Annotated in this window: 55 protein-coding genes and 1 tRNA gene (2 of these 56 cut by a window edge); 20 read left to right on the plus strand and 36 right to left on the minus strand. The window is 68.2% G+C overall.

The window, feature by feature from the left end; translation table 11 throughout:
* The 22 genes from BMZ45_RS13355 to BMZ45_RS13460 all read right to left on the minus strand — a co-directional run.
* Positions 1-922, minus strand: partial view of a type IV secretory system conjugative DNA transfer family protein gene (locus tag BMZ45_RS13355; RefSeq protein ID WP_091637259.1) — the 5' portion only. Its footprint begins 743 nt before the window's first position; 922 of the gene's 1,665 nt are visible here — the first part of the coding sequence; the start codon lies at positions 920-922; its stop codon lies off the left edge, out of view.
* Positions 923-975: 53 nt separating this feature from the next.
* A complete protein-coding gene (locus BMZ45_RS13360; RefSeq protein ID WP_091637029.1) occupies positions 976-1,266 on the minus strand; it encodes a hypothetical protein in 291 nt (96 codons plus the stop codon).
* Between the two features lie 55 nt (positions 1,267-1,321).
* Positions 1,322-1,819: an XVIPCD domain-containing protein gene (locus tag BMZ45_RS13365; RefSeq protein WP_091637030.1), complete on the minus strand. Its 498-nt coding sequence runs from the start codon at positions 1,817-1,819 to the stop codon at positions 1,322-1,324.
* Positions 1,820-2,042: 223 nt separating this feature from the next.
* Positions 2,043-3,371, minus strand: a complete 1,329-nt coding sequence (locus tag BMZ45_RS13370; protein ID WP_091637031.1) for an XVIPCD domain-containing protein — start codon at positions 3,369-3,371, stop codon at positions 2,043-2,045.
* Positions 3,372-3,426: 55 nt separating this feature from the next.
* Positions 3,427-4,086, minus strand: coding sequence for a hypothetical protein (locus BMZ45_RS13375; protein ID WP_139215509.1), 660 nt, complete (start codon positions 4,084-4,086; stop codon positions 3,427-3,429).
* 148 nt (positions 4,087-4,234) lie between these two features.
* Positions 4,235-5,521: an XVIPCD domain-containing protein gene (locus tag BMZ45_RS13380; RefSeq protein ID WP_091637033.1), complete on the minus strand. Its 1,287-nt coding sequence runs from the start codon at positions 5,519-5,521 to the stop codon at positions 4,235-4,237.
* Positions 5,522-5,609: 88 nt separating this feature from the next.
* Positions 5,610-6,389: a hypothetical protein gene (locus tag BMZ45_RS22020; RefSeq protein ID WP_254776639.1), complete on the minus strand. Its 780-nt coding sequence runs from the start codon at positions 6,387-6,389 to the stop codon at positions 5,610-5,612.
* Between the two features lie 2 nt (positions 6,390-6,391).
* Positions 6,392-7,618 carry a peptidoglycan-binding domain-containing protein gene (locus BMZ45_RS13390; protein WP_091637034.1) on the minus strand — a complete coding sequence of 409 codons (1,227 nt, stop codon included), beginning with the start codon at positions 7,616-7,618 and terminating at the stop codon, positions 6,392-6,394.
* Positions 7,619-7,717: 99 nt separating this feature from the next.
* Entirely contained in the window at positions 7,718-8,332 is a 615-nt protein-coding gene (locus tag BMZ45_RS13395) for a hypothetical protein (RefSeq protein WP_139215510.1), read from the minus strand.
* A 310-nt stretch (positions 8,333-8,642) separates the two neighbouring features.
* A complete protein-coding gene (locus BMZ45_RS13400) occupies positions 8,643-9,158 on the minus strand; it encodes a DUF4189 domain-containing protein (RefSeq protein WP_091637036.1) in 516 nt (171 codons plus the stop codon).
* Positions 9,159-9,179: 21 nt separating this feature from the next.
* Positions 9,180-10,403 carry a type IV secretion system protein gene (locus BMZ45_RS13405; protein WP_091637037.1) on the minus strand — a complete coding sequence of 408 codons (1,224 nt, stop codon included), beginning with the start codon at positions 10,401-10,403 and terminating at the stop codon, positions 9,180-9,182.
* A 143-nt stretch (positions 10,404-10,546) separates the two neighbouring features.
* Positions 10,547-11,344 carry a hypothetical protein gene (locus BMZ45_RS13410; RefSeq protein WP_091637038.1) on the minus strand — a complete coding sequence of 266 codons (798 nt, stop codon included), beginning with the start codon at positions 11,342-11,344 and terminating at the stop codon, positions 10,547-10,549.
* Positions 11,345-11,417: 73 nt separating this feature from the next.
* The gene (locus tag BMZ45_RS13415; protein ID WP_091637039.1) at positions 11,418-13,877 is read right to left on the minus strand and encodes a VirB4 family type IV secretion/conjugal transfer ATPase; all 2,460 of its coding nucleotides are present in this window, start codon (positions 13,875-13,877) and stop codon (positions 11,418-11,420) included.
* A 141-nt stretch (positions 13,878-14,018) separates the two neighbouring features.
* Complete coding sequence (locus BMZ45_RS13420) at positions 14,019-14,327, minus strand: type IV secretion system protein VirB3 (RefSeq protein ID WP_091637040.1); 309 nt, start codon at positions 14,325-14,327, stop codon at positions 14,019-14,021.
* Entirely contained in the window at positions 14,320-14,691 is a 372-nt protein-coding gene (locus BMZ45_RS13425) for a TrbC/VirB2 family protein (RefSeq protein ID WP_091637041.1), read from the minus strand. The genes BMZ45_RS13420 and BMZ45_RS13425 overlap by 8 nt, the downstream gene beginning before the upstream one ends.
* A 73-nt stretch (positions 14,692-14,764) precedes the next feature.
* On the minus strand, positions 14,765-15,604 hold the full coding sequence (locus BMZ45_RS13430) for a lytic transglycosylase domain-containing protein (protein WP_091637042.1): 840 nt from the start codon (positions 15,602-15,604) through the stop codon (positions 14,765-14,767).
* Between the two features lie 176 nt (positions 15,605-15,780).
* A complete protein-coding gene (gene virB11 / locus BMZ45_RS13435) occupies positions 15,781-16,818 on the minus strand; it encodes a P-type DNA transfer ATPase VirB11 (RefSeq protein WP_091637043.1) in 1,038 nt (345 codons plus the stop codon).
* Between the two features lie 23 nt (positions 16,819-16,841).
* A complete protein-coding gene (locus BMZ45_RS13440; protein WP_091637044.1) occupies positions 16,842-18,116 on the minus strand; it encodes a TrbI/VirB10 family protein in 1,275 nt (424 codons plus the stop codon).
* Positions 18,113-18,892, minus strand: a complete 780-nt coding sequence (locus tag BMZ45_RS13445; RefSeq protein WP_091637045.1) for a TrbG/VirB9 family P-type conjugative transfer protein — start codon at positions 18,890-18,892, stop codon at positions 18,113-18,115. Before BMZ45_RS13445 ends, BMZ45_RS13440 begins: the two co-directional genes overlap by 4 nt.
* Positions 18,889-19,857: a virB8 family protein gene (locus tag BMZ45_RS13450; protein ID WP_091637046.1), complete on the minus strand. Its 969-nt coding sequence runs from the start codon at positions 19,855-19,857 to the stop codon at positions 18,889-18,891. The genes BMZ45_RS13445 and BMZ45_RS13450 overlap by 4 nt, the downstream gene beginning before the upstream one ends.
* A gap of 95 nt (positions 19,858-19,952) precedes the next feature.
* A complete protein-coding gene (locus tag BMZ45_RS13455) occupies positions 19,953-20,444 on the minus strand; it encodes a hypothetical protein (protein ID WP_254776655.1) in 492 nt (163 codons plus the stop codon).
* Between the two features lie 390 nt (positions 20,445-20,834).
* The gene (locus BMZ45_RS13460) at positions 20,835-21,983 is read right to left on the minus strand and encodes a pyridoxal phosphate-dependent aminotransferase (RefSeq protein ID WP_091637047.1); all 1,149 of its coding nucleotides are present in this window, start codon (positions 21,981-21,983) and stop codon (positions 20,835-20,837) included.
* A 205-nt stretch (positions 21,984-22,188) separates the two neighbouring features.
* Here BMZ45_RS13460 and BMZ45_RS13465 point away from each other — a divergent pair, with 205 nt between their 5' ends.
* From BMZ45_RS13465 to BMZ45_RS13530, 14 genes are all read left to right on the plus strand, one after another.
* Positions 22,189-22,662: a DUF3293 domain-containing protein gene (locus BMZ45_RS13465; RefSeq protein WP_091637048.1), complete on the plus strand. Its 474-nt coding sequence runs from the start codon at positions 22,189-22,191 to the stop codon at positions 22,660-22,662.
* Between the two features lie 82 nt (positions 22,663-22,744).
* On the plus strand, positions 22,745-23,476 hold the full coding sequence (ccmA, locus tag BMZ45_RS13470; protein ID WP_091637049.1) for a heme ABC exporter ATP-binding protein CcmA: 732 nt from the start codon (positions 22,745-22,747) through the stop codon (positions 23,474-23,476).
* A 46-nt stretch (positions 23,477-23,522) separates the two neighbouring features.
* Positions 23,523-24,248: a heme exporter protein CcmB gene (gene ccmB / locus BMZ45_RS13475; protein ID WP_091637050.1), complete on the plus strand. Its 726-nt coding sequence runs from the start codon at positions 23,523-23,525 to the stop codon at positions 24,246-24,248.
* Positions 24,249-24,366: 118 nt separating this feature from the next.
* Positions 24,367-25,134: a heme ABC transporter permease CcmC gene (ccmC, locus tag BMZ45_RS13480; protein ID WP_091637051.1), complete on the plus strand. Its 768-nt coding sequence runs from the start codon at positions 24,367-24,369 to the stop codon at positions 25,132-25,134.
* Positions 25,131-25,304 (plus strand): heme exporter protein CcmD, encoded by a 174-nt coding sequence (gene ccmD / locus BMZ45_RS13485; protein ID WP_091637052.1) that lies wholly within the window; start codon positions 25,131-25,133, stop codon positions 25,302-25,304. Before ccmC ends, ccmD begins: the two co-directional genes overlap by 4 nt.
* Positions 25,301-25,768 (plus strand): cytochrome c maturation protein CcmE, encoded by a 468-nt coding sequence (gene ccmE, locus BMZ45_RS13490; protein ID WP_091637053.1) that lies wholly within the window; start codon positions 25,301-25,303, stop codon positions 25,766-25,768. Before ccmD ends, ccmE begins: the two co-directional genes overlap by 4 nt.
* 99 nt (positions 25,769-25,867) lie before the next feature.
* Complete coding sequence (locus BMZ45_RS13495) at positions 25,868-27,898, plus strand: heme lyase CcmF/NrfE family subunit (RefSeq protein ID WP_091637054.1); 2,031 nt, start codon at positions 25,868-25,870, stop codon at positions 27,896-27,898.
* Positions 27,895-28,440 (plus strand): DsbE family thiol:disulfide interchange protein, encoded by a 546-nt coding sequence (locus BMZ45_RS13500; protein WP_091637055.1) that lies wholly within the window; start codon positions 27,895-27,897, stop codon positions 28,438-28,440. Before BMZ45_RS13495 ends, BMZ45_RS13500 begins: the two co-directional genes overlap by 4 nt.
* A gap of 134 nt (positions 28,441-28,574) precedes the next feature.
* Positions 28,575-29,024: a cytochrome c-type biogenesis protein gene (locus BMZ45_RS13505; protein ID WP_254776656.1), complete on the plus strand. Its 450-nt coding sequence runs from the start codon at positions 28,575-28,577 to the stop codon at positions 29,022-29,024.
* On the plus strand, positions 29,024-30,025 hold the full coding sequence (locus tag BMZ45_RS13510; protein WP_254776640.1) for a tetratricopeptide repeat protein: 1,002 nt from the start codon (positions 29,024-29,026) through the stop codon (positions 30,023-30,025). The genes BMZ45_RS13505 and BMZ45_RS13510 overlap by 1 nt, the downstream gene beginning before the upstream one ends.
* Positions 30,026-30,338: 313 nt before the next feature.
* Complete coding sequence (locus BMZ45_RS13515) at positions 30,339-31,472, plus strand: homoserine O-acetyltransferase MetX (protein WP_091637058.1); 1,134 nt, start codon at positions 30,339-30,341, stop codon at positions 31,470-31,472.
* A 73-nt stretch (positions 31,473-31,545) separates the two neighbouring features.
* Positions 31,546-32,157: a cysteine dioxygenase family protein gene (locus tag BMZ45_RS13520; protein ID WP_091637059.1), complete on the plus strand. Its 612-nt coding sequence runs from the start codon at positions 31,546-31,548 to the stop codon at positions 32,155-32,157.
* A 227-nt stretch (positions 32,158-32,384) separates the two neighbouring features.
* Complete coding sequence (locus BMZ45_RS13525) at positions 32,385-32,837, plus strand: DUF2214 family protein (protein ID WP_091637060.1); 453 nt, start codon at positions 32,385-32,387, stop codon at positions 32,835-32,837.
* Between the two features lie 62 nt (positions 32,838-32,899).
* Positions 32,900-32,986: transfer RNA gene (locus tag BMZ45_RS13530), tRNA-Leu, on the plus strand.
* A gap of 68 nt (positions 32,987-33,054) precedes the next feature.
* Here the strand turns inward: BMZ45_RS13530 and BMZ45_RS13535 are convergent.
* From BMZ45_RS13535 to BMZ45_RS13545, 3 genes are all read right to left on the minus strand, one after another.
* Entirely contained in the window at positions 33,055-34,872 is a 1,818-nt protein-coding gene (locus tag BMZ45_RS13535; RefSeq protein WP_091637061.1) for a serine hydrolase, read from the minus strand.
* Positions 34,873-35,219: 347 nt separating this feature from the next.
* Positions 35,220-35,564, minus strand: coding sequence for a 5-carboxymethyl-2-hydroxymuconate Delta-isomerase (locus BMZ45_RS13540; RefSeq protein ID WP_091637062.1), 345 nt, complete (start codon positions 35,562-35,564; stop codon positions 35,220-35,222).
* A gap of 65 nt (positions 35,565-35,629) precedes the next feature.
* Complete coding sequence (locus tag BMZ45_RS13545; RefSeq protein ID WP_091637063.1) at positions 35,630-36,124, minus strand: lipocalin-like domain-containing protein; 495 nt, start codon at positions 36,122-36,124, stop codon at positions 35,630-35,632.
* A gap of 4 nt (positions 36,125-36,128) precedes the next feature.
* On the opposite strand from BMZ45_RS13545, the gene BMZ45_RS13550 reads away from it, so the two are divergent.
* From BMZ45_RS13550 to BMZ45_RS13570, 5 genes are all read left to right on the plus strand, one after another.
* Complete coding sequence (locus BMZ45_RS13550) at positions 36,129-37,070, plus strand: LysR family transcriptional regulator (RefSeq protein WP_254776641.1); 942 nt, start codon at positions 36,129-36,131, stop codon at positions 37,068-37,070.
* Positions 37,071-37,410: 340 nt separating this feature from the next.
* Positions 37,411-38,175 carry a class I SAM-dependent methyltransferase gene (locus tag BMZ45_RS13555; protein ID WP_091637065.1) on the plus strand — a complete coding sequence of 255 codons (765 nt, stop codon included), beginning with the start codon at positions 37,411-37,413 and terminating at the stop codon, positions 38,173-38,175.
* A 105-nt stretch (positions 38,176-38,280) separates the two neighbouring features.
* Positions 38,281-40,098, plus strand: coding sequence for a DUF1800 domain-containing protein (locus BMZ45_RS13560; protein ID WP_091637066.1), 1,818 nt, complete (start codon positions 38,281-38,283; stop codon positions 40,096-40,098).
* A 10-nt stretch (positions 40,099-40,108) separates the two neighbouring features.
* Positions 40,109-41,572, plus strand: a complete 1,464-nt coding sequence (locus BMZ45_RS13565; protein ID WP_091637261.1) for a DUF1501 domain-containing protein — start codon at positions 40,109-40,111, stop codon at positions 41,570-41,572.
* 45 nt (positions 41,573-41,617) lie between these two features.
* The gene (locus tag BMZ45_RS13570; RefSeq protein WP_091637067.1) at positions 41,618-42,409 is read left to right on the plus strand and encodes an NRDE family protein; all 792 of its coding nucleotides are present in this window, start codon (positions 41,618-41,620) and stop codon (positions 42,407-42,409) included.
* Positions 42,410-42,628: 219 nt separating this feature from the next.
* Here BMZ45_RS13570 and BMZ45_RS13575 read toward each other — a convergent pair whose 3' ends face one another.
* From BMZ45_RS13575 to BMZ45_RS13610, 8 genes are all read right to left on the minus strand, one after another.
* On the minus strand, positions 42,629-43,102 hold the full coding sequence (locus BMZ45_RS13575; protein ID WP_091637068.1) for a hypothetical protein: 474 nt from the start codon (positions 43,100-43,102) through the stop codon (positions 42,629-42,631).
* A complete protein-coding gene (locus tag BMZ45_RS13580; protein ID WP_091637069.1) occupies positions 43,069-43,275 on the minus strand; it encodes a PspC domain-containing protein in 207 nt (68 codons plus the stop codon). Before BMZ45_RS13580 ends, BMZ45_RS13575 begins: the two co-directional genes overlap by 34 nt.
* A gap of 38 nt (positions 43,276-43,313) precedes the next feature.
* On the minus strand, positions 43,314-43,706 hold the full coding sequence (locus BMZ45_RS13585) for a DUF5329 domain-containing protein (protein ID WP_091637070.1): 393 nt from the start codon (positions 43,704-43,706) through the stop codon (positions 43,314-43,316).
* A 7-nt stretch (positions 43,707-43,713) separates the two neighbouring features.
* The gene (locus BMZ45_RS13590) at positions 43,714-44,433 is read right to left on the minus strand and encodes an SGNH/GDSL hydrolase family protein (protein ID WP_091637071.1); all 720 of its coding nucleotides are present in this window, start codon (positions 44,431-44,433) and stop codon (positions 43,714-43,716) included.
* 435 nt (positions 44,434-44,868) lie between these two features.
* Positions 44,869-45,939 carry a class III poly(R)-hydroxyalkanoic acid synthase subunit PhaC gene (locus BMZ45_RS13595; RefSeq protein WP_091637072.1) on the minus strand — a complete coding sequence of 357 codons (1,071 nt, stop codon included), beginning with the start codon at positions 45,937-45,939 and terminating at the stop codon, positions 44,869-44,871.
* A 1-nt stretch (position 45,940) separates the two neighbouring features.
* Entirely contained in the window at positions 45,941-47,113 is a 1,173-nt protein-coding gene (gene phaE / locus BMZ45_RS13600; RefSeq protein ID WP_091637073.1) for a class III poly(R)-hydroxyalkanoic acid synthase subunit PhaE, read from the minus strand.
* Between the two features lie 127 nt (positions 47,114-47,240).
* On the minus strand, positions 47,241-47,855 hold the full coding sequence (locus tag BMZ45_RS13605; RefSeq protein ID WP_091637074.1) for a CDP-alcohol phosphatidyltransferase family protein: 615 nt from the start codon (positions 47,853-47,855) through the stop codon (positions 47,241-47,243).
* Positions 47,856-48,101: 246 nt separating this feature from the next.
* Complete coding sequence (locus tag BMZ45_RS13610; RefSeq protein ID WP_091637075.1) at positions 48,102-49,943, minus strand: 3-hydroxybutyrate oligomer hydrolase family protein; 1,842 nt, start codon at positions 49,941-49,943, stop codon at positions 48,102-48,104.
* 91 nt (positions 49,944-50,034) lie between these two features.
* On the opposite strand from BMZ45_RS13610, the gene BMZ45_RS13615 reads away from it, so the two are divergent.
* A complete protein-coding gene (locus BMZ45_RS13615; protein WP_056175361.1) occupies positions 50,035-50,700 on the plus strand; it encodes a response regulator transcription factor in 666 nt (221 codons plus the stop codon).
* Between the two features lie 242 nt (positions 50,701-50,942).
* Here the strand turns inward: BMZ45_RS13615 and BMZ45_RS13620 are convergent, their stop codons facing one another.
* The 3 genes from BMZ45_RS13620 to BMZ45_RS13630 form a co-directional block, all read right to left on the minus strand.
* Positions 50,943-51,242, minus strand: coding sequence for a hypothetical protein (locus tag BMZ45_RS13620; RefSeq protein WP_139215511.1), 300 nt, complete (start codon positions 51,240-51,242; stop codon positions 50,943-50,945).
* A gap of 160 nt (positions 51,243-51,402) precedes the next feature.
* Positions 51,403-54,762, minus strand: coding sequence for a hybrid sensor histidine kinase/response regulator (locus tag BMZ45_RS13625; RefSeq protein WP_091637077.1), 3,360 nt, complete (start codon positions 54,760-54,762; stop codon positions 51,403-51,405).
* A gap of 366 nt (positions 54,763-55,128) precedes the next feature.
* Positions 55,129-56,146 carry the 3' end of a TonB-dependent receptor gene (locus BMZ45_RS13630; RefSeq protein WP_091637078.1) on the minus strand. Its footprint extends 1,184 nt past the window's final position, so only the last 1,018 of its 2,202 coding nucleotides appear in the window; its start codon lies beyond the right edge, outside the window; its stop codon occupies positions 55,129-55,131.

Raw genomic sequence — 56,146 nt, forward strand, 5'->3', positions numbered from 1 at the left:
GCGACAACATGTTGGCGAACGCCGAGCGCGCGTTGTCGCTCAGGAACGGGCGCTGCGACAGGCCCTGCAGATAGGGCTTGAGCTCGCTCTTGCCGTCACCCGAGGACAGCCGGTAGATCGCGCCGATGGTGGGCGGGCTGGCGAACGGGAAGCCGATCTTGTTCTCTTCCTCGAAGGCCTCGAACAGATACAGCGAAAACGCCATGAAGGCGTTGCGGGCCTGGCTGACCCAGAACTTCTGGTCGTCGGAGCCGTCCGGGTACAGCATCGCCGCGATGCTCATCAGGTCCGAGACCCGGAACGCCGGGTCGTTGGAGACATAGGTGAGCGGGTTCCAGCGGTGGGTGCGACGGTCTTCGGCGAAGGGATTGAACAGGAAGATCTCCTGGCCCTGCTGGGCGCGCCAGCCGCTGGTCAGGTCGAAGTTCTCCTGCTTGATGTCCAGCACCACCATCGATTCCTGGTACTCGAGCAGGTTCGGGATGACGATGCCCACGCCCTTGCCCGAGCGCGTCGGCGCGGCCAGGATCACGAACTGCTGACCGCCCAGGCGCACCAGCTTGCCGTTGTACTTGCCGACCACGATGCCGTTGGGCGAGGCCTTGAACATGCCCTTGGCCTGCAGGTCCATGCCGTTGGCGAAGCGCGCGTCGCCGTGCATGGAGCGCGCCTTGGGCTTGAGGATCAGCACCGTCATGGCCAGGTAAGCCAGCCCCGGCAGGCCGAAACCGATGTAGCCCGAGGCCTTGATCTTGCCCCCGTAGCGCGCGTACTGCGGCAGATCGAGCACCCGCACGTAATCGATGTAGGTGTTCCACTTGAGCAGGCCGGTGTCCAGTTTCAGCCACAGCAGCGTCAAATAGCCCGACAGGTACAGGCCGGCGGCCAAGGCGACGAGGCCCAGGCCGAGGGCGAAGATCAGCTTCCCTTTCACGTGTTATTCCCTAATGAAGTTCCCCAAGACCCGCCCTGCCATCATCGCCGCTTCCGGCCGGGCCGGGTCAACGTGGATCGCGTGCGGGTCGCTTCTACCGGATCGCGTTCGCGCCTGGGCTCGGGGCTGCTGGGGCTGCCCCGGTCCTGCTCGATCCTATCGTCTATCCAGTTCCTGGCGTCGCTGAGCGTGAGCTCCTGGCGCAGTTTGACCCCGGAAGACGACATCACCGCGTAAGCATAGATCTCGTCGTTCTCGAATTCCTCGTCGCGGGTCAGCGCGACGATGTGATAGTGGCCGCGCGTCAGTACGTGATGTTGGTATTCGCTCACAATCTGGCCTCCAATGCCTGTGCAACCTCGCGGACCGGCCGCGTCTGCGCCGCCCTCACAGGGAACGCGGGCCCAGCCCCAGCAGCGGTGCTTCGCGCTGCGGCTCGGCCTGTTTCTCCTGCTGCTGACGGCGGTCGCGCTGTTCCTGCTCGCGCGACAGCTGCGCCAACTGCTCGCCGCTGCGCTCGATCGGTTGCGCGGCGGCCTGGGCGGTTTCGACGTAGGTGACCCGGCGCCCCGGCGAGTTGAGGTCGCCCTCGACCGCGAATGCGCGCTCGCCGTCCTTGCTCAGGACGACGTGGTTGACGCGCATTTCGTTGCGCCGGGCCTCGACCGCGAGTGCGGCCGCGAGGTTGTCGTTCTGTTCGGGGGAACGCGAGGTCAAGGTGTCCTGGCGATCCAGGCACACCCGCACCTGCTTGAACAGGTCGTGGTTGGGATGGCTGGGACTGCTCAGCAGCGCGCGTTGTTCGGCCTGTCGCAGGTCGTCCAAGGTCTTCACCGACGCGTCGCTGTCGACCTTGCGTTCCTGTCCCTGGGGGAGTCCGTTCATGGCGCCTCCGCTGCTGCAGCCTGGCCCGTATGCTCGCGCAATCGCGAGGGTGCTTCAAGGCTAGGCGGATGCGGAACCGCAGAACGGTCCCGCATCCGACTCGCCGCCACAACCGTGTCCCGGGGGGGCTGCACGGCTGAGGTCCGGTCGCGGACGCGCCACACGCGCGCCCGCAGGTAGGTGCAGGGCCGCGCGCCGCCGAGACGGTGCGCGCCCGCTGCGATCACATGCGCGCCTGCTGGCGCTCCTGCTGGGGCTGCGGCAGTGCCTGCACCGGCGTCTGCGGCACGTCCTGCTGCAGGCGCTGGCTGGTCTGCTCCACGCTCTGCCCCACCGCCTGGCCGCGATCGGCGAAGGCGCGGTGGTGGGCGGGGTCGTTGAGGCCGCCCTGGACCGCGAACAGGCCGGTGCCGGTGGTATTGGGCACGACGTGGTCGATGCGGTTCAGTCCGCTGACCCGCGCTTCGTAGGTCAGGGTGGCGGCGGCGCGCTCCATGTCCTCGCGGCTGCGGAAGCCGCCGTTCGGGCCCAGGCGCTCCAGCCCGGCGACGGCCTGGCGATAGACCGCGTTGTCGCGATTGGCCGGATCCAGCAGCGAGCCGGTACGCGCCGGGTCGGCGCTGATCGGCGGGGCCGGCTGATCGCGGCCGCGCTCGTTCGCCGGCAGTTGGGTCTGCGCATTGCGCAGCGCGTTCAAGGTATCGCGGCCGGCGATGCCGTCGTCGGTCAGGCCCTGATCGCGCTGGAACGCTTTCAGCGCTTCCTGGCTGCGGCGGCCGAAATGGCCGTCGGGGTTGAGTTCGTTGCCCTGGGCGTCGCGATAGCCCAGGCGCTTGAGCGCTTCCTGCATGTCCTCGACCGCCTGGCCGCGCTCGTTGAGCTTGAGCACGCCATCGGCCATCGGATCGCGGCCGCCGCGACCCTGCGCGGGCAGCAGCACTTCGCCGCGCGCCAGGCCCTGCATCACTTCCGGGGTCAGCATGCGCTCCCACTCGGCCACCGCCGCGCGGCGCTCCGGCAGGTGGTTGGAGCCGCCGTTGATGTCGCGGGTGGCGGCGCGCACGTCGAACTGATGGCCGTGCGGCACGACGCGGCTCTGCCAGTAGTGCACGGCGATGCTGGCGGCGTTGCCGCGGTCGGCGGCCAGGTCCGGATGATTGGCCAGATCCAGGCCGATCTCGCGGCCGGCGCGTTCGTAGTTGTCGCGGCCGGTCAGCTGCACGTAGCCGCGGCCGTGGAAACGCCAGCCGTCGCCCGGCTCGGTGTTGCCCAGGTTGTCGCGGCCCCAGCGGCCGCCGTAGATGGTCTCGGCGATCTGCTCGCGCCCGCCGCGCACGACATCGCGCGCCTCGGCCAGGGTGTTCATGCCGTTGCGGTCGGGGAACACCTCGTGCAGGCGCTCGGCGCTGTAGCCCAGGTTCTCGTGCATGCTGGCGAAGGACCGGGATTCGACCTGCATCTGGCCCATGAAGGCGGCCAGTTCGCGCGGGTTGTGGATGCCGGCCTCGTAGGCGCGCTGCAGCAGGTAGTCGCGGTTGCTCGGTGTAGACATGAAAGTGGCTCCTTGTTGCGATCGCTATTCGTGGTGGTGGCTACGGCCGTGCGGGTCAGGGCTTGGCCGGAAGTCCGCCGCGATCGATCGCAGCGTCGCGGTCCCAACCGCGGGTGAACTTGAACAAGCGGTCGTCGATGTCGTCGACGACGCTGCCGGGCTCGCAGGCGGCCAGGCTCTCGGCCTTGGCGGCGTCGCCGTTGGCGATCAACAGGCCGCGTTCCTCCAGGCCGCTCTCGCCGGAGATCGCGTAGAAGATGCGCTTGCGGCCGCCGTCCTCGAACGAGTAGGCGTAACCGCCGGTGTTGCCGGCGTATCCGAGCTGGGTGCGCTTGAAGCGCTTGCCGTGCACGCCCTTGTCGGCCGGGAACACGTAGTCGGGATGGCCCGCCGCGCCCTGGGCGAAGTAGACGTAGCCGGCCTGATCGCTCACGCCCTTGGACGCGCACAGCGAGGCCAACTGGCCGCCGGCCAGCTTGCACGACAGCACGATGTCCTCGTCGGCCGCGCACAGCGCGCGTGCGTCGCCGTTGGCGGCCGCGCCGGGCACGGCGGCGGGCGCGACTTCGGCGGGCACCGCGGGCTCAGCCGCGGCCATCGGCGCCGGCGGTGCCGCTTCGGTGGCGACCGCGCCGGCATCGGCCGGCGCGGTCGCCGCGTTGCAGCCCGCCAAGGCGGTCAGCAACGCGACGCACAACAGATTTGCAGATTTCATGAGAGGTCCTGATTCGAAAGTGTCCGATTCGACCGACTCGATCCGGTGCGCCCTGCTACGGGACGCACCGGATCGGGCCGACGGCCGCGTCGCCCCCTAGCGGACGCAGCCGTACCTGCGCCGCGCCGTAGCGCGGCGGCGGGGTCGCTCACCCCATCGCGCGCGTCGGCGGCGGCTGGGTCTGGTTCGGATTGGCCTGGGCTTCGAGCTTCTGGCGCTGCTGGGTGTCCTGCTGCAGTTGGAACGTGGACTGTTCCAGCGGCTGCTCGCCGGCCTGCTGCTTGTTGACGTGCGCGCGGTGGTGGCCGGGGTCGTTGAGGTTGCCCTGCACCGCGAACAGACCGGTGCCGTTGGTGCTCAGCGCGACGTGGTCGATGCGCTCCAGGCCGCCGACCTTGGCTTCGAAGGTCAGCGTGGCCGCGGCGCGTTCGAGTTCGGCGTGGTTCTTGAAGCCGGCCTGCGGGCCCAGCTTCTCCAGCCCGCCCACGGCCTGCTTGAACATGGCGTGGTCCGGGTGCGCCGGGTTGGACAGCAGCGGGGTCTGCTCGGCCTTCTTCAGCGCGTCCAGGGTCTTGGGACCGGCGACACCGTCGTCCTTGAGACCGTGCGCGCGCTGGAACGCCTGCAGGGCTTCCTTGGTGCTGGCGCCGAAATGGCCGTCGGGATTGAGCGCGCGGTCCTTGCCGTCGGTGTAGCCCAGCGCATGCAGGGATTTTTGCAGGGTCTCGATCGCGGGACCCTTTTCGCCCGACTTCAGCACGCCGTCGGCGGCCGCATTCGGTGCGGGGCGCGCGGGCGCGGTGGCCGGCGCGTTGGGTTCGACCACGCGGCCGATGCGGCCGGCGGCGAGCTGTTCCATCAGCTCCGGGGTCAGGGTCTGCAGCCAGCGCTCGTTGCGCGCTTCGCGATCGGCCAGGCCGTTGGTGCCGCCGTTGACCGCGCGGGTCGCCTTGGTCACGTCCTCGCGCGCGTTCTGCGGCACGTTGTGCTGCCAGTACCAGGTCGCGATGCGCGCCGCGTTCTCGGGCTTGGCCGCCAGGTCCGGATGGTGGACCAGGTCCAGGCCCAGCGCGTCGCCGGCGGAGCGGTAGTTGTCCTTGCCGGTCAGCTGCATGTAGCCGCGACCGCGGTATTTGTAGCCGTCGCCGGGCTCGTCGTTGCCCATGCGGCCGCCGTACATCAGTTCGGCCAGCGCTTCCGGACGGCCGCGCAGGGCCTCCAGGCGCGCCGATTCCAGCGCCTGCGCGCCTTCGCGCATCGCCGATTTCACCGGGATCTGAGAGATGCCCTTGGTGTAGCGGAAGCCCTCTTCGAGCTTGGTCAGGCCGTGCGATTCGTGGCCGACCTGGGCCATGAAATTCGCCAGTTCGCGACGCGAGGAAATCCCCGATGCCGTCGCGGCCTGCAGCAGTTGCGTTTCCCTATCCGTCGTCATGTGTAGCTCCTGGTTGACTTAGCCATATCGCTCAAACCCAAGCCCTGCGCGAACCGTCCTGGTCCGTGCCGGCGCCGATGCTGCGTACTCAGGTCCCTTCCACGGACGGCAGCTTGTCCCGGTCGAATTCCTCGAGCCGGATCGCGCCGAAATCCTTGCGCTGCAGATCCAAACGCTTGTCCTCGCCGGTGTCGGTGTCGACCACGCTGCGCACCGCTTTCTCCAACAGCCAATCCTGCTGCTCGGCCGAATAGGCGAAGCCGAACTCGTCCGACCAGCGTTCGCGCGAACCGCCCTCGATCAGCACCGTGAATCCGCCCGCATAGGCGCGCACGTAGCCGAACGGATCGCCGGCGATACCGCCGCACTTGGCGCACGGCACCAGCCGCTCGCTGCGCTTGACCGCCTGCAGCTTGCCGGCGGCGTCGCGGATCAGCACCACCACGGTGCGCGGCGCGCCCTCGCCCAACTTGGCGTCGGGCTGGGCCGGCGGATCGATCACCAGCACCGCGTCCTCGCGGCCGTCGCCGTCGAGGTCGGCGCGTTGCACCGCCAGTTGCTTGCTGCCGGCGGGGATGAATCGGCTCAGGTCGTCTTGCTGCGGCGTCACGGACAGATTGTTCACGGGCACTTCCTGTTGCGGGTTTGGCTGCGTCTGCGCGGCCGGCGCGGACGCAGTCGCCTGCGGTTCCGCGTCGCCGGGCGACGCCGCCCGGCATGCCGCCAGCGACGTCATCAGCACTAACAAGGTCAACGACTTGCGCATGTTCTCGCTTGACACTCCATTCGGCTTTGCCGGCTGCGGCGATAACCCGATCCGCGACCGGCCGAGCGCCGACCGACGCTCCGCGTCGATCGGCGTTTGCATCCTCAGGCCATGACCCGCGCTTCGCGCTGCTGCTGCGCGACCGCGGGCGCCTGCTCCAGCTTCTGGCGCTGTTGCGCGTCCTGCTGCATCTGGAACGTCGACTGCTCCAGCGGCTGCGCGCCGGCCTGCGCCTTGTCCACGTGCGCGCGATGGTGACCCGGATCGGTCAGCCCGCCCTGCACCGCGAACAAGCCGGTGCCGTTGGTGCTCAGCGCGACGTGGTCGATGCGGTTGAGGCCGCCGACCTTGGCTTCGAAGGTCAGCGTGGCCGCGGCGCGTTCGAGTTCGGCGTGGCTCTTGAAGCCGGCCTGCGGGCCCAGCTTCTCCAGGCCGCCCACCGCCTGCTTGAACATCGCGTGGTCGGGATGCGCGGGATTGGACAGCAGCGGGGTCTGCTCGGCCTTCTTCAGGGCGCCCAGGGTCTTGGGACCGGCGATGCCGTCGTCGGTCAGGCCGTGCGCGCGCTGGAACGCCTGCAGCGCCTGCTTGGTGCTGGCGCCGAAGTCGGCGTCGGGCTTCAAGGCGTGGCCCTTGCCGTCGTGGTAGCCCAGCTTGTTCAAGGATTCCTGCAGCGCGCGGATCTCGGCGCCCTGCTCGCCCGAACGCAGCACGCCGTCGGCCGACGCGCGCGGCGGCGCATGCTTGACCGGCTCGGCGGCGGGACGTTCGTGCGAGGTCACCGGCGCGGTAACCGGCGCCGGCGTGACCTGGCCCTTGGCCGGATAGCGATCGGCGGTGATGACGCCGCTGTCGATATCGCGGATGTACTGCTTGAGCTTGTCGAGATGATTGGCGTTGAAGTCGATATGGGTGTGGGTCGGATAGGCGTCGAGCTTGCCGCCGCCCATGCCCGACTGGATGCCCATCGGCTGACCGTACTTGATGTGGTCGCCGTCCTTCAGGCCGGAGCCGCGCAGGTCCATGTGGCGGACCTGGGCGATCATCTCGCCGTCGGGCAGCTTGTCGTAGATCTTCACCAGACCGCTGTTCTTCTCGATCTTGATGTAGCCCTCGGCCGGAGCCGGCGTGCGCAGGCCTTCCTTGCTGCCCTTGTCGTTGAGCAGGATGAAGTCCTTGGACACGAACACGTGCCCTTCCTTGGAATGGGTGACCTTGCCGCCCGAGGACAGCACTTCCTGATTGTGGCCGTCCACCACCTGATAGTGACGCCCCGGCTCCTTGCCCTTCTTGCTGGGGTGATGGATTTCCAGGTCTTCGTACGAATGCACAGCTTCACGGCCCTTCGGGCCGCTCTCAACGATCGTGTACTTACCGCCCACGAGACACCTCCGTATTTTCTCGGAACAAAGAAGAAAACCCGCGCTGGATCAGCGCAGGTCCTGCGTCAGGTACCAGCACTTGTCGCGCAACTCGAAGACATAGGCGCCACGGTCGCCGACCGTTCGCACCAGGTTGTCGTCGGCATCGAATTCGGCCTTCACGTACTCGACCTGCGCGGTCTTGTCCTTGGGCTTGATGTCGATATCGAGTCGCGGATAGTCGCCCGGCTCCTTGATGGCCGGGTCCAGGTACACCCACTGGTAATCGACGGCGCCGATCCTGAAGTCGCGGTAGCCGGCCTTGGCGACGCTGCGGGCGTCTTGCTGGGGCGCGGCATACCGTCCGATCCGCACGTCGGCCCAGGTATAGGCGTTGCGCACGGAAGCGGAGTCGACGTAAGCCTCGAAGAACTCGCGGAAGCCTTCGGGCTTGCAGGCCGATTCGGGCAGCGAGGGATCGGGCAGGACCGTAGCGGCCGGTGCGGCGCTGTCGGTAACGGGCGGGGTTGGGGCAGGCGGAGCGACCGTGTCGGAGGCGCCAGGCGCAGCGGCGGTGGCTGCGCTAACGGGGTCGCCCTTGGGTGCGGCCGGCGCGTGTGACGCCGAATCGCAGGCGCTGAGCATGCATAGCAGCAGCGCATAGGGAACGAGTTGTAGCTTCATGCAAACCTCTACGCCACGTCGAAAATTCCGACGCAGCGTCTCCTGGTGCCCTGAGCCGCGCGAGGCCTGGGGGCACGTTGTCCGTCGGCGGATGCCGACGGTGTAACTCCTCGGAGCATCGATTGCAGGATCGCTGCGACATCCTAGTCACAGCTGTGCGATCGCGCCCCTTGATCTAGCGCTGCGGGCGATGGGGACCGAGGTCCGCCAAGGCGCCGCCTACGACTACTTTACCGCATCCGGCCGCGAATCCGTCGCCGCCGGGGTTGACGCTATGCTTGCTTCAATACCGCAAAACCGCAAGAGCCGCTCAGTACTGCACCGGGTAGCTGCAACCCGAGTAGTAGATCTGGCAGTCGCCGGTGTTCTGGCCGCAGACCTGCAGCGCCTCGCTGGCCGCCGCGTCCACCGAAGCGCCGCTGCGCATGGCCGCGAAGCTGGCGCCCCAGGCGACCACGCCGCAACCGTTGCCCCAGGAGAGCAGATTCTTCTTACAACTGCTGTCGTCGCCGCCGTTGGCGCGGCACTGCGCGATCGCGGCCTTCTCCGCCTTGCGGGTGTTGGCCATGTTCGCGGCGGTGCCGAGCTTGCCGCGGGTGTAATCGATCGACATCGCGCCGAAGCGCGACTGCCATTGCGGACCGCGCGGCTGCGGTTGCGACGGCTGGCTCGAGCTAGGAGCGCCCAGGCCGTAACCCGGCTGCGGCACGCAGATGGGTCCCGGCGCCTGGCCGATGGGGGCCAGACCGGCGGGACAACCCTGTTCCGCGCGCACCGCTCCGGAACTCGCGAGCCCGATCAGCAGCACATAACACCAAGCTTTCATCCTTAACCACCTCCCTATGAATTAGCGCGTGCCTGGGGTGACGTTCGGAGTAGGTTTAATGGTGTCGGTATGAGTAGGAGATGAACCCGGTCGCCCGGTCGCCGCGCCCTGTTGCAGCGACGGGTTCGGCGCGCTGCCGCTCTGCCCGCCTTGCGCGCCGGGCGGCACGTAGCCCGGCTGACCGCCGCCACCGCCGCCGTAGGTCGGCGTGGTCGGACGGTAGCCCGAGCTGCCGGCGTAGCCCGGCGGCATGCCGGCGCCCGGTGCGGCCGAACCGGCGCCGCCCATGCTGTTGTAGGCGCTGGGCGTGCCGAGCAGACCCTGGAAGAACATCGCGGCCATCGGCGGCGCGCTGACGATCAGGATGGTGAGGATCAGGCCCATGCCGCCCTGCTGCATGGCCTGGCTGGTCATACCGTCGCTGAAGTCGGTGCCCATCAACTTGCCCGCCAAGGCGGTTGTCCAGAACGCCGCCGAGACACGTGTAACCATTTCCAAGGCGATCGACACCATCGCGCTTAAGACCGCCATCGAGAATAGCGTTCCTATGCCGTAGTAAAGCCATTTGGTGAATAGCTGTTTGGTCTGATCGAATAGCAAACACAATATGAATATCGGCCCGAAGCCTACGAACATCGCCATCGCGATCTCGTACAACAGCAACATGGTGCCGCTGACGATCGCGGGCCCGCCCGTGCCCATGCCGACGAACCACATGGCGCGGTTCTTGTCGTCGTCCAGGGTCGGATCCCGGACCACGTCGATCATGTCGATACTCGTCAAGGCCACCTGCATCCAGGCCAGGCTCTTGTCGATCTGGTCCTCGATCTTGGTGTCCTTGCCGGTGACGATCCAGTGGATTTCCTTGTTCAGGTCCTCCGTGAAGAACGTATGCATGTTGGTGCCGAACGCGGCCATCGACGTCGCCACGCCGATGATGAAGGCGGCGCGCAACGAGTTGCTCACCAAGGCCATCATCGGTTCGCGCGAGATGCCGGTGACGATGCGGTAGCCCTGCACCAGGATCCACAACGTCATCGCGGTGAGGGCGATGGCGCCCACCCACGTCATGGCGTTGGTCATCATGCCCACGCCGAACTTCTGGATCTCCTCGCGCAGATAGGCAAGGATCAGGCGGAAGAACACGAAATCCCCCACCGACTGTACCTGCGGATTGAGCCAATCCAGCCAGTTGCCGATGCTGCCCTTCAGCCAATCACCCACGATTTCGATTCCCCTGCTCATCTGCGCGCCTATCTGCCTGTCGGGTCATTGCAGCCGCCCTGCCCCTGTTCACCCACCGCACCGAACCCATCGGCGCAGACTCAGTACCGACTGACGAAGCAGCGGGCCGCCAGGGGCCCGGCCGCTCCAGCCGTTCCCCTAACTCAGTTGCCGACCTTCAGCGCCGTCGCCAGCGCGCCGGTCTTGACCAGCGAGCCCAGGATGGTCTGCTGACCCTTCATCGCCTTGTAGGCCAGCGTGCGCTGGTTCTCTTCCATGGTCGCGATGTAGACGTCGTAGGTCTGCATCTGGCCCTGCCAGATCTGGAACTTCAGCGCCAGGTCGTTCGAGATTTCGTTGGACGAGCTGTCCACCGCGGCCACGTTGCCCTGGGTGTTGCTGGAGTTGCGCCGGCTGTTGACCGACTTGAGCATGTTCTGCATCTGCGGCGCCACGGTCTGCACGAAGTCGACCGTGTAGTTGTACTTCTCGTTGCGCGCGCGACGGATGTTGACGCAGATTTCCTTCTGCTTGGCCACCCAGTCGCCGGCCGGATCCAGGCCGATCATGCTCAGCAGGCCGCTGACGCTGAAGCCGCCGCCGCCGCGGTCGCAGGACTCCTGGACCAGGTAGGTATTGGCGTTGACCTTGGTCCAGGTCGTGCCGTTGGGCATCGCGACGGTGCTCAGCATGCTCTGGATGTTGATGAGCTGCTGCTTCATGTGGTTGAGCTGATCGAGCCAGCTCTTGGCGTCGTTCGCGTAGGCCGCGGTGTCGGCGAAGCGCTGCGAGTAGGTGTTGATCTGATTCAGGATGCTCTGGATCAGGTTGGGACCGACCTCGACCACCGGCCCCATGGCGCTGCCGTTGCCGGCGGCCAGCGAGCAGGCAAGGAGGACGCTGGCGAGCGCCAGCTTCTTGGACTTGCGGCCGTTGGCCTGGTTGTTGCGCTTGATGATCATGGTGAAGTTCCTCTTCGATGGCAGGTAGCGGTACGTCGTCGTTCGCGTGCTGCGTGAATCCGTGTGGGGGATGTCAGGCCGTGGCCTGTTGCGGTCGGTCGGTGCTGGTCGCCTTGCCTTTGCCCGAGCCCTTGCGATTGGCGTAGAACGAGGCGAGCCATTGCTCCGGACGCAGTTCGTCGACCGTGATTCCGGCGCGACCAGCTTCGGTCTGAAGCACGTTGTGCATGATTTCGATGTTGTCGGTGGAGGCCGAGATCACCGCCAGCGAGTCGTCCAGGCCGCGCAGGTTGAGCTGGCAGACCGTGGCCGCATGGCCCTGCTTGACCAGGAAGCAGCGCGAACGCTCGTCCAGGCTCTTGACCACCTGGTATTCCGAGTCGGTCAGCTTGAGGCCTTCCATGTAGTCCTCGCGGCTGGCGTTCGGGTTCGGCAGCAGGATCAGGGTGGCGGTCTGCTCGATCAGCGAGGCCGAGATGTCGCTGGCCAGCGCGTCTTCCGGGCTCTGGGTGGCGAAGATGCCCAGGCCGTTCTGCTTACGGATGGTCTTCTGCTTGTTCTTGGCGAATTCCTTGAGGCCGCCGGAGCCGTCCAGGATCTTCCAGAACTCGTCCATCACGTAGATCAGCGGACGGCCGTCGATCAGCTCCTCCAGGCGGTGCAGCAGGTAATTGATCACCGGCACGCGCACTTCGGGGTTGTCGATCACATCGGTGTAGTCGAAACCGATGATGTTGGCCTTCTCGAGGTTGATCGTATCGACCGGGTTGTCGAACACCCAGCCCAGCGAGTTGCCCGCGGTCCACTTGCGCATGCGCGCGAACAGGCCGTCGTCGCCCATGTTGGGCAGGCTCTTCTGCAGGTTGGTCATGCTGCGCAGGTGCTTGGGCGTGTCGAGCATGTTCTCGACCGCGCGGAAGATGTCCTCGTCCTCGCGCGCCGAGTACTGGCTCTTGCCGCACAGCACCTTGATCAGATCGGCCAGGAACTGGGTATTGGCCTCGTTACGCTCGCACTGCAGCGGGTTGAAGCCGGTCGGCTGACCGTTCTCCAACGCCAGATAGTTGCCGCCGCAGGCGCGCACGAAGATCTCGGCGCCGCGGTCCTTGTCGAAGAAGAAGATCGTCGGCGTCGGTTTGAGCTTCTGCACCTGACTCAACAGGAAGTTGATCAGCGCGGTCTTACCGGTACCGGACTTGCCGATCACCATGGTGTTGGCGATCGCCTTCTCGCCCAGCGAATTCTCGGCCGGGTGAGTGGCGTGGAAATTGAAGTAGTACGGCTGGCCGTTGGTGGTCTGCAGCGTGGTGACGCACTCGCCCCAGGGGTTGTTCTCCTTCTTGCCGGTCGCGAAGTTGTGCAGCGGCGACAGGCCGAGGAAGTTCAGCGAGCTGACGTTGGCCAGACGCGTGCGGTACTGCCAGTTGCCCGGGAACTGGGCGTAGAACGACGCGGTCACGGCCAGGTCTTCCTTGGCCGACACGAAGCCGGCGTTGGACAGCTCGGCGCGCGCCATCGCGATGTTGTTGGCCAGCTTTTCCTGGCTTTCGGCGTACAGGCAGATGGTGAAGTGGTACTCGCCGAGCACGAAGTTGCCCGACGCCAGCTGGTCCATCGCCATGTCGAGCTCGACGATCTGGCTGACCGCCTTGTCGCCCGACGAGATCATCATGCCCTTGGTGCGGTCGAGCACCTTGAGCGCGTCCTGGCGGCCCATTGGACTGAACGAGTGCGTGATCACGTACTCGAAGTCCAGGTACTTCATGCCGTTGAGGATGCCGGGATAGGTACCGTCGGTGTACTCCTTGACGTTGAGCATCGCACCGAAGTGGTTGATGCCGGTCGGAGTATTGACGACGAAATCGCCGGTCTTGGCCGAGAACATCAGCCGGCTGACCGGCAGATAGCTCGGGATCGGCGCCGGCAGCACCGGCACCGGTTCGTCGATGCGGTTGAGCAGGTAACCGAAGAATTCCAGCGCCTCGGAGAACACGATGCCGTTCTTGGCCTCGTACATGCCCAGGCGGTAAGGGGCGTAGTCCTTGAGCACGGCCTCGACGTTGCTGGCCAGCTCGAGGATCTTGGCCACGGCCTGATCCTGCTGTTCCTGCAACTGGGCGGCGCTGGTGGACTTCTCGACGAAGCGCTTACCCGACACGATCGGCCGGTACATCATCGTCATGTACAGCTCGTTCTGCATCAGCTTGGCGCCCGACAGCGTGGTGAAGTACGCGTCGGACATGTCCTGATTGAACTGCTGGTCGAACTTGGCGCCGCCCTGGACGCGGCGCTTGCGGCGCACGTCGTGGACCCAGAACGCGACGTTGGTGAAGTCCGGCGCGCGCAGGGTCTGCAGCATGCGGTTGAAGGTGTTGTGGCGGTGCTCGATCTCCCATTCCTCGCGACCGACGAAGGGCAGTCCGCCCAGGCTCCACACGAGCATGTAATCGCCGCCCGTGGTCTTGATGACGGTCGGGGAAACATGCGTGGACAGCGGGATGAAATCGCTGATGGGCGTATCGGGAGTCAGCATGGCGTACTGGGTCTGCTCTGTAGTCGGACGGGCTGTGGATCGATCACCTGCCGCCGGCGTGACGCCTTGCGGCTACGCGACCGTCGGGACCTGCAAACCCGTGCGCCATCGCGGTCGGACCGCGATGGCGCCGGGGGAGTTTCACTTCCGCTTGTCGCCCGGGCCGCGGTAGGTGTTCTGGGTGAACACCCACATGCCCGAGTGGTGCTGCAGATTGCGCATGCGGAAGCGGAACTTCCAACGCAGGCTGAGCAAGCGGAAGATCATTTCGTCGCGTCGTGTCATTTGCCGCATCACGAAGATGACGAACGGCAACAACGCGATGCAGAACATGTTGACGTACATCGTCAACACGATGACCGCGCCCGCACCGATGGCGAAGGGGATGTAGGGCACCCCCAGAAACATCGCCGGCCGCGTGCAGCCGCGGAATAACACGTTCTTATGCATAGGACGCGCTGAGGATGGTCAGCATCACGCCCGAACCGACGTCTTCCGGGATGATCATCTTGGCGATCTGAGCGGCCGCACCGATCACGAACGCGCCGACCAGGATCGGCAGCATGTCCATGATGCGCTTGTTGGCGAACGCGATCTGATAGCCGCAATAGATCAGGGCCATGGTGACGACGGCGACGGAGGCGATGTTCAGGAGGCCGTTGATGTTGTTGATGAAGCCCTTCACGCGGCCCGTAGCGTCGGCGCCGCCGCCGCTCTGAGCGAACGCGATGTCCGGCACGAGCAGCATGCCGACGAACAGGGCCGCCATGACGAAGGACGTGAAGATGGTCTTGAGGTGCGCGTTGGAGTTCATGGATAGATCCCTCTTTCGATTGACAACGATTTGAATGGTGAAACTAGCTTCGGTTCAAACTACAAGCGGCACGCTAAAAAACGAATGCCTGATCCCCCTGGGATTGCTCCGTGGCGGGCGCGGGGGCACTCGCCATGGGTTGCACTTTCACCGGCTGCGGCGCCTGCGCGGCGACCACCGCGCCCATCGCCGCGACCGGCGTAGGGGCGGCGGCCTGCGGGGCGAACGCGGCCGGGGCCGGATTCGCGGACGCGACCGGGATCTGAACGGGATTGGGCGCCATCGACATGGCCGGCGGGGCGGCCACGGCCATGGTCACGCGGCTGGTGACCTGGGCCGGCGCCGCGCCGGCCGCCGGCAGGCGCGTGGCGCCGCTCTGGCGGGTGTTGGCGAACAGCGGCATGCGGCTGACAGGCACCGAGCGGCGCGAGGGCTTGCTGATCACGGCGATGGCCTGGCCGTCGGACGCGGACGCGGGCTTGGCGCCCATCGAGGCGTAGACCTTCTGCACGTAGCCGTGGCGGTAGCCGGTGACGAAGTTGCCGGAGTAGTAGCAGCTGAAGGACTTGCCCCAGTCGCCGCTGGAACGGCCGTAGCACTCGGCCAGGATCTTCGAGCCGGCCTGCAGGTTCGGGCAGGCCTCGAAGGCCTTTTCGTAGGAATCCAGGCCGTATTTCGCCAGGTTGTAGCGATTGACCTGGGCCAGGCCCAAGGAGAAGTTATAGCCCTTGCCTTCCAGCATGCGCACGGTGGCCAGCGCTTCGGGCAGGCTGCGCGGCTGGCGCACGAGGCGGCCGCCGACGACGCCGATGGCGTACGGATTGTAGGACGACTCAACGCGCACGACGTGGTGCATCACTTCGTGCGGAACCGCCAAACTGGGGCAGCTCATCAATTCGATACCGGGCAACATCCGTATTTCCCCCTGTGCCGACCTTGGCGTCGACCTAACAAAACCGTCCTATAAACAGCCTGTTATGCGCCTGATCGACACACTTATCATTCATCTACAGACGAATGATGTCAATAAGCGCTCCCCTACCCTGCCCCGGCAAGGTCGCGCCCCCAATAATGAGACAGACCTCGCGTTTACTCGCTGTGCGCACGTTCCGGGTTGAAATCGATACCCGTAATGTGGCGCTGCCCGGCGTGGGCCTTGATGTGGACCACGATATCGATGGTCATCATCAATAGCCGCTTGATGACCGCGAACTCGAGGCCCGAACCCTCCGCCGAAGCCTTCACCATCAGCGCCAGCTGGTCCCAGGTCTGGGTCGTGCTGCCGGCGTGGCAGCTGGTGATCGACCCGGGGTGGCCGGAGGCGCAATTTCGGATGAAGTAAAACGATTCGTCGCCGCGCAACTCCGCCAGGATGATCCGGTCCGGCTTCATGCGCAGACAAGCTTCCATGCAACTCTTTGCAGTGACGTTGCTGGTGCTTTGTCCACCTTTCGAATAGAGCAAGTGCACTACGTTCGGCTGCTGGATGAAAAGCTCGCGGGCGTCCTCGATGGTGACCAGGCGCTCGACGTCGGGGATATGCCCCACCAGCGACTTCATGAAGGTGGTCTTGCCGCTGCCGGTGGCGCCAGCGACGACGATGTTCTTCTTGTACTGGACGGCCTTCTTGAAGAACTCGGAGTAGTTGCGCGAGGCGCGCAACTCCAGCAGTTCGCGGTCGTGGTCGCTCAGCACGTGCGTGCTTTCCAGGATCTGGGCGAAGAAGCCGTCGTCCTGGTACTGCTGCAGGGTCTTGTTGTGCTTGGACGGCAGGCGGATGGTGATCGAGACCTTGCCGGCGTCGCAGGCCGGCGGGATCACGAACTGCGCGCGCTGCCCGGTCGGGAAGGTCAACGAGACCACCGGGTCAGCATCGGTGATGCGCTGACCCGTGTTGCTCTCGTTGACCACCGCGGTGCAGAACTGACGCGCCCGATCGAAGGTCAGCGTCGGCACCTCGATCTTCTTCCAGCCCTCACGGGTTTCCAGGTACAGCTCGCCCGGCTTGTTGATGCAGATTTCGGTGACGTCGGGCGAGCTCATGAATTCGTGGATGCCCAGTACTTGGTACTGGTAATCCAGGAACCCGCTCGACACCGCTGCGATCGGCGAATCGTCCATACCCATTCAGACCGTCTCCCCGTCCATCATCAGCGGATGATGGACGAGAAGTCGACGTCCTTGGCCACGTAGACGTTGACCACGGTGCCCTGGTTGATCGTCACCGTCGGCGGACGGTTCACGCTCTTGTCCAGGGCCTGGTTGGCCAGACGCTCGACCGAACGCGCGGTCACACTCTCGTAGGGGCTCTGCACCACCACGCCGCCGCCGCCGATACCGCCGGTCACCGTATTGGTGGGCGGACCGTTCTCGGCCGCAGCGTACTTAAACGCGTCCGCGATCAAGCTGATCATCAGCGCCGAGGCGATGCGGCTGCCCCAATGCGCGTTGTAATCGCCCGGATGGCCGGCGCCGCCGAGGTTGTCCACGCCCGGGCTGGCCATGTTCACGTCGATGCCGGTCGGGGTGGTGATGCGGTCCCAGATCACCGACACGCGCGGGCCGTTGATGTTGTCGTTCTGGTAGCGGCCGGAGATCTTGGAACCCTTGGGCAGCAGCAGGCGACGGCCGTTGATCGAGTAGGTCGGCTCGGTGACGATGCAGGAGGTGAAGCCCGGCACGTCGGTGATGATGCGGGTCTCCATCACGCAGCGGATGTAGGTACCGCGCACCAGCAGGGTGTCGGGGTTGTAGATCGGCTTGGCGCTGGCCACGGCCGCCGCCTCGCGCTGCCCGCCCGGCTGCGGCATCTGGCCGTTCGCGTTGGGCACCATCGCCATCATCTGCTTGGCGTACTCGTCCGGCGGCGTCATGCCGGCGGTCGCGGCCTGGCCGGGGGTCATGCCGCCCGCGCCGGCGCCGTCGGCGCTGTTCATCATCCGGCGCTCCATCAGCGTCGGACCGCGCGGACCGGTGTCCTCGACCACCATCTGCGGCGCATCGTTCTGCTGCGGCGGCGGCATTTCCGGCGCCAGCGGCACCGGCGGCAGATCCGAGACCTGCTCCGGCGGCAGCGGCGGCGCCACATCCGAAGCGGCCTTGGGCAGCTCGGGAATGTTGACGACCTCTTCCTCGACCTTGGGCTTGTCGTCTTCGCTGGAGGTCGCGCGGGTGAACATCCATACCGCGGCGAACACCAGCAGCACCACGATGCCGGCCAGGAACAGCAGGGCCTTGCGGTTCAGCTTCTGGACGTCGCTGGATTTGAGCAGCGGCGCGCCCGCGTCCAGGTCGGGCGCCTGCTGGGCGTTCGACTGCTGGCCGTAGTACGGATTGGCGCCGGTGTAGCCGTAGCTCTGCTGATCCTGCGGAGCGCCGGTGTTTTCGTCGGGCTGGCCCTGGTTGGGCGGCATGTGTTGGCTCATTTCTGCTTGTTCCTGCGCAGACCGACGACGTTCTTGCCGTGGCGGATGATCAAGTAGGGATAGGTGCCGTGGATGACGATGGTGTTGTCCTCGACCGTGGTGTTGACCACGAAGTCCTCGCCGCTCTCACGTTCGCGCGCGAACACCGCCGGGAAGTTGCCGGTCGGCAGATCCTTCAGGCCACTCATCTTGACGTAGGTGAACTGGCCGTCGTCGTAGACGTTGACCGGGATCAGCCAGGCCTTCTTCTTGGCGCTGCGCGTCGAATACTGGTAATCGAAGTGATACAGCCGGTTCTTGTCGAGCGCGGTGCTGATCTCCGGCACCGGGGCCTCGGCCTCCTTGGCCTTGGCGGCGGCGAACTCGGTGTCCTTCGGATACACGAACTTGATCTTGTACTGCACGCCGGCCTGCTTGGCCTGCTCCAGCACGCGCCAGTCGGTAGCCACGACCTTGAGCTCCAGGATGTAGGAGTGGGTCGCGGTGCGGATCATCATGTTGGTGTCGACGTCGACGTTCTTCGGCTTCAGGTAGAAGACGTTGTCGCGACGGCTCAGGTCCCAACCCGCGCTGAAGCCGGTGCTGTAATCGAGGATGACCTCGTTCGGGTCCAGCTCGACCTGCGTGGTGATGCCCAGACCGGTGCGCACCTGGTAGATGCGGGTGGGTTCGTATTCGTATTCCTGGACCACTTGGGCCGCAGCGGGTAGCGCCGAGCCGGCGAGCGCCAGGAGCAACAGGGCGGCGGCGAGGCGATGTTTACGCAGGCAATTCATCGGGTGCTGACTCCATTCGCATTACCGGTCGGTGCGGGTGCGGCCGGCGGCGTCGCCGGGTTGACGGTGTTGGGGGCGGGCGCGCCGGGTTGCGGCACGGTACCGGCGGGTGCCGGCATGCCAGGCTGCGGCGCGGCCGGAACCAGGTTGGGATCGACCGGCTGGCCGGGCACTGCGCCAGGCGCCGGAGCGGCCTGGGTCGGCACCGGGAATTCGCTGCCGGTGTTGACCGGCGGCGACGCGGCGTAGTCGTTGTCGACGCGATAGCCGGTGACCTGGAAGCCGAGCGGATTCAGGACGCGGTTGTTCTCGTCCATCTTCAGGTTCGACTTGTACAGGAACTCGATCGTCGCGATCTTGCTGTCCAGCGGTTCCGAGGAGCCGCTTTCCTTGTTGTACAGCGTGCGCTGGAAGCGCGCGGTCGCCGTCTTGGTCTTGTCGTCGATGTTCGACGCGCCGTGCAGCTGCATGCTGAGGATCTTCACGCGCACGGTCTTGGTCTTGCCGAACAGCGTGATCGGGTTGTTGCGATTGGTGCTGTCGTACAGCTGCTTGTAGCCGCTGGTGACCTGCGGGGTGCCCATCGCGAACACCGTGGACCAGTCGCGCTCGCCGATCTGCGAGAAGTCGTAGGACTCGCGCGCCATGATGAAGTGCGAGATGTTGCTCTTGTTGAGCGCCTCGCTGGCGGCGATGGTCGGGTTGGCGAAGTCCTCGCGCAGACGCGCGATGGTGACCGTGCCGGTGTAGGCGTCGGCCATCACCAGGTAAGGCACCTTTTCCTTGAGCGGCAGGAAGTAGAAATAGCCGCCGGCCAGGATCAGGGCCATCAGGATCGACGCCCACGCCACGATCCACGCGCGCTTTTCGCTGCGGCGCGCGATGTCGGCGACGGTGACTTCGTAGTTCACGGCCTTGGCGACCGCGTTCTCCACTTGGGGAGTGACTGTTTTCTTTCCGAACATCTAGGCTGCATCCAGTACGAGCATGGAAAGTGCGTCGCCTGCCGCGCGCGCGGGCCGACAGGCCACGACCGCGCGCGACGACGACGTGCGCGCGTTTACGGCGCGACCCCGGCCACGTGCGTCGCCTCGGCCTGGGCGGCCTCGGACGACGGTGCGGTTTCGCCCGACGTCGACGCCGAGCTGGCAGCGGGCGTCGCCGCGCGAACCACGATCTGGCCGTTCTCCACCGTCACCGACACGCCCTGAGCGGCGTAGGCCGAGCTCAGCTGGGCGACCGCGTCCTGGACGCTGGTGGTGTGGATCTGGGCCACGGCCTGATGCAGGGTGAAATCGGACGGATGCAGGTACGACAGCGGCATCTGCGAATCCTGCGACCAGCGCTCCAGCATCGTCTTCAACGTCCCGTCCATCGGCGACGGGTAGTAGACGTAGGTCTTTTGCAGCGGGATTTCGTCGGGAACCGCGGCGAAATGGTTGACCGGCTTCCAGCGACCGCCGAAATCCGGAGCCGGGCGCGACGCGCAGCCGACCAAAGCGACGGCCAACAGCGCCGCGACCCAAACACGATGACTGGTTGCAGTAGAGATACTCACGCTTTCCCCAATAGTCTTGAATTGACGCGCGCACCGATCGTTGACGGTGGCGGACGCGGCCGGCCTCGCCGGTGCGCTCGCGCCACCTTGGTCTAGATCAGTGAAATTGAGATGACCGGACGCAGCTCGGTCGGTATGCGGTTCCGGGCGCCGTCTCCCCGACGGCGCGGGCCGCGCGTGCTCTCGTCGCACCGGGCGACGACGATGTCGCATCCGATGAACGACAAGAGAAAATCGTTCTATCCATGAACTCCCCCCTTACAGCACGGCCACATTGTTAACGAGCTCTATGCGACGCTCGTCACTGAAGGTTAGCCCGAACTTAAACCGATGAGCAATAGGCTCACGCAACTTAAGTGTGCATTTGTGTCGCGACAGGGGCCGTTACAGGCCTCTTAGACGCTCGATCGCCGCATCCAAGGTCGTTTCGTTCTTGGCGAAACAGAGCCGGGCCAGGCGCTGATTGGCCGGCGCGGACTCGTAAAACGGCGACAATGGGATCGCGGTCACACCTTTTTCCATCGTCAGCCAGCGGCAGAACGCGACGTCGTCGAGATCGCTGATCGCCGAATAATCGACCAGTTGGAAGTAGCCGCCGGCCACCGGCAGCGCCTGCAGACGCGTCTCGGATAGTTGCGCGCGAAACCGATCGCGCTTGGCCTCGTAGAAGGCGCCGAGCTGTTCGTAGTGCTCCGGCTCGGCCTCGATCATCTCGGCGAACGCCCACTGGGCCGGGGCGAAACTGCAGAAGCTGTTGTACTGGTGGACCTTGCGGAACTCGGCCGACAGCGCCGGCGGCGCGATGCAGTAGCCGATCTTCCAGCCGGTGCAGTGATAGGTCTTGCCGAAGCTGGAGACCACGAACGCGCGCTCGCGCAGTTCCGGATAGCGCAGCACCGACTCGTGGCGCACGCCGTCGAAGACGATGTGTTCGTAGACTTCGTCCGACAGCAGATAGATACCGGTCTGGCGCAGCAGCGCGCTCAAGTGGGCAATGTCGTCGGGCGTGAACATGGCGCCGGACGGATTGTGCGGCGAATTGATCATCAGCATGCGCGTCTTGGGCGTCACCGCCGCGCGCACCAGATCCCAGTCGACGGCGAAGCTGCGCGGGTCCAGCGGCACGTGCACCGCGCGGCCGCCGGCCAGATCGATCGAGGGTTCGTAGCTGTCGTAGCAGGGGTCGAGCACGATCACTTCCTCGCCCGGCCGGACCACGGCGTGGATGGCGTCGAAGATCGCCTCGCTGGCGCCGGAGACCACGGTGATCTCGCTGTCGGCGTCGGGGCGGTGGCCGTAGCAACGCTCGGTCTTGGCCGCGATCGCCTGGCGCAGGGCCGGGATGCCGGTCATCGGCGCGTACTGGTTCTTGCCCTCGCGCATCGCGCGCGTGAGCGCATCGACCAGACGCGCGGGCACCTCGAAGTCGGGGAAACCCTGCCCCAGGTTGACCGCGCCGTGCTCGGCGGCGAGCTGCGACATCACGGTGAAGATGGTCGTGCCGACCTTCGGCAGCTTGGTCTCGGGGCTCATGGATCCGGAACGCGACTAGGGGGACGCAGAGTGTACGGAATCGTCGCGGCAACACATAAACGAGGCGGCATGACGATGCGGAACCGGCTCATGCGGCCCCGTCATGCCGAAGTCCGTAGGGGTTTTCTCTCAGCGCCCGCCCCGCCGCGCCACCGTCCGTCGGCCTGCGTTTGCGCACCGCTGCCGAGCGCACCAGACTGGCCGCATGCGCGAAATCCAGATCGTCGACGCCGCCGAGCTGGCCGCCTTGTACGCCGCGGCCGGCTATGCCGTGGTCGTCGACGGCGACGCGATCGCGCTGCGGGTCGGCGAGCCCGCGCCGGATCTGGAGGCCTACCTGCCGGCCGACGCCTATGTCCTGGTCAGCGCCTGGAACCCGGCCTCGGAGCCGCGTTCGGACGCGGCCAACGAGGCCGCCGACGCGGCCCTGGTCGCGCGCCTGGACGCGGCCGGCATCGCCCGCCAGGCGGCCTGGGCCAGCGCGCCCGACGGCCAATGGCGCGAACCGGGCTGGCTGCTGACCGGAATCGAACAGCCCGTCGCCGACCGCCTGGCCGCCGACTTCGGCCAGGCCGCGGTGCTGGCCTGGCGACGCGGCCAGCCGGTGCGCCTGCGCATGCTGCTGGCGCCGCCCGGCGCGGCCGCGGCGCAGGCCCATACCGATTGGGTCCTGCCCTAAGCGCTCGTTCGGGTAGGAGTGCGGCGCGCGACTGGCGGTAAACTAGCCGGCTACGCGGCCCACCGCCGCCCGCGCCCGACCGATGACCCCACTCGACCGCCCCGCCCCTGCGTTGCTGGAAGCCCGCGGCCTGCGTTTCGCGCGCAACGACGAACCCGTGTTCGGGCCGCTGGATTTCTCGGTCGACGCCGGCGAAGCCCTGCTGGTTCAGGGCGGCAACGGCGCCGGCAAGACCACCCTGCTGCGGGTGCTGGCCGGCCTGCTGCGCGCCGACGGCGGCGAGATCGACATCGACGGCGAACGCGCGCGCGCCGCACGCCGGGCGCGCGCGATCGCCTACCTGGGCCACCTGCCCGGGCTCAAGGCTGACCTCAGCGCGCTGGAGAACCTCAACTTCCTGTGCGGCCTGCAGGGCCGCCGCCGCGCGCAGCTGCCGGAGAACGCGTTGGCGATCGTCGGCCTGGCCGGCTACGAGGACGCGCTGGCGCGGCAGCTGTCGGCCGGACAGAAGAAGCGCCTGTCGCTGGCGCGGCTGTGGATGTCGCCGGCGCCGCTGTGGCTACTGGACGAGCCCTACGCCAACCTCGACCTGGACGGCATCGAACTGGTCAACCGCATGGTTCAGGCACACCTGCGCGACGGCGGCGCGGCCCTGGTCACCACCCACGGCGCCTACGCCGCGCCACCGGTGCGCACGCGCATGCTGGTACTGGGCGAGGCGTCGCGCTCGGCCGATGCCTTATCGGTATCGGTTGCGACGCCGAACGCCGGGCCAGGGACGGTCGGGCCGGGCCAGCCGGAGCCGACGCCATGAGCGGCAAGGACGGCATGCCGATGCGAGCCACAACGCGAGCAGTTCCATGACGCCGAACCCGACCATTCGCGCGCAGCGCCCCGGCACGGCCGCCCTGCCCGGCCTGATCGGCGCCGCGCGCGCCCTGCTCGCGCGCGATCTGCGCCTGCTCTGGCGGCGCCGCGGCGACGCCCTGCAGCCGGCCCTGTTCGCCCTGCTGGTGGTGGTGCTGTTCGCGCTCGCCCTGGGCGGCGAGGCCCAGTCCTTATCTAAGGTCGCCGGCGCGGTGCTGTGGCTGTCGGTGCTGCTGGCCGGCCTGCTCGCCCTGGACACCCTGTTCCGTGGCGACGCCGAGGACGGCTCGCTGGAGCAGTGGATGCTGGCGCCGGTGCCGCTGGGCTGGCTGGTCGCGGTGCGCACCTTCATGCACTGGGCCACCACCGCCCTGCCGCTGCTGATCGCCACGCCGTTCCTGGCCGAGCTGCTGCACCTGCCGCGCGCGCAGTTGCCGGTGCTGCTGGCCTCGCTGGCGCTGGGCACGCCTTTGCTGAGTCTGCTCGGTGCGGTGGTCGCCGCGCTGACGGTCGGGATGCGGCGCTCTGGTATCCTGGTGGCCTTGTTGGCGCTGCCGCTGTACGTGCCCGTGCTGGTGTTCGGAGCGGGCAGCGTGGCCGCCTCGGCCCAGGGGCTGGACGCCACCGGCGGGCTGCTGATGCTCGGCGCCGGCCTGGTGGTGGCGCTGGTGCTGGCACCGCTGGCCGCCGCCGCCGCGATCCGGATCGCCCTGAACTGACCGCTCGCCCGCGGCCGGTCCGGGCCCCGAGCCCGGTCGCGACGAACCGATCACCGCCCGCGCGGTCCTACCACCGCGCTCCCAACACGCCCGTCGCCGGGACGGACCGAAACGCTGCATGAATCCACTCGTCCGCTGGTTCCACCAACTCGGTTCGCCGCCCACCTTCGACCGCTTCGCCGCGCGTTGGGCGCCGTGGGCCTACCTGTCCGGCCTGCTGGTCATGGCCTGGGGCCTGTACGGCGCCTTGTTCGTGGTACCCGCCGATTACCAGCAGGGCGACAGCTTCCGCATCCTCTATATCCACGTGCCCAGCGCCTGGATGAGCATGGCGGTGTTCGCGCTGATGGCCGTCTACGCCGCGATCGCGCTGATCTGGCGGATCAAGCTGTGCGAGATCCTGGCCATGGCCTGCGCGCCGATCGGCGCCGCCTTCACCGTGATCACCCTGGCCACCGGTTCGATCTGGGGCAAGCCGATGTGGGGCACCTGGTGGGACTGGGACCCGCGCCTGACCAGCGAGCTGATCCTGCTGTTCCTCTACCTGGGCGTGATCGGCCTGTACAACGCCATCGACGATCGCCGCGCCGCCGCGCGCGCGGCCGGCCTGCTGGCGATCGTGGGCGTGGTCCTGCTGCCGGTGATCCGCTACTCGGTGGAGTGGTGGAACTCGCTGCACCAGGGCCAGACCATCCGCCTGCTGGGCGAATCGAGCATGGACGCGAGCATGATCGCGCCGCTGATCTGGATGATCGTGGGCACCAAGCTGTGGTTCGTCGGCGCCCTGCTCGCGCGTGCGCGCGCCGACAACCTGCGCCGCGAATCGGGCAAGGCCTGGGTCGCGCAACTGGCCGGCGCGGCGCGCCGCGAGGGCCCGCAGGCATGAACTACCTCCACTACGTCATCGCCGCCTACGCGGTGTTCGCCATCGTGCTGATCTGGGACTTCGTCGCCACCCGCCTGCAGATCCGCCGCGAGTTGCGCAATGCGCGCGCGCGCGCGGCGCGCCAGGCCAGCCAGACCGCACGCAGCCAAACGAGTGAATTGAGCCGATGAATCCGACCCGTCGCCGTCGTCTGTTGTGGGTGCTGGCGCTGGTCGCCGCTTCCGGCATCGCCGTGACCCTGGTGGCGATGGCGCTGCAGCGCAACGTCGCCTATCTGTACACGCCCAGCGAAGTGCTGCGCGGCGAGGCCGGCGATCATGCCCGCTTCCGCCTCGGCGGCATGGTCGCGGCCAATTCCTTCCAGCGCGCGTCCGGTTCGCTGGAGGCGCACTTCCGCGTCACCGACGGCGACGCCGAAATGCCGGTGGTCTACACCGGCATCCTGCCCGACCTGTTCCGCGAGAAGCAGGCCGTGGTCGCGACCGGACGCATGCAGGGCGGCCGCTTCGTGGCCGAGGAGATCCTGGCCAAGCACGACGAGACCTACATGCCCAAGGAAGTCGCCGACAAGATGGGCATGGCGCACAAGAAGCACGATGTCGCCGCGCCGGGCGGCACGGAGCAGAAGCGTTGATGCCGACCGGCATCGGTGCGCGCCGCGCCGCCGCTGCGTCGCTCGCGCGCTATCGCCCCGCTCGCATGAACCCCCGCCCGCACCCTCCGGAACCCCGTCATGCTGCCTGAACTCGGCCAGATCGCTCTGATCCTGGCGTTGCTGATCGCCACCCTGCAGGCCCTGCTGCCGCTGCTGGGCGCGCACCGCGGCATCGGCCCCTGGATGGCGCTCGCGCGTCCGGCCGCGTACGCGCAGCTGGCCCTGGTCGCCGGCGCGTTCGCGATCCTCACCCATGCCTTCGTGGTCCAGGATTTCTCGCTGCGCTACGTCGCCGAGAACAGCAATTCGCTGCTGCCGATGGCTTATCGCTACTCGGCGGTGTGGGGCGCGCACGAAGGCTCGCTGCTGCTGTGGGCGCTGGTGCTGGCGCTGTGGACCGGCGCGGTCGCGCGCTATTCGCGCGCGCTGCCGCAGCCGGTGATCGCGCGCGTGCTCGGCGTGATGGGCATCGTCAGCGTCGGCTTCCTGTCGTTCCTGATCTTCACCAGCAATCCGTTCGCGCGTCTGCTGCCGGCCGTGGTCGAAGGCCGCGATCTCAATCCGCTGCTGCAGGACCCGGGCCTGATCATCCACCCGCCGATGCTCTACATCGGCTACGTCGGCTTCGCGGTGCCGTTCGCGTTCGCGATCGCGGCATTGCTGGACGGCAAGGTCGACGCGCGCTGGCTGCGCTGGACGCGGCCGTGGACCAACATCGCCTGGGCCTTCCTCACCCTCGGCATCGCCCTGGGTTCGTGGTGGGCGTATTACGAACTGGGCTGGGGCGGCTGGTGGTTCTGGGACCCGGTCGAGAACGCCAGCTTCATGCCCTGGCTGGCCGGCGCCGCGCTGCTGCATTCGCAGGCGGTGACCGAGAAGCGCGGCAGCTTCCGCGGCTGGACCCTGCTGCTGGCGATCGCCACCTTCTCGCTGTCGCTGCTGGGCACCTTCCTGGTCCGCTCCGGCGTGCTCACCAGCGTGCACGCCTTCGCCGCCGATCCTTCGCGCGGCCTGTTCGTGCTGATCTTTCTCGGTATCGTGATCGGCGGCTCGCTGCTGCTGTACGCGCTGCGCGCGCCCTCCGACGATCCGGGCAAGCCCTTCCAGGCCAGTTCGCGCGAGACCCTGCTGCTGGCCAACAACCTGCTGCTGACCACCGCCTGCGCGATGGTCCTGCTGGGCACCCTGTACCCGCTGCTGGCCGACGCGCTGGAGATGGGCAAGCTCTCGGTCGGTCCGCCCTACTTCGCGCTGATGTTCGTGCTGCTGATGACGCCGCTGGTGTTGCTGCTGCCGTTCGGGCCGCTGTTCCGTTGGCAGCGCGAGCAAGTCTCGCGTCCGGCCGCGATGCTGTTGCCCTGGGCCGGCCTGGCCATCGGTGCGGCGATCGGCGCCTACTTCATGGCCCCGCAGGGCGCGTGGAAAGTCGCCGCCGGCATCGGCGGCGCGGTCTGGGTCGCGGCCGGTACGCTGCGTTTCGTGTGGACGCGCCTGCGCGGCGACGGCACCCGCTACACCGCCGAGATGCTGGGCATGACCCTGGCCCACGCCGGCGTCGCGGTGTTCCTGATCGGCGCCCTGCTGACCGAAGGTTTGAGCCAACAGCGCGAGCTCGCGCTGTCGCCGGGCCAGACCGTCGAGGTCGGCCGCTACGCCTTCCGTTTCGACGGCGTCGCCCATCGCCAGGGCCCGAACTTCGAAGCCGACCGCGGCACCGTGACCGTGTTCGAGAACGACCGCCTGTTGCAGGTGATGCATCCGGAGAAGCGCGCCTACGCCAGCGGCGGCCAGGTCATGACCGAGGCCGCGATCGATCCCGGCCTGAGTCGCGATCTCTACGTCGCGCTGGGCGAACCGCTGGGCGACGGCGCCTGGGCCATGCGCGTGCATATCAAGCCTTTCGTGCGCTGGATCTGGGCCGGCGCGCTGCTGATGATGCTGGGCGGCTTCGTGGCCGCGGCCGACCGCCGCTTCCGCCCCAAGCTCGTCGCCGAGTCCGAACCCGTGCCGCGCGCGCCCGCGCCGCAGGATCCCATCCTCGCCCATAACCGCAGCGCGCTCGCCGACGGCGCGCGCGGCGATGCCGCTCTCGGAGGCGACCCCGCATGAATAAGAGTCGCTGGCTGCCCCTGGCCGTGTTCGCCGTGCTCGCGCTGCTGCTCGCCGCCGGCGTGTGGCTGAGCCGCAACCCCAATCGTGAAGCCTTGCCCTCGCCGCTGATCGGCAAGCCCGCGCCCGCGTTCTCGCTGCCGGTGCTGCACGAGGCCGGGCGATTGATGAGTTCCGAGCAGCTGCGCGGCTCGCCCTATCTGCTCAACGTCTGGGGCAGCTGGTGCCCGGCCTGTCGCGACGAGCACCCGGTGCTGACCCGCTTCGCCGAAACCAAGCGCGTGCGCGTGATCGGCTTCAACTGGAAGGACGAGCACGCCGACGCGATGCGCTGGCTGGAGCAGTTCGGCAATCCCTATTGGATGGTGCTGGCCGATTACGACGGCAAGGTCGCGATCGACTGGGGCATCTACGGCGCGCCGGAAACCTTCCTGGTCGACGCCAAGGGCGTGGTGCGCTGGAAGCATGTCGGTCCGATGAGCGAAGCCACCATCCGCGACGAGCTGCTGCCGGCGCTGACGGAAGTCGAGAAGACGCGATGAGGCGCACATCCCCCTCAATCCCCCTTTTGCGAAGGGGGATGACCAACGAAAAGCCCGCCTCCCTAGCCGACGCCACGGCTGCTCCCCCTTTTGAAAAAGGGAGGCTGCGGGCATTTACCGTTGCCTTGCGCAGCCTGCTGGTCGCCGCCGCGCTGACGCTGGCCATCGCCACCCCGCTCGCCGCCCAGCCCGCCAACGATCCGGTCCCGCTGCAATTCAACGACGCCGCCGAGGAAGCCCGCTTCCACGCCCTGGCCGCCGAGCTGCGCTGCGTGATGTGCCAGAACCAGTCGCTGGCCGAATCCAACGCCCAGATCGCCCACGACCTGCGCCGCGAAGTGCTGGCGCTGATGCGCCAGGGCAAGGACGACCGCGCGATCAAGCAGTTCCTGGTCGCGCGCTACGGCGAGTTCGTGCTGTACCGCCCGCAGGTCGAATCCAAGACCTGGCTGCTGTGGTTCGGCCCGGCCCTGGTACTGCTGGCCGGCGGCGCCGCGCTGGCCGTCATCGTGCGCGGCCGCGCGCGCGCCGCGTCGGCCGAGCGCCCGCGCGCCGACGACCAAGACGACAACGAGGAATGGTGATGACCGCGTTCGTACTGGCCAGCGCCGCGCTGGTCCTGCTGGTGCTCGCCTACGTGCTGCGCCCGCTGTGGCAGGCCAAGCCGGCCGCGGCGGCCGGCGTGTTCGTCGGGCTGGTGGCGATCACCGGCCTGACCTACGCCCTGATCGGCACGCCCGACGCGCTGAATCCGGCCCGCCGCGATCCGCCCGCGACCGCCGAGGATGCGATCGTCCAGCTCGAAGCCCAGCTCGAACGCGAACCCAACCGCATCGATGGCTGGCGCCTGCTCGCGCGCGCCTACGCCGATGCCGGGCACCTGGACCGGGCGCGCGCCGCGATCGCGCGCGCGCTCAAGCTGGCGCCCGAGGACCCCGATCTGCTGGTGGAAAGCGCCGAAATCAGTGCCCTGGCCAGCGACGGCCGCAAGTTCGATGCGGCCGCGGTCGCCTGGCTGCGGCGTGCGCTGGAGATCCAGCCCATGCATCAGCGCGCGCGCTGGTTCCTCGGCATTTCGCTGCGCCAGTCCGACCAGCCGGCCGAGGCCGCGCGCGCGTGGGAGCCGCTGCTGGCCGTGGTCGACCCGCGCACCGCCGCCAGCCTGCGCGAGCAGATCGACGCCGCGCGCAAGGACGCCGGCCAGCCGCCGCTGCCCGCGCCGCCCGCCGTCGCTTCCGTCGGCGGACTCAAAATCCGCGTCGCTTTGGCGCCCGCGCTGGCCGCGAAGCTGCCCGCCGACGCCAGCCTGTTCGTGCTCGCACGCCAGCCCGACGGCCCGCCGATGCCGGTCGCGGTGGAAAAGCTAGCGGCCAAGGATTTCCCGGTCGAAGTGGTGCTGGACGACGGCGACAGCCCGATGCCGACCTTGAAGCTGTCGCAGCTGCAGCAGGTCGTGGTGCTCGCGCGCGTGTCGGCCTCCGGCCAGGCGATCGCGCAGAGTGGCGACCTCGCCTCCAAGCCGCAGAGCGTGCGCACCGACAGCAAGAACACGCTCGAGATCACCATCGACCAGGTCGTTCCATAACGCCTGCCGCCAGCCCCTCTTCCGCGCTGGGAGGAGCGGACGCGGCGTGCAAGCCACCGGCGCGCGCGTCCGCGAACGCTCCAACGCGGGTCGTTTGGACCGGGACAGAGGTTGGGATGAGGGTCGGCGCAAGCGAAAAGCGCGCCGCCATTCCCGGCGACTCGCCCCCTCGAAGCCCGCGGTACGCGCTTCGGCATGCCTCCATTCCCACCCGCGCCTTACCCCCACCGCCCCACCCAGGCAAAATGGTCCCCCTAGCGCCGGCGCCGCCCGCAGCGCGCCGCGCCCGCAACCAGGAAGGCAGCAACCCGGCATGACCGAATTCATTCCGCCCGGCACCCGCTATTTCGCCCTGCCCGACGGCTTCCCCATGAAGCGCGGCGGCCGCCTCGACGGCGCCCGCGTCGCCTACGAAACCTGGGGCGAACTCAACGCCGCGCGCGACAACGCGGTGCTGATCGTCACCGGCCTCTCGCCCGACGCGCACGCCGCGGCCAACGCCGGCAACCCCGAACCGGGCTGGTGGGAGGCCATGCTCGGCCCCGGCAAGCCGATCGACAGCGATCGCTGGTTCGTGATCTGCGTGAACTCGCTGGGCAGTTGCAAGGGCTCGACCGGCCCGGCCTCGATCAACCCGGCCTCGCGCGAGCCCTACCGCCTGGACTTCCCCGAGCTCTCGGTCGAGGACGGCGCCGACGCCGCCGCCGTGGTCGTGCGCGGCCTGGGCATCGAGCGCCTGGCCTGCGTGATCGGCAATTCCATGGGCGGCATGACCGCGCTGGCGCTGCTGATCCGCCACCCCGGCATCGCCCGCAGCCACATCAACATCTCCGGCGCCGCGCGCGCGCTGCCGTTCTCGATCGCGATCCGCTCGCTGCAGCGCGAAGCGATCCGCCTGGACCCGCACTGGTACCAGGGCCGCTACGACGAACGCAGCTACCCCGAGGCCGGCATGCGCATGGCGCGCAAGCTGGGCGTGATCACCTACCGCTCGGCGCTGGAATGGGACGGCCGCTTCGGCCGCGTGCGCCTGGACTCCGACCGCGCCGACGACGAGCCCTTCGGCCTGGAGTTCGAGGTCGAAAGCTACCTCGAAGGCCACGCCCGCCGTTTCGTGCGCCGCTTCGACCCCAACTGCTATCTCTACCTCAGCCGCTCCATGGACTGGTTCGACCTGGGCGACTACGCGCGCGGAGCCGACGACGCCGGCCCCGCCGACACCCGCGCCGGCCTGGCCAAGATCCGCATCGAGCAGGCCCTGGCGATCGGCGTGCGCACCGACATCCTGTTCCCTCTGCAGCAGCAGGAGGAGATCGCCGACGGCCTGCGCGCCGGCGGCGCCGACGCGCGCTTCCTGCCGCTGGAGTCGCCGCAGGGCCACGACGCCTTCCTGGTCGATATCGGCCGCTTCGGGCCGGCCGTGGCGGGCTTTCTCGCTCAGCTGTGATACCCGCTCCAGGGCCGCGCCCGCATCTCCGCCGTCGCGTGTCGGCGCCCTCGCGACCCGCTAGAATGGTTATATGGACATAACCCGATGTCATCAGGCCGAGGTCCTCCCGGACCTCGACTTCCCCGGTCACGACAAGCTGGTCGCGGCCATCGACGACGCCGTCAATGCCGGCGACGAACATGCGGTCACCTCGGCGCTGCGTAATACGCTGTGCCGGATGATCCGCGACCGCGACGTGCAACTGCCCGATTGCGTGTTCGACGCCATCGACGACCACTACGCCCGCCGCGAGATCTACCGCAGCCCGCGCCTGGGCTACAGCGTGGTTGCCATGACCTGGGGCCCGGGCCAGGGCACGCCGGTGCACGACCACTGCGGCCTGTGGTGCGTGGAAGGCGTCTGGGACGGCGAGCTGGAAATCACCCAGTTCGAACTGTTGGAGCGCAACGGCGACAACTTCCGCTTCCGCGCCGCCGGCGGCATGCACGCCGGCCCCGGCAGCGCCGGCAGCCTGATCCCGCCGCACGAGTACCACACCATCCGCAACGCCAGCGGCGATCACGTCGCCGTCTCGCTGCACATCTACAAGGCGCCGATGGAAGCCTGCTCGATGTTCGTGCCGCGCGAAGGCGAATGGTTCCAGCGCGTCGACAAGACCCTCAAGACCGACGAAGCGGCCTGATCGGCCGCACCGTAGCGCATGCCTCCTGTGGGAGCGACGTGAGTCGCGATTGAACTCCACACCACGCGCTGGTCCATCGCAGCGACGTCGTTCCCACACGGACCACGTCGTTAGCCTGAACGCAGGCATTGATCGTTCCGAGGCCGACCTGGATTCGCGCGCTACCCGTGCCGCAGCGCGGGCCCGCACCTACAATCCCCTCTCCCGCCACAACAGACTAGCGCCCCATGCTGACCGACCTGTTGCTAGCCGCCCTGCACCACCTGCTGGTGTTCGCCCTGATCGCCATGCTGGTCGCCGAATCGACCCTGCTGCGCGGCCCGCTCGACGCCGCCGCCCTCAACCGCGTGGCCCGCATCGACGCCGGCTACGGCGCCGCCGCCGGCCTGCTGCTGGTCGCGGGCCTGCTGCGCGTGTTCTACGGCGTCAAGGGCAGCGAGTTCTACCTGCACAACCCCTGGTTCCACGCCAAGCTCGGCGCCTACGTCCTGATCGGCCTGCTGTCGCTGCTGCCCACCCTGCGCTTCCTGCGCTGGCGCAAGGCCCTGAGCGCCAACCCGGCCTTCCTGCCCGAGGCCGCCGACGTCGCCCGCCAGCGCGGCGTGATCCGCTTCGAGCTGATCCTGATCGCCGCGATCCTGGTCCTGGCCGCCGCGATGGCGCGCTACGGCGGCTTCTGAGCGTAGCCGCCCCAGAACAGGCAGACCACAAGCGCCGACCTCGGCTATACTGCGCGCCCGCTGCCGGAGTGGCGGAATCGGTAGACGCAGCGGACTCAAAATCCGCCGCCCTTAAAAGCGTGTGGGTTCGAGTCCCACCTCCGGCACCAAAGAAAAAGCCCGCCGAAGCGGGCTTCTTCGTGTCTGCGGCCTCGCTAGGCGCCGCGACGCTCTCGCCTCACAACTGCTCGGCGATCTCCCGCGCCATCTCCTCGAACAGCCCCAGGTTGCCCCAGCGGTTGGCGACCACGGCGACGTGCACGCCGCTCAGGTCCTTGCCCTTCGGGCTGATGTAACCGGCCGGGAACATCACCACGTAGGCCATGCCGCCGTCGGCGCCGCCGTTGTGTTCCAGGCTGCCGTCGCCCGGCGCGCCCCAGCCCATGCGGTCCATGTCGGCGTCGCTGTACTTGCCGTCGAGCTTGGCGGTGAGCACGGTCAGGGCGCGCGCGGTGCCGCGGTAGCCGCCGGCGGCCAGGCCGGTGGTCGAGGCCACGTACGGGCCGGGCACGGGCACGCCGCCCTCGAGGATGTGGTTGGCCGAATCGCGCGAATCCGGGCTGGCGGCCTGCGGTTCGATGTCGTCACCCACGCCGGCCGGCAGCAGGTAATTGTTGTAGACGTAGTTGCGATAGGTCTGACCGGACATCTTCTCGATCAGCAGCGTCCACAGGCCGAAGCCGTGGTTGGAGTACTGCGCGTTGCCGCCCGGCGTGCGCAGCAGCGGGCGCGTGCGCAGGAAGTGCCGGTGGATCTGGGTGTAGCTCAGATTGGCTTCGGCGGTGCCGAACAGCTCGGCGGCGCCGGGGCCGTCGCCGCTGCGGGTGAAGCCGGCGCGGTGATCGAGCAGGTTCTGCAGGGTGATCGTCGAGTACAGGTTGACCCAGTTGGGGCCGGCGAGCCCGGCCGGCAGGGTGTAGGCGTAGGGCGCGATGTACTTGTCCAGATCGTGGCTCATGCCCGAGCTGGCCTGGCCGTTGCCGAACCAGGTGTAGACGTGGTCGTTGGAGGCGATCGCCATGCCGCGGATGTCGTAGCTGGAGCCGCTGGCCTGCGCGGGCCAGCTGTAGGGCTTGACGCCCTTGGAGTAGTAATCGAAGTCCATCGAATAGCCTTCGCTGTACGTGCCGTCCTGGTACCAGACGTAGACATGGTTGTTGGACTTGGCGATGGCGATGCCGACGATGTCGTAGGCGGTCTTGCCGGCCGGCAGCTTGACGGTGTCGGTGGTCTGCGCGCTGTGCGCATCGAGGTCGCTCGCGGTGCCGATCGAACGGGTGATCGCCGGCGTGTCGGTCTGGGTGGTGCGGGCGGCGTGATACCAGGTATAGACCTCGCCGTTGGCGGCGATGCCCATGCCGAGAATATCGATGGGCTGGCGGCCCGGCGGCAGCGTATAGGGCAGCGGCGGGTTGTACTGGTCGAGGTCGTTGGTGGCGCCCTCGCTGAAGGTGAGGTCGTTGTACCAGGTGAAGGTGTGGTCGTTCTGGCCGATGTCCATCTCGATGATCGGCGTATGACGGTTCGCGCCGCGCAGGATGTCGTTGGCGAAATCGTTGCCGAACACGCCGTTGCCGCCGTACAGGGTCTTGGTGGCCGGGTTGATGCCCTTGGCCTGCATCAGCTGGAAGCCGGCCGGGCCGGTGATCGCGGCCTTGGTGACGCTGCCGATGCGCGAACGGGTATCGGCGGTCATCAGCTGCTTGGTCTGGGTATTGGCATAGCCGTAGCCCTTGTTGAACAGCAGCGCGCCGTTGCGGGTGACCGCCACGGTGACGCCCGGCAACTTGTCTTCCTGCATCTGCGCCCAGACCAAGGGGTCGATCTTCATTTCCAAGGGGCTGAACTGCTTGGGCGGATTCACATCCGGATCGTTGGGATTGGGCATTTCACAGGTCTGGCATTGCAGGGCGAACGCGGGCGCGACGACGGCACCGGCCAAAACCAGGGTGGAAGCGGCAAGAATCAAGGAACGGGACACGGCTTTGCTGCGCATTGGGTAATGCTCCTGAGCGAATGGGGTTGTCGGCGCATGCAGGCCCTCTCGCGCGGCGGGACGCCGCGGCGACTACAGGGATTCCACTAGGGGAAGGCGCAAGAAAAACGCGCTACATGCTGGTAAGGACGGAGGCCCGTTGTTGCTTTCAGCACCGATGGGTGCTCACCGAAACGGGCCCGAACTCCGTCTCGCACAGTACAAACGCAGGGGCGATCGAAAACCGGACAGAGTTCTTCATCCGGATCGCAGGGGCAGGCGCCACGGCATAGGCGCGGTCGCCTCCGGCCCGGCTTACTGGACGTTAGAGCCGAATGCGGCGCTCCCGCCTCGACACCGGACCGGGTTCACATCATCGCTCGATTGAAATACGTCGCCCGCTCGAACTCGGCCACGTTCGCGGCGATGCGGGGCAGCAATGGAAACATCTGCGCCAGCGCGCCGACGATGGCCTGCGACAAGGCAGCGCGCTGCTCGACGCTGCGCCCCTGCATGATCCAGGCGAAGACGTGGATGAAATCCTCGCGTCCGCCGCCGACGGCATAGGTCGCGAAGGGATGGGTGCGGATCTTGATGTCCGATTCCTCGAACAGGCCCGAAGCAGTCGCCGCCCGGTGCAGGCGGGCGATGATCGACTCCTCATCGTGAATCCGTAGCAGCTCCTGAGAACAGTCGACTACGAAGTGCGGCATGGTGGCTCCATCGGTTGATGCGGGGATCGGGAATGCGATCGCACCGGAACGAAGTGCAGGAGGCTTCAATCGAGCCTGCGCCACACGGAAATCGGGATGCTGCCGTCCGCCCGGGGCGGCACCTGATAACGCAGCTCGGCGCCGTCGAACCGGTACTGGCGCTTCTGGACCGTGCCTTCCCAGTTGGGAAAGGACGAACCCTCGATCGAGAACACCAGCACCCCTGCCCCAGGCTCGATCGTCATCGTCCCGTAGTGGGTACTGCTGCCCATGACCGCGGACCGGAACTCGTCGACGCTGCCGTCGGCCTTGCTGTCGCTTGCGAAACGCAAGCGTTCGGATTTGAAGATCTGCAGCGAATACCGCCCCCTGCCATCGACCACGAGCCTGCCTTTCGGGCTATCGCCGTAGTCGCGCACCGTCTCGCCGTCGGGCAGGACCTTGTCCGCGGCGATCAGGGTCCAGGTGCCTTGCAGCGGGAACGCGGGCGTCGGCACTTGCGCGTCGCGCGCGGCCAGCCCCGTCAGCATCGCGACCAATGCGCCGGTCAGTGTTTTCATCGCGGTGAGTCCTCAGGCGGGATCGTGGGCCCATCCTAGGTCGCTTGATAGATATGAAAAATACATTTACAAAGATACCTGTCATTTGAAAAACGAATCTACCCGAATGAAGGCGATGGACGTGGACGCGGTCAGGGCTTTCCTGCTGGCGGCCGACCTGCACAGCTTCACCCGCGCCGCCGAGGTGCTGGGCACCACCCAGTCCGCCGTCAGCATCAAGCTGCGGCGTCTGGAAGAGCAGCTCGGCCGCCGCTTGCTGGAACGCACGCCGCGGCTGGTGCGCCTGTCGGCCGAAGGACTGGCCTTTCTGGGCGTGGCGCGCGAACTGGTGTCGTCGCACGACCGCGCGGCCACCGCCTTCGAGACCGAACAGCGCCGATTGGCGATCGGCATCAACCAGCAACTGGTCGGCAGCCAACTGCCGTCGCTGTTGCGACAGATGCGCCATCACGATCCGCACCTGCTGGTGGAAATGCGCATCGCCGGTACAAACGAACTCATGCAGGGCCTGGACCAGGGCGAGCTCGACGCCGCGCTGGTACTGCGCCCCGAAGATCGCGGCAAGCGCGGCAAGGCAGCGTTCGCGGAGTCCTTTTCGTGGTTCGCGACGGCCGGCTGGGAACCGCGCGCCGGGCAGCCATTGCCGCTGGCGACGCAAGGCGAGTCCTGCCGGGTCCGCATCGAGGCGGTGCGCGCGCTCGACCGCGCCGGTATCGAATGGCGCGAAGTCTTCGTAGGCCGGGGCGCCGCGATCCTCGGTGCCGCCGCCGTCGCCGGCCTCGCGGTGGCGGTACTGGCGCGGCGCGCGGCGCCGCCGGGCACGGTCGACGTCGGCGCGCTGCTGTCGCTGCCGCCGATCCGCCCGCAAGACGTGATGCTCTACAGCAATCTCAGTGACCGGCGGACACGCGACGCCTTGCGCATCCTTACGCTGGCATTCCAGTGAAAGGTCGCGATCCGCCGAAGAAGCCATCCCTGCGCCAGGCATCCGCCCTCTGAAAGCAGACAGGCAGGAACGCTGGCTCCGACGCCAGCAGACCGGGCCTGATTCTTTTCACCGCCTGGACGATGCCACCCGGGCGCCGGTTCGAGTTCCATCTCCTGGGTCGGCAGGTCTGGGGAGGGTCACGGCACAGACCTCCTGTTTTTGGCCGCCGATGCAATGCGAGGCAGCGCCGATCAGGCGCCGGCAGCCTCCCGGTACTCATACGGCCAGCGGACACCGCAATCGCGTCAGCGTTGTAAGATGCCGTCCCGGCTCGACACTCGAAGGCAAGGCCTGAAGCATGGAAAAGAGCATTTTCGACGCATCTTCCTACCCGATCCAGGTATCGAACGGCCGGGACATCGGCGCGGGCCACACGCGCGGTTGCTGGCTGGAGTTTTCCGAACTGGCGACCAAGGGACTGGGCGACGACCCTATCTTCCAGGAAGCCCTGGGTGCCGCCGCCGCGCGCGGGAGCCTGGTCTCCACCAACAAGCTGGCCAACCTGTATCTGATCCTGCGCTACGCCATGCCCGACCCGCAGGCGCACATCTTCGAGTTCGGCAGCTATATGGGCGGCTCGGCGGTGTTCATGGCCACCGCGCTGAAACGGTTGAAGCGAGAATCGCGGGTGTTCGCGTTCGACACCTACGAAGGCATGCCCGAAACCGATCCGGTCCGCGACCTGCACCGTAAGGGCGATTTCGCCGACACCAAGTTCGACGGCCTGCTGAGCTACATCCGCGACAACGATCTGCAAACGCATCTGTCGCTGGTCAAGGGCCGCTTCGACGAAACCCTGCCGGGCGTGCTCGCCGAGCAGAGCCAGGGCCCGGGCCTGCTGCACGTGGACTGCGACATTTACGAACCGATCAAGTACGTGATCCGCGCCTGCCTGCCGCACCTGGGCCCGGGCAGTCACATCGTGTTCGACGATCCGCTGCACGGCTCCTGCCTGGGCGCGTTCGACGCGGTGCAGGAGTTGCTGATCCGCGAGTTGAACCTGACTGCGGAACAAGCGTATCCGCATCTGGTGTTCCGTTACCCGAGCCTGCCGGACGCCTGAGCCGAGCGCGCACGATTGGCATCATTTATGTGACTCCATTCGCGTTCCCCCGTCATACCTAGCCCGGATACTTCTGGACAAAGGGGACGTCCCAGGGAATCCGTCATGAATCGCAAAGCCAGGCGCGAACGGGCGTTGGCGCAGTCGCACCTGTTCCGTCGTTACGGAAAAGGGCGCTGGATCCGACCGCAGCGTTTCGAGAACTCGGCGCGCGCGCAGGAACTGCAGGAAGCCGCGCTCGCCGCGGCGCAACCGATCGAGCCGGTCTGGAGCGGCGACACGCCGCAGATGGCCGGCGGGCCGACCCAGTCGCGCGATTCGCAACCGCAACTGCTCACCCTCGCCCGCCCCAGCCTGGCGATCCGCGCGCTCAACAACTTGAGCTACGGCGTCACGCCGAGCTCGCTGGCCGAGTTCAACGGCCTGGGCTCCAACGACGCCCAGCGCCTGCAGAACTACATCGACTGGCAGCTGGACTGGACCGCGATCGACGACAGCGCGGTCGACGCGCGCCTGAACGCGGCCGGTTACACCACACTGGGCAAGTCGCTGACCCAGCTGTGGGCCGAGCATGTCGTGCCCGACCCCGCCTACGACGTGCGCATGCGCCCGGCCTGGGAAATCCAGCGCGCGGCCTTCGTGCGCGCCACCTATTCGAAGCGGCAGCTGCGCGAGGTGATGGTCAACTTCTGGCACGACCACTTCAACGTCACCGCCAACGACTTCACCTCCGGCCCGGTGTACGTGCACTACGACCGCGACGTGCTGCGCAAGTCGGCGTTCGGCAATTTCCGGGTGATGCTGGAGGACGTGGCCTGCAGCCCGTCGATGCTGTTCTACCTCGACAACGTCTCCAACAGCCGTTCCGGCCCGAACGAGAACTGGGCGCGCGAATTGCTGGAGCTGCACACCCTGGGCGCCGGCCGCTATCTGGGCTTCACCGATCCCTTCATGGTGCCGCCGGATCCGGAGGACGCCGCCTATCCGTCGGGCTACACCGACATCGACGTCTACGAGACGGCGTCGGCGTTCACCGGCTGGAGCCTGAAGAACGCGCACTGGCAGTACCCGACCGAGAACGACGGCAGCTTCGTCTATCGCCAGGCCTGGCACGACGCCGGCCCGAAGTTCGTGCTCGGACGCCTGCTCAATCCCGAACAGCCGGCGATGAAGGACGGGCGCGACGTGCTCGACCGCCTGGCCAGCCATCCCGGCGTCGCACGCTTCATCTGCAGCAAGCTGGTGCGGCGCTTCGTCAACGACACCCCGCCGCCGTCTCTGGTCGCCTCGGCCGCGGCGGTGTTCCGTCAGCAGTGGCAGAGCCCGAATCAGATCGAGCACGTGCTGCGCCACATCCTCAACTCCAGCGCTTTCAGCAATGCCTGGGGCCAGAAGAACCGGCGCCCGTTCGAGGCCATCGTCGCGGCGATGCGCGCGGCCGGCAGCGACTGGACCTTGCGCCCCGCGCACAGCAAGTCCGAGGATTTCCTCTACCGCTTCGGGTTCACCGGCCACGCGCCTTACGACTGGCCGGCACCCAACGGCTATCCCGACACCGGCCTGGCCTGGTCTGGCGCGAGCACCTACGCCACCACCTGGAAGATGCTCAACTGGCTGACCGAAACCAGCGAGGCCAGCGTGCCGCTGCTGCCGGTGCTGCAGCTCAGCCGCAGCGAAGTCGCCAGCTGGACCGCGCCCAACCTGGTCGACTACTGGTGCCGGCGTCTGCTCGGCTATCTGCCGGACGCCGCGCGGCGCCAGACCCTGATCGCGTTCATGGCCCAGAACGGCGACCCCGCCAGCTACGTCATCACCGATACCGACACCTGGTCCGGCACCGACCTCAAGCGCCACTACAACCAGCAACGCCTGCGCAGCATGGTGTCGCTGGTGTTGATGACGCCCGAATTCCTGAGCCGCTGAGGAGCACGCCATGTCTTCGATCACCCTCAGCCGTCGCGGTTTCCTCAAAGCCTGCGCCGCCACCGCCGCGGTCGGTGCGGTCGGTCCCACCCTGCTGTTCTCCAGCCCCGCCGAAGCTGCCGCGAACGCGCACGACACCGTGGTGTTCCTGTTCCTGCGTGGCGGCATGGACGGCCTCAACCTGGTCGTGCCGGTCGACGGCAGCGACCGTACCTTCTACGAACAAGCACGCCCCGCCCTGCAGATCGCCACCAGCGGCACCTATGGCGCGCTGCCGCTGACCTTGGCCGGCGGCGCCGGCACCGGCTTCGGCCTGCATCCTTCGGCGACCGGGCTGCGCGATATCTGGAACAGCGGCCAGCTCGCGATCGTGCACGCCTGCGGCCTGCTGACCACGGTCACGCGCAGCCATTTCGACGCCCAGCTGTCGATCGATCTGGGCACGCCCGGCCAAGGCGGCGGCGTGGGCTGGCTGGCGCGCGCGATGAACAGCCAGTCCGGCCTCAGCGGCGCCGAATCCATGCCCGCGCTGGCGGTGAACAACCGCCAGCCGGCCAATCTCAACGGCACCACGCGCGCGCTGACCATGGGGCGGCCGTCGGACTTCGCCCTCGATGCCGGCGCCTGGCAGTGGCAGAAGACGCGCGCGGATTCGCCGGCGAATCTGCGCGGCGTCAACGAGACCCTGGCCGCGCTGTGGAACGGCAACACCGGCTTGGAATACGGCGGCCAGCGCGCCGACGGCTCCTTGCGCGTGATCGCCCAGCAAAGCTACGCCGCGCTGCCGGCGAACTGGCCCACCGGCAACTTCGCCGAACAGCTGTGGACGATCGCCCAGTCGATCCGCTTCAACCTCGGCCTGCGTTACGCCACTCTCGACCTGGGCGGCTGGGACACTCACGACGGCCAAGGCAGCGCCGGCACCGGCTATCACTACTACCAGAACAAGATCGCCGAACTGTCGGCGGCGCTGGCCGCGTTCCACAACGAGCTGGCCGCCAGCGGCCACCTTTCGCGCGTGACCACGGTGGTGCAGTCCGAGTTCGGCCGGCGCGTGCGCGAGAACGCCAATCGCGGCACCGACCACGGCTACGGCAATCCGGTGATGGTGCTGGGCGGCGCGGTCAACGGCCGGCGCTTCTACGGCCAATGGCCGGGCCTGAATCCGGAAACCCTGTCGGCCTATTACGGCGACGTGCCGGTGACCACCGATCATCGTCGCGTGCTGTCGGAAATTCTGGTCCGGCGCATGGGCAACAACCAGCTCAGCACGGTGTTCCCGGGTTACGGCGGCTACACGCCACTGGGCATCGTCCAGGGCAGCGACCTGGCCGTGCAGGGCGTCGGCATGAGCATGGCCGCGCAGCCCGCGCTGGCGCGGCAGGAGGCGCCGGACGCGCTGCCGCAATCGAACCGCCGTCGCGATTATCTCGCGCGTCTGTTGAACGATCCGCGCATCGTGCGCCATCGCTGAGCGCGACCCGGGCGCGGCGCCGCCGCGTCCGGGGTAGCATGTCGCATGTGCCTGATCGCCCTGTCCTGGCGTAGCCATCCGCGCTACCCGCTCGCCCTGATCGCCAACCGCGACGAATCCCACGCGCGCGCCGCCGCCGCGGCCGGCCCCGATCCGGACGCGCCCGATGTCTACGGCGGCCGCGATCTGGTCCAGGGCGGCGGCTGGCTGATGGTGTCCACGCGCGGCCGCCTGGCCGCGGTCACCAACGTGCGCGCCGGGCTCGCCGCCGATGCCGCGCCGCGTTCACGCGGCGCCCTGGTGCGCGGCTTCGTGCGCGGCAGCGCATCGGCGCAGGACACGCTGGCGACGGTGCGCGAGCAGGCGCCCGACTACGGTCGTTTCAATCTGGTGCTGTGGGACGGCGAGGCGCTGGCCTTCGCCAGCAACTACCCGCAGTACGCCGAACATCCGATCGCGCCCGGCATGCACGCCATGTCGAACGGCGCCTTCGACGCGCAATGGCCTAAGAGTGGCCACGCCACGCGCGCCTTGTCGAACTGGCTGGCCTCGCCGGCGTCGGAACGCGACCAGCCCGACGCCGAGGCCTTGCAGCCCCTATTCGCCGCGCTCGCCGACACCACGCCCGCGCCGGACGCCGAGCTTCCCGACACCGGTGTCGGCCTGGAGCTCGAACGCGTGCTGTCGCCGCCGTTCGTGCGCGGCGAGCGCTACGGCACGCGCTGCAGCACCATCGTCCTGGTCGGCGCGGATTCGATCGTATTCGTGGAGCGCCGCTACGGCCCCGACGCCGCGCCAGGCGGCGAAACCGCGACGGTGCTGCCGCTGCGGCGTTGAACGATCGCCTGCGGACTCGCTACCCGCTCCGACACCAGCAGGCGGCGTCGCCCTGTCGAACCGCACATGAGAAGGCCCAGGCTTCGAGGTGTCCCTCGGGTGGCTGGGCCTTCCGTGTCGGAGCGGTTGCATCGGACTCGCGTCCGTAGTTTTTCTCCGACGCCGCGATCTTAAGCGCGGCGCCGTTAGGCCGCGGTCAAAATTCCGTAATGCGCGCGCCTACGCGCTCCAGGGCCACCAGCCATGCCCGGTCTGCGCGTAACGGTCGGCCGCCCGTTCGAAGGGGTTGCGCACGCTGACTCCGCCGCACAGCAGGTACAGCGGCAGGAACAGCACGCCCAGCACCATGTACTGGTAGACGTGCGCGCGCTCGTGGTCGGCGAGCTGGATCTCGGCCTCGTCGCCGTGGCCGGCGCGATGGGCGTAAGTCACGCACGGCGAATCCAGGCTGTCGCCGGTGTGCAGGATCACGTTGCCCAGGGTGATGGCTCCGCCCGGCCCCCAGGGCCAGCGGTGGAACACCAGCGCCAGGTCGCGCCGGCGCAGGTGCAGGTGTGCGCCGCGCGCCATCCCGACCGCGCCGGCGATCAGGCCGAGCAGGCTCACCGGCGATGCCCAGACGATGCCGAGCGCGCGCCCGGCGCTGCGCAGCCAGGGGCTCAGGCGCTGCCCTCTTCCGGCATCAGCAGCCACAGGATCAGATAGACCAGGATGCCCGGAAACGCCACCGACGCGATCGACACGATCACGTAGAGCGCGCGCAACAGGGTCGCGTTCCAGCCGAAACGCTGGGCGATGCCGCCGACCACACCCGCGATCATGCGGTCGTGGCGCGAACGGACGAAGGGTCGCGATGCTTGGCTCATGCGGCGGCTCCTGGCGGCGACGGCCGCAGTTTAGCGCCTCAGCGCGACGCCGGCGCGGCGGCCGGCTTGGCGCGGATTTCGTTCAGGCGCGCGCGCAGCCAGGTCGCCGACGGCTGCGCCGCCGCCGCGCCGCAGCGGATCTGGTAGGCGCGGCCGCTCATGCTGCTTTCGCTGGCGGCGCGCTCGATGAATTGTTCGGCGCTGGCGACCATATCGCGCTTGCGCAGGTAAGCGTATTTCTTGCGCAGGTGGGCCTGGGCCTGGCCGGCGTCGTACCAACTTCCGTTGCGCTGGAACTGGCAGCCCGAGCGCGCCAGGGTCGCGATCAGCTGTTCGATCTCGCGCTCGGCCTGCGGCGGCGGCGCGGCATGGACGGAAGCGGCGACGAGGGCCAGCAGGGACAACAGCAGGGCGGCGAGACGCGGGTTCATGCGGCCATTACAACCCACGCAGCCAGGGCCCGATCACCTGGGCCCAGATCGCGTAGCCCTTTTCGTTCATGTGCAGGCGGTCGGCCACGAACAGGTCCTCGCGCGGCTGGGCCCGGGCGTCGAGCATGGGGGTGTAGACGTCCAGATAGGCGACCTGGTGGCGGGCGGCGTAGTCGCGGATCAGCAGGTTGGCGCTGCGCACCTGCGGCAGCAGATGCGCACGCACCGGACTGGGCTTGATCGAAACGAAGGCGATCGGCAGGCCAGGCTGCGCCGCGCGCGCGCGCTGGACGAAGGCAGCGAAATCGTGGGCGACCTCTTGCGGCGTGCGCCCTTCCTGGAGGTCGTTGTCGCCGGCGTAGAACACCACCGCGCGCGGCTGGTACGGGGTCACGATGCGGTCGGCGTAGTGGACCGAGTCGTACACGCGCGAGCCGCCGTAACCGCGATTGATCGCGACGATGCCGGGCAGATCCTCGTGCAGCGTGGTCCACAGGCGGAACGAGGAACTGCCCACGAACACCACCGCGCCCGGCATGCGGCGCACGCGGCTGTCCTCGGCCTCGAAGGCGGCGATGTCGGGTTCGAAGCGCGCCCAGTCGTTGGGCGCGGCGGCTGTCGCGGGTGCGGGCGTTGCCGGCGCGGGTGCGCTCGCGGCTGCGGCCGGAGCGGTAGCGCGGCAGGCGGCAAGCAGGATCAGCAGCAGCGGGATCAGCAGACGATGCATACGCGGGCAGCTCTCGACGGACCAGGGCCTAGCCTAGCGTGCTGCGGCGATGATGTGGCGCGCGTAGACGGGGTGCGGCTGCGGCGGGGGTTAAAAGCAAATCCCCCTCCATCCCCCTTTTTCAAAGGGGGAGGAACAGCGGCGGCTGCGATAGTGCGGCGCTCGTAGGCGGCGCGCCGCTTCCCCAACCGGTCGTGGTGGGCTTGGCGAGCCACGGGCGGCGGCGGTGCGGCGGGGCTAAAGCAAATCCCCCTCCATCCCCCTTTTTCAAAGGGGGAGGAACAGCGGTTGTTGCGATAGTGCGGCGCTCGTAGGCGGCGCGCCGCTTCCCCAACCGTTCGTGATGGGTTTGGCGAGCCATGGGCGGCGCGGCTGCGGCGGGGCTAAAGCAAATCCCCCTCAATCCCCCTTTTTCAAGGGGGGAGGCAAGGTGGATCAGCGCGAACGCTGCTCCAGCCAATCGTGAATCGCGCTAGGCACCTCGCGCTGGGCGCGGCTGGAGACGTAGATGCCGATGTGGCCGCCCTTGAACGAGAGCTCGGTGTAGTCGGTGGTGCCGACCAGATCGCGCAGCGCGCGCGAGGCGTCGGGCGGGACCAGGTGGTCCTGCTCGGCGTAGATGTTCAGCACCGGCATGTCCAGATAGCCCAGGTCGACCGCGCGTCCGCCGATGTCGATGCCGCCCTTGACGAAACCATTGCCCTGATAGAACTGCTTGATGAATTGGCGGAAGGCTTCGCCGGCCTGGTCGGGCGAGTCGAAGATCCACTTCTCCATGCGCAGGAAGTCCTCCAGCGCCTTCTTGTCGTCGAGGATGTCGACCAGGCCGACGTACTTCTGCACGAACAAGCGCCAGGGCTTGAGCGTGAGGTAACACCAGTTCATCAGGTCCGCCGGTACGTTACCGAGGGTGTCGACGAACTGATCGACGTCGAGATTGCGGGTCCAGTTCGACAGCATGTTGTCGCTGGTGTGGAAATCCACCGGCGTGACCATGGCGATGAAGTTGCGGACCTTGCTCGGATTCAAGGCCGAGTAGCACAGCGAGAACGCGCCGCCCTGGCAGATGCCGAGCAGGTTGATCGACTCCATGCGGTAGGCGCCGCGCAGGTAATCCACCGCGCCGCCGAGGAACCGCTGGATGTAGTCCTCGAGCTCCAGGTAGCGGTCGGAACGATCGGGGTAGCCCCAGTCGAGGATGTAGACATCCTCGCCGCGTTCGAGCAGGCCGCGCACGATCGACTTGTCCGATTGCAGATCGACCATGTACGGCCGATTGACCAGGGCGTAGGCGATCAGCAGCGGCACCTTGGCGGTGGGCGCGGTCTCGCCGCGGTAGCGGTACAGCACGACCTTGCCGTCGCGCCAGACTTCTTCCTTGCGGGTCGCGCCGTAATCGACGTCGTCGACTTCGCGCAGCGTGTCCAGGCCGGCGCGCAGCTTGGCCTGGGTGCGCATCGCTTCCTGCGCCAGCGATTCGGGCGTGAACTGGATGGGGCCGGTCATGTCAGCGCGCTCCTGGCTTGCTCAATTTGGTCGGCTTGCCGGCCTGTTTGGCGGCGGCCTTGCTCGCGACCGGGCGCGCCGGCGGTTGCGGACGCGCGATCGCGGATTTCTTCGCCGCGGCTTTCTTGCTGGCGACCGGTTTCGCGGCGGCCGGTTTCGGCTTCGCTGCGGCCTTCGCGGGTTTGGCGTCGTTGGCGGCCGGCTCGCTGCTACGCGCGGTCGCAGTCGCGCGCGCGGGCGCGGCCGAGGCCTGGATGGCGTCGCGCAGGCGCCGCACTTCGCGTTCCAGTTGCACGATCTTGCGGTGCGCGGCGTCGATCTCGGTGCGGGTCGGAATGCCGAAACTGCCGGTCGCGTGTTCGACCTCGGTCTGGATCGCGCCGCGCAGCTTCATCTGCGAATTGACCAGGGCCGCATAGGCGTCGCGGAAACGCGGCGACAGGGCGATTTCGGCGTAGGCGTCTTCGGCGGCGTCGATCCACAGGTCGAACAGAGCGCGCGCCGACTGCAACTGGCGGCCGGGTTCGCTGCGCTCGGCCAGCTTGTCCTCGAAACGCGCGAACGCGTTCTGCCCGGCTTCGGCCATCAACGCGTTGTAGGCCTGGCTTTGCTGCTGATAGTTCGAATGCGCCAACGCCAGCGCCTGCAGGCGCTCCTGATGCTCGCGCGCGAAACCGAAGGCCGGCATGCCCAGCCAGGACTGACCGTCGCGCTGCCATTGCTGCAGATACGGCGCGGCTTGCTCCAGCCACTGGCTGAGATCGTTCTGACCCGGGCCGCGCATGCTGCCGAACACGTCGGCGAAGGGATTGGCGCCGCCACCGCCCAGCGCCTGCTTCCAGGCCTGGGCGACGTCGCCGGCCGAGGCGTCGCGGCCGGCGAACTGCGCGGCCAGCTGCTGCATCTGACCGAACCAGCCGCGCGCCTGCGAATTGAAACGCTCCAGCGCTTCATTGGCTTCGCTGCGGCCGCCCTGGGCCAACTGCGACCACCACTGCACGGCCTCGTTCCAGCCCGGCGCGGCGGTCGCTGCCGGCGCGGGCGCGCCGCGCATCAACTCGCCCCAGGCGTTCCAGTACTGTCGCGCGACGGCGTCGAAGTCTCCCTGCCCGAAACCGTCCTGTCCAAAGCTGCCCGGCTTGAAACCGCCGGCGCCGAATCCGTGATTGGCCATCGCACCCTCCAAGTTTGGACCGATCATAACAACGCGATGTTGCGTCGCGTCAGCCTGTGCCTGGCGGCACAGGATCGGGCGGCTCCGTACTCGTGCGTGTGGGAATCCGCGCGGCGCAGCCGCGTCGTCAGGGCTTGGGGATGCGCAGGGTCTTGCTGATCATCAGCGAACCCGACAGCGCGAACATCAGCACCAGCGGATGGAACTGCCAGGGCCCCAGTTGGACCACGCCGAACCACAGATCGTGGCCGATCGCGCCCTGCCAGGCCGCGACCGCCAGCACCACCACCAGCAACAGGCTGGTCGGGATCGGCGTGCCCTCGAAGTATTTGACCTTGTCGTCCTCGCCCGCCAGCGCCTCGGCGGTGACGTTGTAGCGCGCCAGGCGGCTCACGCCGCAGCCGACGAAATAACTCAGCACCGCCCAGTCCCAACCGCCTTGCAGGCCGCAGGCATAGGCCAACGCGGCCGGCGCGACGCCGAAGGAAATCACGTCGGCCAGCGAGTCCAGCTCGCGGCCCAAGGTGGACGAGGATTTGCGCCAACGCGCGACCCGGCCGTCCAGGGCATCGAAGATGAAGGCCAGCGGAATCAGGGCCATGCCGATCATCAGGTCGCGCACGCCGCCTTCCTGCAGGAAACGCATCGCGGCGAAGATCGCGCCGGTGCCGCAGAAGGCGTTGGCGAGGGTGAACCAGTCCGCGAGATGGAAATCGCGAAGCATCGAGAAATGGCGCTTCATGCGGCGCTCCTGAGCCGAGCGCCGGTGGCGGCGATCGGTGATGGAAAGTCACAGCCTGCCAAGCCGGCGCTGCGCAGGCAAGCGCTTGACGCAAGGCGGCGTTCGGTTCATGGCGCAGTTGCGACGCAGGCGAACGCCGATCTCGTGGGTCCAGCGCTGCACCTTGCAATGGCGCTTGCAGCGACGGCGTGATGGCGCGTACGGGCGATCGCGATTCGGATCGCCCCCGCCGCGGCTATCCGCGCATCAGCGCGGTATCGCCAGATGCGCCGCCGACACCGGCTTGCCGGCGCCGCGCGGCGCGGTGTCGATGATCGCGTCGGCCGGCAGCGGCGTGCCCGCGTCCAGGCGCGCGGACACGCGGTCCAGGGCCTCGTACACGTAAGGCAGCAGCGGCAGATAACGTGCGCCGTAATCGGGCAAGCCGAGGAAGGCGTCGAAGTGCTGAGCGTTGCGCACCTGCCAGTAGCGCACCTCGCGCCCGGCCGCCTGGGCCTGGCGCACGTAGGGCGCGCTGGTGAACGCCGGCGGGATCAGGCCGTCGTCGCGGCCGTGGATCACCAGCACCGGCAGGCCCGCGCGCGGCAGCCCGGCGCGAGTTTCGGCCACGCCCTTGCGCACGCGCTCGGCGTCGGCGCCCTGCCCTTGCCACAAGGCGCGCAGGCACTGCAGGCCGGCGAAACTCGGATCGGGCAATTGCATGCGGCTGTCGACGATGCCCACGCCCGCGCCCGGCGGAATGCCGCTGGCGTCGGACCACCAGGCCGCGCGTTCGACGACGGTGGCGGCACGCGCGGTGAAATCCGGATTCAGTGCGGCGTAGGAATAGCCGCAGGGATGCTCGCCGACCCGATAGCGCCCGTAGGCCGAGGCGTAGGCGACCGCGACCGCGCGCCACAGGTCGAAGCCCACCGACAGCGCGCCCGCGCGCAAGGCCTCGTCGGTCCAACCCTGGGCTTTGAGCTGGGCGTGCGCCGAGCGCGCCTGCGCGGCCGTATCGTTGCCCTCGACCAGACCGGCGGCCTTGAGCGAGGCGCAACGCTGGGTCCACAGCGGCGCGACCTGCGCGGTCAGCGGCGGCTGCGGCAGCGGGCCCAATGAGGGATCCAGCAGTGCGCAGGGCATCAGCAGCGCGGCCTCGGTGGTGTAGTCGTAAAGCGCGCGGCCGCCTTCGGCGAGCACGCTGGGTTCGCCGGCGACCACCGCATCCAACCAGTCGCCTTCCAGCTCGGCCGCGCGCAGCACCGCACCGCCGCCGTTGGAGACGCCGACCGCGATCACCCGCGTATTGGCGAAGGTGAACGGCGCCGATTGCGGCAGGGCCTCGTCCAGCGCCTGCAGCGCGAACTGCGCAGCCTGCTTTACGTGACGGCCCCAATCGGCCTCGGGGTTGTCGGTGGAATGCGCATGCTTGAAGGCGATGCCGGTGGCGCCGACCGGCGCATCGGCCGGGAACGCCAGGCCCGCGTCGCGCGGACCGACCGTGCCGTCGGCGCGCACGCCCTCGCCCGCGTCCAGATCGAAGTAGTCGGTACCGGTGCCCTTGTCGGTGTAGGCGATCGCGCAGCCCTTGGGCAGGCCCCAGGCCGCGGCGACCGAGATCGCGCCGTAGATGCCGCGCGAGCCCGAGGACGCCGCCACCACCACGCAGCGCTTGCCGGCGTCGAAGCTGTCCGGCACCTGCACCAGCACGCGATGCGGCTTGCTCGCGCCGGGCACGGTCGCCAGCGCGCTGAACTCGCGCCCTGGGACGGTCGCGGTGCTGCCGTAGAGCTCGCCGTAGCCGCCGCCGGGCGCGAGATCGGCGATGCCGCGCCAGTTGGCCCAGATCGCGCGACGGCGCAGTTCGGCGACGCTGGGCGCTTCGGGCCGGGCGAACGCCGGCGGCGCCAGCGCGCGCAGACCGGCCAGGCCGAGGCCAGCGGTGAGCAGGTCGTCGTCGCCGCGATGCTCGCTGACGCGTTGCGCGGTGAACATCGGCGCGGACTCCTTGGCGACACGCGTACCGCCGCCGGCGCAGGCGGCGAGCACGAAGGGAATGACGAGCGCGGCGCAGGCCGCGGCGATACGCAGGGTGGGCGGATTCATCCCGCGAGCGTAGCAAGCCGCCGCCCCGCTCTCATCGTACTTTCGTACAGGCCCGCCCGTGTCCGCGCCCGGGTGCGCTAGGCTAGCGACGATGCCCACTTTGCTGATCGCCGACGACCACCCGCTGTTCCGCGCCGCCCTGCGCCAGGCCGCCGCCGATGCGGTGGCCGACACCCAGGTGCGCGAAACCGACACCCTGGACGGCGTGCTGGCCGCGCTGGACGCCGAGCCCGGCATCGACCTGGTCCTGCTGGACCTGCACATGCCCGGCAATCACGGCCTGGCCGGGCTGGCGGCGATCCGCGCCCAATACCCGGGCGTGGCGGTGGTGGTGGTATCGGCCAACGACGATCCGCGCGTGGTGCGGCGCGCGCTCGACCATGGCGCGGCCGGCTATCTGCCCAAGAGCGCGGGCCTGGACGAATTGCGCGATGCGATCCGCGCCGTGCTGGCCTGCGAGCAATGGCTGCCGGCCTCGCTGCGCGCGGCGGTCGCGCGTACCGACAGCGCCAGCGCCGACGCCGACCTGGCCGCGCGCCTGGCCAGCCTGTCGCCGCAGCAGTTCCGCGTGCTGACTCTGGTCGCCGATGGCCTGCTCAACAAACAGATCGCCGATCGCCTGGACGTGCAGGAACGCACGGTCAAAGCCCATCTCTCGGCGATCTTCGATCGCCTGGGCGTGCGCAACCGCACCCAGGCCGGGGTGGTGCTGCGCGAGCTCGAACTCAGCGACCCGGCGCGACAGATCGCGGATTGAGCGTCGACCGCCTACGTTTCCGCCGCTCCGTGTGGGAGCGGCGTAAGCCGCGATAGCGCTACCCCCAGCGATCACGCACGCTCGACGTCGCATACGCCGATGCGGGCGAATGCGGTCTTCCGCCGTCGTCGAGGCTTCGCGATCGCGGCTTACGCCGCTCCCACAGAAGGCGGAGCAGCGCCCGCGATGGGAGCGACGCCGATGACGTCGCTCCCGAGGCACAGCATGCGCTCGCGCCCGGATCAGCTCGCGCTCAGCCGCAAGCGCTGCGGCGCGCGGTACTCGCATTGGGCCCGCTTCGCCGTTTCGCAACTGGGCTTCTGCGCCTGCAAGCTCAACGCCTTGCCGCCGCCGCCCGAGCCGCAGTCGGCGAAGCAGGCCGCGCGTTCGGCCTCGCACGCGGCCGGCGATTCGCCGCTGGCCAGGCAGATGTTGTACAGACGCACGCAAATGCTCTGACACGAGGCCTGCGCGGGCAAGGCCGCGAACAAACCGATTGCCAACGCCAGCGCAGACGAACACACGGTAGCCGTGGTCTTCATCGTTCCTCTCCTTTGAAACGCGAACCCCCTGCCCGCTGCACCCTACGCCGCGGCGCGCGCCTGGCAAGTGCGCCGCACGGACGGCGCGCCATTTCTCGACGCAGCGCAAGAAAATCCGCGCATTCATGCGGTCACCGTTGCGCGCCGCATCATCGCGCGGCTAGCCGATCTCCAACTCGCGCGCGGCCAGCATGCGATCCAGCACCGATTTCAACGCCAGCGGCTTGAGCGGCTTGGTCAGCAGCGACAGGCCGGCCTCGTGCACCGCGCGACGCACCGACTCGCCGCTGTCGGCGCTGAGGATCAGGGTAGGCCGCGGGCCGAAGGTGGCGCCCAGGCGCTCGGCCAGGGCCACGCCGGTGTCGCCGTCGTCGAGGTGGTAATCGAACAGCCACAGCGAGGCCGGATCGGCCTCCATCGCGCGCTGCGCCTGCGCGCCGTCGGAGCCGGTCGCGACCTCGAAGCCCCAGCGCCGCAGCAGCTCGGCCAGCGCAGCCAGCGCCTGCGGGTCGTTGTCGACCGCCAACACCCGCAGGCCGATGCGGCCGCCGCGCGCGCGGTGCGCGCCCGCGTGCGCGCCGCGCGCGGGCACGCGCGCCACCCGCACCGCGAACGCCGTGCCGCGGCCGAGGTGGCTGCGCAGGCTCAGCGGCGCGTCCAGCAACTGGGCGATGCGGTCGGCGATCGACAAGCCCAGCCCCAGGCCCTGGCCGGGCGCGTCTTCGCCGCGCCGGAACTCCTCGAAAATCGCGGTCTGATGCTCCAGCGCGATGCCCGGGCCGGTGTCGTGGACCTCGATGCGCAGGTACGCGTCATCGCGGCGCACGCCCAGCAGCACGCTGCCCCGGGTGGCGTAGCGCACCGCGTTGGCGAGAAAGTTCTGCAGCACGCGCCGCAACAGCTGCGGGTCGCTATGGATCCAGGCGTCGCTGGCGACGAAGCGGAAACGCAGCCCGCGCGCGGCGGCGATCGCACCGAATTCCGAGGCCAGCGGTTCCAGCACTTCGGCCAGCGGAAACTCGCGCGGCTGCGGCACCAGGCCGCCGGCCTGCAAGCGCGACATGTCGAGCAGTCCGGTGAGCAGATCGCCCGTGGAGTCCAAGGCGCCGCTGATCTGGGCCACGGTCTCGCGCTGCTGCGTGCCCTGCACCTGCTGCGACAGCGCATCGGCGAACAGCTGCGCGGCGTGCAGCGGCTGCATCAGGTCGTGGCCGATCGCGGCCAGGAAGCGGCTCTTGGCCTCGTTGGCGCGCTCGGCCTCGCCCTTGGCGATCTCCAGGTCGGCGGTGCGTTCGATCACGCGCTGCTCCAGGGTTTCGTTGGCCTGGATCAGCCCGGCCTCGGCGCGGCGGAACGCGGTGACGTCGGTGAAGGTGGCGACGAAGCCGCCGCCCGGCATGGGATTGCCGCGGATCTCGACGATGCTGCCGTCGGGCAGCACGCGCTCGGACAGATGCGGCGTGCCCGCGCGCATGAACGCCAGCCGCCGCTCCAGCGCGCGTTCCAACTGGGCTTGCAGGGGTCGTCCCGACGGCGGCATGCGCTGCAAGGCCCAGCGCGACAGCTCGGCGATCGGGCGGCCGACCTGCAGCAGCTCGGGCGGGAAGTCGAACAACTCGGCGTAGCGCCGATTCCAGGCCACCAGACGCAGCTGGGCGTCGACCACGCTGATGCCCTGGCTCATATTCTGCAACGCGGCTTCCAGCACGCGCTGATTGAAGCGCAGGTCGGCCGAGGCCTCGCCGACGATGGCCGCGACCGTATCCAGGTCGCGGCCGGTGTCGCGACGCGCGGCGTCCAGCAAGACCCGCGCCGAGGCCGACCCCAGCACCGCGGCCAATTCGCGCTCGACCCGGTCCTCGATCTGCGCGGCCACCGCCTCGCCCGTGGGCACGCCTTGCAGCAATTGCGCGACGCGCTCGCGCGGCAGGAAACGCAGGCCGGTGTCGCGCAGGGTTTGCACGTCCAGGCCGCGCTGCGCGCGTCGCGGCGTCTCGCGCCGCCACACCGCCGCGATCACCGTCGCCAGCGTGCCCACGAACAGGCTGGCGCCGACCGCGCGTCCCAACCGGCTCCAACCGGTAAGCCCGAACAAGCCGTCCGGCGACAACCAGGCGATGCCGAACGGCCCGGTGCCCAGCCAACCGGGGTTCGCGCCGCGCGCCGCCAGCATCATCGGCAGCAACAACACCCAGGCCCAGGCCGCGAAACCCAGCAGCACACCGATCACCGCCGCGCGCGGCGGCGTCTGCGGGCGCCAGACCGCGAAGCCCAAGGCCGGCGCCAGCGTCGCCAGCGCCGAGAACGAGACCGCGCCGACGTCGGCCAGCGCCTCGCTGCCGGCGATCAGGCGGCTATACGCCCAGGCCAGCAGCATGATCACCACGATGCCGCTGCGGCGCAGCGCCAGCACGTGGCCGCGCAGATCGCTGCCGTCGTTGCGCGACCACAAGCCGCGCAACAGGCCCGGCGCGAACCAGTGGTTGCCGATCATCAGGCTCAGGGTGAGCGTGCTGACCACGACCATGCCGGTGGCCGCACTGAGTCCGCCGAGGAAGGCGAACAAGGCCAGGCCCTCGTGCCCCTGCGACAAGGGCAGCGCGAGCACGTACAGATCCGAAGGCACGCCGCTGCCGCCCAGCAGCGCCTGCCCGGCCTTGGCCAGCGGCAGCACCGGCAGCGCGATCAGCACCAGGTACAGCGGGAACTGCCAGCGCGCGGTGCGCACGTCGCGCTCGTCGCGGCACTCGACCACGCCGACGTGGAACTGGTGCGGCAGGATGAACATCGCTAGTGCGCCCAGCAGCACCAGCGGCGCGAAACCGCCGGCCGGATCCGCGGGCGGCGGCGGCGCGGCCGCGGCGGTGGGCGCGTCCAGGCCGAACCAGACGAACAGGCCCAGCGACAGCATCGCCGCGAGCTTGAACACGGATTCGAACGCCATCGCCAGCACCAGGCCGCGGTTGTGTTCGGCGGCGCTGGCGCGGCGGGTGCCGAACAGCATCGCGAACAGCGCCATCGCCAGGGCGACGTAGAGCGCGCTGTCCTGCCAGGCCGGCGACGCGGCCGCGTCGGGCGAGCGCGTGGTCAGCATGGCGAAGCTCATCGCCACGGCCTTGAGTTGCAGCGCGATGTAGGGGATCAGACCGAGCGCGGCGATCAGGGTTACGGTCGCGGCCAGCCACGCATCCTTGCCCAGGCGGGTAGCGATCAGGTCGGCCAGCGAGGTCGCGTTGGTTTCGCGCGCCAGCCGCACCAGCTTCATCATGAAGCCCACCGCGAGCGCGTACAGCAGGATCGACCCGAGGAAGGTCGGCGGCAGCGGCCAGCCGTAGCGCGCGGCCTGGGTCACGGTGCCGTAGAAGGTCCAGGAGGTGCAGTGCACCGCCAGCGACAGCGAGTAGATATGCCGCCAGTGTCGCGCCAGCACCGTCGGCCGGCGTTCGGCGTAGAGCGCGGTGCCGAACATCAGCGCCAGCCAGGCCACGCTGGCCAGGGCGACGGCGGTGAGGCTCAGCATGGGCGGGCGCGGGACGGCATCGGGCGAGGATAACGTAGGCCGCGGCCGGGACCGGAACGCGGCACGACGGCGACGCCGCCCTGCTGGGGATGAGGATCGCGGCTTACGCCGCTCCCACAGAAAGCGGCATGAACGCGGCTTGCGTTGTTCCCACAGAAAGCCGTGCGAACGCGGCTTGCGCCGTTTCCACAGAAAGCTGCACCTATCGCGACCGCTGGACGAAGCCGGAGGCTCGCCTCCTGTGGGAGCGGCGTGAGCCGCGATCGGGCGCCCGGTCTCCCCAGACGGGCGCCCGACCGCGAACCACGGCCCTCCCCTTGGCCTGCGACGGCGGCGCGGACGCATCCGCGCCGCCGTCGCCGCCGATCAGAAGTCGTAGCGCACCGACAGCGTGTACTGGCGCGGCGCGCCGTAGAAGCCAGTGAACACGCCCAGCGCCGAGTTCAGGCTGTAACCGGTGGTGCGGTATTCCTTGTCGGCCAGGTTGGTGCCCTGCAGCGAGACCGTCCACGGACCGCCGCTCTTCCAGGTCACGCCGGCATTGATCAGGCCGTAGCCGTCCTGGGTGATCGGCACCGCGCCGGTGCGCACGATCTCGGTGGTCGCCACCACCTCGCTCTGGTAGCTGTAGCCCACGCGCGCGGCCAGGTTGCCGCCGCTGGCCAGATCGGTGCGGTACTCCAGATTGAGCGCGCCCGAGAACTCCGGCGCGTTGGTGAATTCCTGCTCCTTGGCGATGTTGACGCCGGCGTACAGGAACTCGTCGTACTTGGCGTCCAGCCAGGCCAGGTTGCCGGAGATCAGCCAGTGCTCGTTCGGCAGCCACTGGTACTCGACCTCCAGGCCGTCGACCGTGCCCGAACCGGCGTTGGTGAAATCGCCGAAGAAGGCGTCGTTGGTGCCGTCGCCGTTGCTGTCGTAGGCGGTGAACACCGACAGCTGGATGTCCTTGTACTTGTTGTGGAAGTAGGCCAGGTTCAAGAACATGGTCTGGTCCAGGAACGACATCTTGCTGCCGATCTCGTAGCTGTCGACGACCTCGTCGTCGAACGGCTCGGCCGAACGCGGTACTGCGGCAGCCTGGGCGCGGATGTTGTAGCCGCCGGACTTGAAGCCGCGCGTGGCCAGGCCATAGAGCAGGATGTCGGGGGTGAGCTGGTAGTCCAGCGAGACCTTGGGCGAAGTGTTCTTGAAGCCGATGCGCTTATCGAAGTTGGCCGCGACCACGCCGTTGGGGGTGGTGAAGGTGCCGTCGCGATAGCCGCGGTTGAGCACCTTGGCGCGCTTGTCCTCGTCGGTGTAGCGCACGCCCACGTCGAGCTTGAGGCGGTCGGTCAGGTCGAAGGTCCAGTCGGCGTAGGCGGCGATGCTCTTGGTGTAGACC

Origin of the sequence: Lysobacter sp. cf310, assembly GCF_900114355.1 — a bacterium.
Taxonomy (GTDB): Bacteria; Pseudomonadota; Gammaproteobacteria; order Xanthomonadales; family Xanthomonadaceae; genus Lysobacter.

Coding starts and splice junctions, on each gene's coding strand:
- ccmE (WP_091637053.1), top strand. CDS start 25,301: ATGAATCCGACCCGTCGCCGTCGTCTGTTGTGGGTGCTGGCGCTGGTC.
- BMZ45_RS13580 (WP_091637069.1), bottom strand. CDS start 43,275: ATGAGCCAAGCATCGCGACCCTTCGTCCGTTCGCGCCACGACCGCATG.
- BMZ45_RS13445 (WP_091637045.1), bottom strand. CDS start 18,892: ATGAATTGCCTGCGTAAACATCGCCTCGCCGCCGCCCTGTTGCTCCTG.
- BMZ45_RS13450 (WP_091637046.1), bottom strand. CDS start 19,857: ATGTTCGGAAAGAAAACAGTCACTCCCCAAGTGGAGAACGCGGTCGCC.
- BMZ45_RS13615 (WP_056175361.1), top strand. CDS start 50,035: ATGCCCACTTTGCTGATCGCCGACGACCACCCGCTGTTCCGCGCCGCC.
- BMZ45_RS13375 (WP_139215509.1), bottom strand. CDS start 4,086: ATGAAATCTGCAAATCTGTTGTGCGTCGCGTTGCTGACCGCCTTGGCG.
- BMZ45_RS13495 (WP_091637054.1), top strand. CDS start 25,868: ATGCTGCCTGAACTCGGCCAGATCGCTCTGATCCTGGCGTTGCTGATC.
- BMZ45_RS13460 (WP_091637047.1), bottom strand. CDS start 21,983: ATGAGCCCCGAGACCAAGCTGCCGAAGGTCGGCACGACCATCTTCACC.
- BMZ45_RS13515 (WP_091637058.1), top strand. CDS start 30,339: ATGACCGAATTCATTCCGCCCGGCACCCGCTATTTCGCCCTGCCCGAC.
- BMZ45_RS13590 (WP_091637071.1), bottom strand. CDS start 44,433: ATGCATCGTCTGCTGATCCCGCTGCTGCTGATCCTGCTTGCCGCCTGC.
- BMZ45_RS13395 (WP_139215510.1), bottom strand. CDS start 8,332: ATGAAGCTACAACTCGTTCCCTATGCGCTGCTGCTATGCATGCTCAGC.
- BMZ45_RS13585 (WP_091637070.1), bottom strand. CDS start 43,706: ATGAACCCGCGTCTCGCCGCCCTGCTGTTGTCCCTGCTGGCCCTCGTC.
- BMZ45_RS13595 (WP_091637072.1), bottom strand. CDS start 45,939: ATGACCGGCCCCATCCAGTTCACGCCCGAATCGCTGGCGCAGGAAGCG.
- BMZ45_RS13535 (WP_091637061.1), bottom strand. CDS start 34,872: ATGCGCAGCAAAGCCGTGTCCCGTTCCTTGATTCTTGCCGCTTCCACC.
- BMZ45_RS13410 (WP_091637038.1), bottom strand. CDS start 11,344: ATGATCATCAAGCGCAACAACCAGGCCAACGGCCGCAAGTCCAAGAAG.
- ccmC (WP_091637051.1), top strand. CDS start 24,367: ATGAATCCACTCGTCCGCTGGTTCCACCAACTCGGTTCGCCGCCCACC.
- ccmA (WP_091637049.1), top strand. CDS start 22,745: ATGACCCCACTCGACCGCCCCGCCCCTGCGTTGCTGGAAGCCCGCGGC.
- phaE (WP_091637073.1), bottom strand. CDS start 47,113: ATGGCCAATCACGGATTCGGCGCCGGCGGTTTCAAGCCGGGCAGCTTT.
- BMZ45_RS13605 (WP_091637074.1), bottom strand. CDS start 47,855: ATGAAGCGCCATTTCTCGATGCTTCGCGATTTCCATCTCGCGGACTGG.
- BMZ45_RS13565 (WP_091637261.1), top strand. CDS start 40,109: ATGTCTTCGATCACCCTCAGCCGTCGCGGTTTCCTCAAAGCCTGCGCC.
- BMZ45_RS13540 (WP_091637062.1), bottom strand. CDS start 35,564: ATGCCGCACTTCGTAGTCGACTGTTCTCAGGAGCTGCTACGGATTCAC.
- BMZ45_RS13510 (WP_254776640.1), top strand. CDS start 29,024: ATGACCGCGTTCGTACTGGCCAGCGCCGCGCTGGTCCTGCTGGTGCTC.
- BMZ45_RS22020 (WP_254776639.1), bottom strand. CDS start 6,389: ATGCAAACGCCGATCGACGCGGAGCGTCGGTCGGCGCTCGGCCGGTCG.
- BMZ45_RS13380 (WP_091637033.1), bottom strand. CDS start 5,521: ATGACGACGGATAGGGAAACGCAACTGCTGCAGGCCGCGACGGCATCG.
- BMZ45_RS13570 (WP_091637067.1), top strand. CDS start 41,618: ATGTGCCTGATCGCCCTGTCCTGGCGTAGCCATCCGCGCTACCCGCTC.
- BMZ45_RS13365 (WP_091637030.1), bottom strand. CDS start 1,819: ATGAACGGACTCCCCCAGGGACAGGAACGCAAGGTCGACAGCGACGCG.
- BMZ45_RS13500 (WP_091637055.1), top strand. CDS start 27,895: ATGAATAAGAGTCGCTGGCTGCCCCTGGCCGTGTTCGCCGTGCTCGCG.
- BMZ45_RS13425 (WP_091637041.1), bottom strand. CDS start 14,691: ATGAACTCCAACGCGCACCTCAAGACCATCTTCACGTCCTTCGTCATG.
- BMZ45_RS13415 (WP_091637039.1), bottom strand. CDS start 13,877: ATGCTGACTCCCGATACGCCCATCAGCGATTTCATCCCGCTGTCCACG.
- virB11 (WP_091637043.1), bottom strand. CDS start 16,818: ATGGGTATGGACGATTCGCCGATCGCAGCGGTGTCGAGCGGGTTCCTG.
- BMZ45_RS13545 (WP_091637063.1), bottom strand. CDS start 36,124: ATGAAAACACTGACCGGCGCATTGGTCGCGATGCTGACGGGGCTGGCC.
- ccmD (WP_091637052.1), top strand. CDS start 25,131: ATGAACTACCTCCACTACGTCATCGCCGCCTACGCGGTGTTCGCCATC.
- BMZ45_RS13620 (WP_139215511.1), bottom strand. CDS start 51,242: ATGAAGACCACGGCTACCGTGTGTTCGTCTGCGCTGGCGTTGGCAATC.
- BMZ45_RS13440 (WP_091637044.1), bottom strand. CDS start 18,116: ATGAGCCAACACATGCCGCCCAACCAGGGCCAGCCCGACGAAAACACC.
- BMZ45_RS13405 (WP_091637037.1), bottom strand. CDS start 10,403: ATGAGCAGGGGAATCGAAATCGTGGGTGATTGGCTGAAGGGCAGCATC.
- BMZ45_RS13465 (WP_091637048.1), top strand. CDS start 22,189: ATGCGCGAAATCCAGATCGTCGACGCCGCCGAGCTGGCCGCCTTGTAC.
- ccmB (WP_091637050.1), top strand. CDS start 23,523: ATGACGCCGAACCCGACCATTCGCGCGCAGCGCCCCGGCACGGCCGCC.
- BMZ45_RS13430 (WP_091637042.1), bottom strand. CDS start 15,604: ATGTTGCCCGGTATCGAATTGATGAGCTGCCCCAGTTTGGCGGTTCCG.
- BMZ45_RS13370 (WP_091637031.1), bottom strand. CDS start 3,371: ATGTCTACACCGAGCAACCGCGACTACCTGCTGCAGCGCGCCTACGAG.
- BMZ45_RS13420 (WP_091637040.1), bottom strand. CDS start 14,327: ATGCATAAGAACGTGTTATTCCGCGGCTGCACGCGGCCGGCGATGTTT.
- BMZ45_RS13610 (WP_091637075.1), bottom strand. CDS start 49,943: ATGAATCCGCCCACCCTGCGTATCGCCGCGGCCTGCGCCGCGCTCGTC.
- BMZ45_RS13625 (WP_091637077.1), bottom strand. CDS start 54,762: ATGCTGAGCCTCACCGCCGTCGCCCTGGCCAGCGTGGCCTGGCTGGCG.
- BMZ45_RS13555 (WP_091637065.1), top strand. CDS start 37,411: ATGGAAAAGAGCATTTTCGACGCATCTTCCTACCCGATCCAGGTATCG.
- BMZ45_RS13525 (WP_091637060.1), top strand. CDS start 32,385: ATGCTGACCGACCTGTTGCTAGCCGCCCTGCACCACCTGCTGGTGTTC.
- BMZ45_RS13560 (WP_091637066.1), top strand. CDS start 38,281: ATGAATCGCAAAGCCAGGCGCGAACGGGCGTTGGCGCAGTCGCACCTG.
- BMZ45_RS13400 (WP_091637036.1), bottom strand. CDS start 9,158: ATGAAAGCTTGGTGTTATGTGCTGCTGATCGGGCTCGCGAGTTCCGGA.
- BMZ45_RS13520 (WP_091637059.1), top strand. CDS start 31,546: ATGGACATAACCCGATGTCATCAGGCCGAGGTCCTCCCGGACCTCGAC.